Annotated in this window: 44 protein-coding genes and 2 tRNA genes; 27 read left to right on the top strand and 19 right to left on the bottom strand. The window is 74.0% G+C overall.

Going from position 1 to position 42534, the window contains the following annotated elements:
- The 3 genes from ABKW28_RS13745 to ABKW28_RS13755 form a co-directional block, all read left to right on the top strand.
- Window positions 1-308, top strand: a 308-nt coding sequence (locus ABKW28_RS13745; protein ID WP_348610542.1) for an HNH endonuclease signature motif containing protein, incomplete at its 5' end; no start/stop codon positions are given.
- Window positions 309-373: 65 nt separating this feature from the next.
- On the top strand, window positions 374-919 hold the full coding sequence (locus tag ABKW28_RS13750; protein ID WP_348610545.1) for an NAD(P)H-dependent oxidoreductase: 546 nt from the start codon (window positions 374-376) through the stop codon (window positions 917-919).
- 16 nt (window positions 920-935) lie between these two features.
- The gene (locus ABKW28_RS13755; RefSeq protein ID WP_348610547.1) at window positions 936-2339 is read left to right on the top strand and encodes an amidase; all 1404 of its coding nucleotides are present in this window, start codon (window positions 936-938) and stop codon (window positions 2337-2339) included.
- Between the two features lie 25 nt (window positions 2340-2364).
- On the opposite strand, the gene ABKW28_RS13760 is transcribed toward ABKW28_RS13755, so the two are convergent.
- From ABKW28_RS13760 to ABKW28_RS13770, 3 genes are read right to left on the bottom strand one after another with little or no spacing between them, the layout of a single operon-like run.
- Window positions 2365-2979, bottom strand: a complete 615-nt coding sequence (locus ABKW28_RS13760; protein ID WP_348610550.1) for an energy-coupling factor transporter transmembrane protein EcfT — start codon at window positions 2977-2979, stop codon at window positions 2365-2367.
- An 18-nt stretch (window positions 2980-2997) separates the two neighbouring features.
- Window positions 2998-3693 carry an ABC transporter ATP-binding protein gene (locus tag ABKW28_RS13765; protein ID WP_348610552.1) on the bottom strand — a complete coding sequence of 232 codons (696 nt, stop codon included), beginning with the start codon at window positions 3691-3693 and terminating at the stop codon, window positions 2998-3000.
- Window positions 3694-3696: 3 nt separating this feature from the next.
- Window positions 3697-4317, bottom strand: a complete 621-nt coding sequence (locus tag ABKW28_RS13770; protein WP_348610555.1) for a biotin transporter BioY — start codon at window positions 4315-4317, stop codon at window positions 3697-3699.
- Window positions 4318-4427: 110 nt separating this feature from the next.
- On the opposite strand from ABKW28_RS13770, the gene ABKW28_RS13775 reads away from it, so the two are divergent.
- On the top strand, window positions 4428-5012 hold the full coding sequence (locus ABKW28_RS13775) for a TetR/AcrR family transcriptional regulator C-terminal domain-containing protein (RefSeq protein WP_348610557.1): 585 nt from the start codon (window positions 4428-4430) through the stop codon (window positions 5010-5012).
- Here ABKW28_RS13775 and ABKW28_RS13780 read toward each other — a convergent pair.
- The 8 genes from ABKW28_RS13780 to ABKW28_RS13815 all read right to left on the bottom strand — a co-directional run bounded on the left by ABKW28_RS13780 (window position 4986) and on the right by ABKW28_RS13815 (window position 13987).
- Window positions 4986-5600: a pentapeptide repeat-containing protein gene (locus ABKW28_RS13780; RefSeq protein ID WP_348610616.1), complete on the bottom strand. Its 615-nt coding sequence runs from the start codon at window positions 5598-5600 to the stop codon at window positions 4986-4988. The two genes, ABKW28_RS13775 and ABKW28_RS13780, sit on opposite strands and share 27 nt — an antisense overlap.
- Entirely contained in the window at window positions 5597-5824 is a 228-nt protein-coding gene (locus ABKW28_RS13785) for a hypothetical protein (RefSeq protein ID WP_348610626.1), read from the bottom strand. The genes ABKW28_RS13780 and ABKW28_RS13785 overlap by 4 nt, the downstream gene beginning before the upstream one ends.
- A 42-nt stretch (window positions 5825-5866) precedes the next feature.
- Window positions 5867-8158: a GNAT family N-acetyltransferase gene (locus tag ABKW28_RS13790; RefSeq protein WP_348610559.1), complete on the bottom strand. Its 2292-nt coding sequence runs from the start codon at window positions 8156-8158 to the stop codon at window positions 5867-5869.
- The gene (locus ABKW28_RS13795; protein ID WP_348610562.1) at window positions 8155-9477 is read right to left on the bottom strand and encodes a SidA/IucD/PvdA family monooxygenase; all 1323 of its coding nucleotides are present in this window, start codon (window positions 9475-9477) and stop codon (window positions 8155-8157) included. Before ABKW28_RS13795 ends, ABKW28_RS13790 begins: the two co-directional genes overlap by 4 nt.
- Window positions 9474-10958 (bottom strand): pyridoxal-dependent decarboxylase, encoded by a 1485-nt coding sequence (locus ABKW28_RS13800; protein WP_348610565.1) that lies wholly within the window; start codon window positions 10956-10958, stop codon window positions 9474-9476. Before ABKW28_RS13800 ends, ABKW28_RS13795 begins: the two co-directional genes overlap by 4 nt.
- 130 nt (window positions 10959-11088) lie before the next feature.
- Window positions 11089-12267: a SpoIIE family protein phosphatase gene (locus ABKW28_RS13805; protein ID WP_348610567.1), complete on the bottom strand. Its 1179-nt coding sequence runs from the start codon at window positions 12265-12267 to the stop codon at window positions 11089-11091.
- Window positions 12264-13079 carry an alpha/beta hydrolase gene (locus ABKW28_RS13810; protein ID WP_348610570.1) on the bottom strand — a complete coding sequence of 272 codons (816 nt, stop codon included), beginning with the start codon at window positions 13077-13079 and terminating at the stop codon, window positions 12264-12266. The genes ABKW28_RS13805 and ABKW28_RS13810 overlap by 4 nt, the downstream gene beginning before the upstream one ends.
- Complete coding sequence (locus ABKW28_RS13815; RefSeq protein ID WP_193667911.1) at window positions 13076-13987, bottom strand: 3-methyladenine DNA glycosylase; 912 nt, start codon at window positions 13985-13987, stop codon at window positions 13076-13078. Before ABKW28_RS13815 ends, ABKW28_RS13810 begins: the two co-directional genes overlap by 4 nt.
- A gap of 32 nt (window positions 13988-14019) precedes the next feature.
- On the opposite strand from ABKW28_RS13815, the gene ABKW28_RS13820 reads away from it, so the two are divergent.
- From ABKW28_RS13820 to ABKW28_RS13840, 5 genes are all read left to right on the top strand, one after another.
- The gene (locus ABKW28_RS13820; RefSeq protein WP_348610573.1) at window positions 14020-14829 is read left to right on the top strand and encodes a fumarylacetoacetate hydrolase family protein; all 810 of its coding nucleotides are present in this window, start codon (window positions 14020-14022) and stop codon (window positions 14827-14829) included.
- Window positions 14826-16307 (top strand): glutamate--tRNA ligase, encoded by a 1482-nt coding sequence (gene gltX, locus ABKW28_RS13825; protein WP_348610576.1) that lies wholly within the window; start codon window positions 14826-14828, stop codon window positions 16305-16307. Before ABKW28_RS13820 ends, gltX begins: the two co-directional genes overlap by 4 nt.
- A 5-nt stretch (window positions 16308-16312) precedes the next feature.
- Window positions 16313-17263, top strand: a complete 951-nt coding sequence (locus tag ABKW28_RS13830) for a CPBP family intramembrane glutamic endopeptidase (RefSeq protein ID WP_348610579.1) — start codon at window positions 16313-16315, stop codon at window positions 17261-17263.
- A 52-nt stretch (window positions 17264-17315) separates the two neighbouring features.
- Window positions 17316-17387 (top strand) — tRNA-Gln (locus ABKW28_RS13835).
- Window positions 17388-17513: 126 nt separating this feature from the next.
- Window positions 17514-17589: transfer RNA gene (locus ABKW28_RS13840), tRNA-Glu, on the top strand.
- 139 nt (window positions 17590-17728) lie between these two features.
- On the opposite strand, the gene ABKW28_RS13845 is transcribed toward ABKW28_RS13840, so the two are convergent.
- Entirely contained in the window at window positions 17729-18976 is a 1248-nt protein-coding gene (locus ABKW28_RS13845; protein WP_193667922.1) for an LCP family protein, read from the bottom strand.
- 113 nt (window positions 18977-19089) lie between these two features.
- On the opposite strand from ABKW28_RS13845, the gene ABKW28_RS13850 reads away from it, so the two are divergent.
- Together ABKW28_RS13850 and ABKW28_RS13855 are read left to right on the top strand one after the other, a co-directional pair.
- Window positions 19090-20598, top strand: coding sequence for an AlkA N-terminal domain-containing protein (locus ABKW28_RS13850; protein WP_348610582.1), 1509 nt, complete (start codon window positions 19090-19092; stop codon window positions 20596-20598).
- 1 nt (window position 20599) lies between these two features.
- Window positions 20600-21079: a methylated-DNA--[protein]-cysteine S-methyltransferase gene (locus ABKW28_RS13855; RefSeq protein ID WP_193667924.1), complete on the top strand. Its 480-nt coding sequence runs from the start codon at window positions 20600-20602 to the stop codon at window positions 21077-21079.
- 28 nt (window positions 21080-21107) lie between these two features.
- Here the strand turns inward: ABKW28_RS13855 and ABKW28_RS13860 are convergent, their stop codons facing one another.
- A complete protein-coding gene (locus ABKW28_RS13860) occupies window positions 21108-21833 on the bottom strand; it encodes an IclR family transcriptional regulator (RefSeq protein ID WP_193667925.1) in 726 nt (241 codons plus the stop codon).
- Between the two features lie 187 nt (window positions 21834-22020).
- Between ABKW28_RS13860 and leuC the strand changes: the two genes are divergently transcribed.
- The 3 genes from leuC (at window position 22021) to ABKW28_RS13875 (ending at window position 24881) form a co-directional block, all read left to right on the top strand.
- Complete coding sequence (leuC, locus tag ABKW28_RS13865) at window positions 22021-23421, top strand: 3-isopropylmalate dehydratase large subunit (protein ID WP_348610585.1); 1401 nt, start codon at window positions 22021-22023, stop codon at window positions 23419-23421.
- A gap of 13 nt (window positions 23422-23434) precedes the next feature.
- Window positions 23435-24040: a 3-isopropylmalate dehydratase small subunit gene (leuD, locus tag ABKW28_RS13870; protein ID WP_193667927.1), complete on the top strand. Its 606-nt coding sequence runs from the start codon at window positions 23435-23437 to the stop codon at window positions 24038-24040.
- A 133-nt stretch (window positions 24041-24173) separates the two neighbouring features.
- On the top strand, window positions 24174-24881 hold the full coding sequence (locus ABKW28_RS13875; protein ID WP_348610592.1) for an HU family DNA-binding protein: 708 nt from the start codon (window positions 24174-24176) through the stop codon (window positions 24879-24881).
- Window positions 24882-24945: 64 nt separating this feature from the next.
- Here the strand turns inward: ABKW28_RS13875 and cofC are convergent, their stop codons facing one another.
- Entirely contained in the window at window positions 24946-25623 is a 678-nt protein-coding gene (cofC, locus tag ABKW28_RS13880; protein ID WP_348610595.1) for a 2-phospho-L-lactate guanylyltransferase, read from the bottom strand.
- A 108-nt stretch (window positions 25624-25731) separates the two neighbouring features.
- On the opposite strand from cofC, the gene ABKW28_RS13885 reads away from it, so the two are divergent.
- Together ABKW28_RS13885 and ABKW28_RS13890 are read left to right on the top strand one after the other, a co-directional pair.
- Window positions 25732-26505 (top strand): lysophospholipid acyltransferase family protein, encoded by a 774-nt coding sequence (locus ABKW28_RS13885; RefSeq protein WP_348610598.1) that lies wholly within the window; start codon window positions 25732-25734, stop codon window positions 26503-26505.
- Window positions 26502-27518: an NAD(P)H-dependent glycerol-3-phosphate dehydrogenase gene (locus ABKW28_RS13890; RefSeq protein ID WP_193667931.1), complete on the top strand. Its 1017-nt coding sequence runs from the start codon at window positions 26502-26504 to the stop codon at window positions 27516-27518. The genes ABKW28_RS13885 and ABKW28_RS13890 overlap by 4 nt, the downstream gene beginning before the upstream one ends.
- A 158-nt stretch (window positions 27519-27676) precedes the next feature.
- Here the strand turns inward: ABKW28_RS13890 and ABKW28_RS13895 are convergent, their stop codons facing one another.
- Window positions 27677-28744 (bottom strand): aminotransferase class I/II-fold pyridoxal phosphate-dependent enzyme, encoded by a 1068-nt coding sequence (locus ABKW28_RS13895; RefSeq protein ID WP_341230366.1) that lies wholly within the window; start codon window positions 28742-28744, stop codon window positions 27677-27679.
- A gap of 98 nt (window positions 28745-28842) precedes the next feature.
- Here ABKW28_RS13895 and murF point away from each other — a divergent pair, with 98 nt between their 5' ends.
- Entirely contained in the window at window positions 28843-30210 is a 1368-nt protein-coding gene (gene murF / locus ABKW28_RS13900) for a UDP-N-acetylmuramoyl-tripeptide--D-alanyl-D-alanine ligase (protein ID WP_348610601.1), read from the top strand.
- Window positions 30211-30221: 11 nt separating this feature from the next.
- On the top strand, window positions 30222-31316 hold the full coding sequence (locus ABKW28_RS13905) for a D-alanine--D-alanine ligase family protein (protein ID WP_193667934.1): 1095 nt from the start codon (window positions 30222-30224) through the stop codon (window positions 31314-31316).
- A 136-nt stretch (window positions 31317-31452) separates the two neighbouring features.
- Here the strand turns inward: ABKW28_RS13905 and ABKW28_RS13910 are convergent, their stop codons facing one another.
- The 3 genes from ABKW28_RS13910 to ABKW28_RS13920 form a co-directional block, all read right to left on the bottom strand.
- The gene (locus ABKW28_RS13910; RefSeq protein ID WP_193667935.1) at window positions 31453-32406 is read right to left on the bottom strand and encodes a D-alanine--D-alanine ligase; all 954 of its coding nucleotides are present in this window, start codon (window positions 32404-32406) and stop codon (window positions 31453-31455) included.
- Between the two features lie 38 nt (window positions 32407-32444).
- Window positions 32445-32924: a DUF3515 family protein gene (locus tag ABKW28_RS13915; RefSeq protein WP_348610604.1), complete on the bottom strand. Its 480-nt coding sequence runs from the start codon at window positions 32922-32924 to the stop codon at window positions 32445-32447.
- Window positions 32925-32985: 61 nt separating this feature from the next.
- Window positions 32986-33222: an Lrp/AsnC ligand binding domain-containing protein gene (locus tag ABKW28_RS13920; RefSeq protein WP_107771615.1), complete on the bottom strand. Its 237-nt coding sequence runs from the start codon at window positions 33220-33222 to the stop codon at window positions 32986-32988.
- Window positions 33223-33403: 181 nt separating this feature from the next.
- Here ABKW28_RS13920 and ABKW28_RS13925 point away from each other — a divergent pair, with 181 nt between their 5' ends.
- Window positions 33404-34381, top strand: a complete 978-nt coding sequence (locus ABKW28_RS13925) for a thiamine-phosphate kinase (RefSeq protein WP_193667937.1) — start codon at window positions 33404-33406, stop codon at window positions 34379-34381.
- A 60-nt stretch (window positions 34382-34441) separates the two neighbouring features.
- On the opposite strand, the gene rpmB is transcribed toward ABKW28_RS13925, so the two are convergent.
- Window positions 34442-34627 (bottom strand): 50S ribosomal protein L28, encoded by a 186-nt coding sequence (gene rpmB, locus ABKW28_RS13930; RefSeq protein WP_165229619.1) that lies wholly within the window; start codon window positions 34625-34627, stop codon window positions 34442-34444.
- 235 nt (window positions 34628-34862) lie between these two features.
- Between rpmB and ABKW28_RS13935 the strand changes: the two genes are divergently transcribed.
- From ABKW28_RS13935 to mutM, 8 genes are all read left to right on the top strand, one after another.
- Window positions 34863-36524 carry a DAK2 domain-containing protein gene (locus ABKW28_RS13935; RefSeq protein ID WP_348610607.1) on the top strand — a complete coding sequence of 554 codons (1662 nt, stop codon included), beginning with the start codon at window positions 34863-34865 and terminating at the stop codon, window positions 36522-36524.
- A 25-nt stretch (window positions 36525-36549) separates the two neighbouring features.
- Window positions 36550-38751: an ATP-dependent DNA helicase RecG gene (locus ABKW28_RS13940; protein WP_348610619.1), complete on the top strand. Its 2202-nt coding sequence runs from the start codon at window positions 36550-36552 to the stop codon at window positions 38749-38751.
- A gap of 11 nt (window positions 38752-38762) precedes the next feature.
- Window positions 38763-39386 (top strand): 16S rRNA (guanine(966)-N(2))-methyltransferase RsmD, encoded by a 624-nt coding sequence (rsmD, locus tag ABKW28_RS13945; RefSeq protein ID WP_348610610.1) that lies wholly within the window; start codon window positions 38763-38765, stop codon window positions 39384-39386.
- Window positions 39386-39871: a pantetheine-phosphate adenylyltransferase gene (gene coaD / locus ABKW28_RS13950; RefSeq protein WP_193667939.1), complete on the top strand. Its 486-nt coding sequence runs from the start codon at window positions 39386-39388 to the stop codon at window positions 39869-39871. Before rsmD ends, coaD begins: the two co-directional genes overlap by 1 nt.
- A 112-nt stretch (window positions 39872-39983) precedes the next feature.
- On the top strand, window positions 39984-40508 hold the full coding sequence (locus ABKW28_RS13955; RefSeq protein WP_307822789.1) for a YceD family protein: 525 nt from the start codon (window positions 39984-39986) through the stop codon (window positions 40506-40508).
- A gap of 65 nt (window positions 40509-40573) precedes the next feature.
- Window positions 40574-40759, top strand: a complete 186-nt coding sequence (rpmF, locus tag ABKW28_RS13960; protein ID WP_193667940.1) for a 50S ribosomal protein L32 — start codon at window positions 40574-40576, stop codon at window positions 40757-40759.
- Window positions 40760-40772: 13 nt separating this feature from the next.
- Window positions 40773-41549, top strand: coding sequence for a ribonuclease III (gene rnc / locus ABKW28_RS13965; protein ID WP_348610622.1), 777 nt, complete (start codon window positions 40773-40775; stop codon window positions 41547-41549).
- A gap of 6 nt (window positions 41550-41555) precedes the next feature.
- On the top strand, window positions 41556-42443 hold the full coding sequence (gene mutM, locus ABKW28_RS13970; protein ID WP_348610613.1) for a bifunctional DNA-formamidopyrimidine glycosylase/DNA-(apurinic or apyrimidinic site) lyase: 888 nt from the start codon (window positions 41556-41558) through the stop codon (window positions 42441-42443).
- Window positions 42444-42534 lie beyond the last annotated feature (91 nt).

Raw genomic sequence — 42534 nt, forward strand, 5'->3', positions numbered from 1 at the left:
CGCCCCGCTGGATGCGCGACCTGGTCACCCGCCGCGACACCCACTGCGTCTTCCCGTTCTGCGACACCGGCTCCCCGCGCTGCGACCTCGACCACATCAGCCCCTACGTCCCGATCCACCTCGGCGGCCCGCCCGGCCAAACCCATCCAGGCAACCTCGCGCCGCTGTGTCGACACCACCACCGAGCCAAGACCGAAGAGCACTGGACCTACCAGCGCACCGACCACGGCGACTACATCTGGCGCGACCACCACGGGCACAGCTACGCCGTCACCCCCCACGGCACCCTCGAGCTCGACGCGCGGTGACCGGCTTCACGCCTCCACGGACTCACCCCGGGAATGTCGCTGGGGCCTCATTGGTTGAAGCTTGCATGACTTCAACCCGTATCGCCGTCCTCGTCGGCAGCCTCCGTGCCGACTCCCTCAACCGCCGCCTGGCCGAGGGCCTGGTGGCCTCCGCGCCCGAGGGCGTCGAGCTCGAGATCGTCGACGGCCTGGGCGAGCTGCCCTTCTACAACGAGGACCTCGACGGCGAGACCCCGCCGGCCGCGGCCGTGCGCCTGCGCGAGACCGTCGGCGCCGCCGACCGCGTCCTGGTCGTCACCCCCGAGTACAACGGCACCATGCCGGCCGTGCTCAACAACGCCATCGACTGGCTCTCGCGTCCCTACGGCACCGGTGCCCTGGTCGGCACGCCGCTCGGTGTCATCGGCGCCACCCCGACGCCGTACGGCGGCCGCTGGGCGCACGCCGACGTCGTGCGCTCCGCCGGTGTCGCCGGCGCGACCGTCGTCGAGGACATCACCGTGTCGCAGTCGGCCCTCGAGGTCGACCCGCTGACCGACCCCGAGGTGCAGGAGAAGCTGGCCGACGCCGTGCGTCGCCTCGTCGCGCACAGCGACGCCGTCGCAGCCTGAGGCCTAGGGTCGTGGCATGGCCGACCTCCACGACCTGACCGCCCTCGAGCAGGGGGCGCTCGTCCGCCGCGGCGAGACGTCCCCGCTCGAGCTGGCCGAGCACTACCTCGACCGCGTCGAGAGGCTCGACGACGTCGGCGCCTTCGTGCACCACACCGCCGAGCAGGCCCGCGAGCGAGCCGCCGCCCTGGGCGCCGTGCCACCCCACGGCGCCGGCCCCCTCTGGGGCCTGCCCACCGCGGTCAAGGACCTCAACCTCACCGCCGGTGTCCGCACCGCCTTCGGCTCCGCCGCCTACGACGACTTCGTGCCGGAGGTCTCCGACGGGGTGGTGCTCTCGCTGGAGGACGCCGGGCTGGTCAGCCTCGGCAAGACAGCGACGCCCGAGTTCGGGTCGCCCTGCTACACCGAGCCCGAGGGGCACCCGCCCGCCGTCACCCCCTGGGACCGCACCCGGATGGCCGGCGGCTCCTCCGGGGGCGCGGCCGCCGCGGTGGCCGCCGGCCTGGTGCCGCTGGCCCAGGGCTCCGACGGCGGCGGCTCGATCCGCATCCCCGCCTCGTGCTGCGGCCTGGTCGGCCTCAAGCCCTCGCGCGGCCGCATCAGCGGCTTCCCGATGTACGGCGACCCGATCGGTCTCGCCACCGCCGGCCCGATCACCCGCACCGTCCGCGACGCCGCGGCCCTCCTCGACGTGCTGGCCGGGCCCCGCACCGGTGACCCGAGCTGGGCACCCGAGCCCGACGGCACGTTCCTCGACGCCTGCGACCGCGAGCCCGGCCGGCTGCGGATCGCCCGCTTCGCCCAGCCCGTCATCGCCGACACCGCCGTCGACGCCGAGTGCCTGACCGCCTGGGACGACGCCTCCCGGCTGCTCGAGGGCCTCGGCCACGAGGTCGTCGACGTGCCGGTGCCGATGAGCCGCGACGCCGTCCCGGTCTTCCACACCTGCTGGGCGGTGCTGACCGCCATGTCGACCGCCCCCGCCGGCCGCGAGCACCTGCTGCGCCCGCTGACCCGCTGGCTCAGCGAGCGCGGCCGCGCCGTCTCCGGCCCCGAGCTCGGCCTGGCCATCGGGGCGATGCGCCGCCACGCCGCTGAGGCGGTCCGGGCCCTCGCGGCGTACGACGCGGTGCTGACGCCGACGCTGGCGGCGCCGCCGCTGCCGGTCGGGGCGCTGCGCGACGACGCCGACCCGGCCGCCGACTTCGAGGCCCAGAAGCGCTTCACCCCGTGGACCTCGGCCTGGAACGTCACCGGCATGCCCGCGATCAGCCTGCCCCTGCACTGGACCCCCGACGGCCTGCCGGTGGGCGTGATGCTCGCCGGTCGCCCCGCCGGCGAGGCCGCCCTGCTGGCGCTCGCGGCCCAGGTCGAGCAGGCGGCCCCGTGGCACCACCGGCGCCCGCCGGGCTGGTGAAGCCTCGCTCCTCGGCTCAGTCGGCTCAGTCGTCGCCGAGACCGCGGGCGTGCAGGGCGTCGCCGGTCTCGTGGGCGCGCGCGACCACCCGCACCACGAAGGGCGTCACGTAGGCGCGGGGGTGCCGGCCCAGGCCGCGTGCACGCGCCGCGTCGCGGGTCTCCAGGGCCAGGCCCACCGTGCCGGGCAGCGCGCCGATCGCCATCGAGAAGGTCAGCGCCACCCGTTCGGGGTCGACGCCGACCCGGCGCAGCGGGCCGACCCAGCGCACGATCGCGTCGAGCATCGCGTTGACCGACGTGGTCGCGCTGACCACGATCGCGCCCAGCGCGAGCGCCAGCAGGTCGACCAGGGTCTCCACCGCCTTGGCCGGGCCGTCGATCCACCACTGGAACGCCGAGACGACCACCGCCAGCACCAGGATCATCCGGGCCGCGCGCAGCAGGGTGCCCAGGTCGGTGCGCGCCACCAGCGCGGCCAGCAGCGCCAGGCCCAGCCACACCCACGAGGCCGGCATCGAGCGCACCAGCACCACCGAGAGGCTGAAGAGCGCCAGCGCGGCCAGCTTGGCGCCCACCGGCAGCCGGTGCACCAGGGTGTCGCCGGGCCGGTAGACCGCGACCGTCACGGCGCTGCTCATCGGCTGCTCATCGGCAGGTCATCCCAGCACGCTCGCCTCGTACGCCGCCACCGCGGCCTCGGCCGGCCCGTCGTGCACGACCCGGGCGTCCTCGACCACCAGCACCCGGTCGCAGCGCCGGGCCAGGTCGAGGTCGTGGGTGACGAGCACCAGCTGCTGCTCCAGGCCCAGCAGCAGGTCGCCGATGCGCCGGGTGTTGGCCAGGTCGAGCAGGGTGGTCGGCTCGTCGGCGACCAGCACGTCGGGGTCGGTGGCCAGCACCCCCGCCAGCGCCAGGAGCTGGCGCTGGCCCCCGGAGAGGCTGTGCACCGAGACGTCCGCCTTGTCGGCGAGCCCGAAGCGCTCCAGCACCGCCGTCGCGAGCTCGCGGCGGCGACCGGCGCGGCGCTCGCGGCGGCGCAGGGACAGCTCGACGTCCTCGACGCAGGTCGGCATCACCAGCTGGGCCGCGGGGTCGGTGAAGCTGAAGGCGACCTTGCGGCGAACCGCCGCGCCCTGCTTGACGACGTCGAGGCCGTCGACGCGCACCGCCCCGGTGGTGGGGGCGACGAGGCCGTTGAGCATCCGGGCGAGCGTCGACTTGCCCGACCCGTTGGCGCCGACGACGGCGACGCGGTGCTCGGTGAGGGTGAGCGTGGTGGGCTCGAGCAGCACCCGATCGCCGTCCGGGGTCGCGACGGCGACCCCGGCGGCGTCGAGCTCGATCAGCGGCACGGGTCAGCGACGCGCGCGCAGCAGCTGCGGGAAGGCGCGGTGCACCTCGGCGGCGACCAGCGCCACCAGCGTGGTCTTGAGGACGTCGCCGGCCCAGTAGAGGACGTCGATCTTGAGCGCCTCGGCCAGCGAGATGTCGAGGTAGAGGGAGAGGCCGGCGATGCCGGCGGGGTGGATGACGAGCACCGAGGCGGCCAGCGAGCAGCCGAAGACGATCGCGGCGCGCGTCTTGCCGCGATCGCCGGCGGCGTACTTGACCAGCAGGCCGCCGACCAGGGCGGCGACGGGGAAGGACCACAGGTAGCCCGCGCTGGCGCCGGTCATGGCGCCCAGGCCCGAGGAGTGCTCGGCGAAGACCGGCAGGCCCACGGCGCCCAGGGCGAGGTAGAGGGCCACGGCCAGGAAGCCGCGGGCGGGACCGAGCAGGCACCCGGCGAGCATCACGCCGGCGGTCTGCAGGGTGATCGGCACGCCCGCGCCGCCGACGGGGATCGCGCCGACGTAGGCGAAGGCCGAGATCAGCGCGGCGAACGAGGCGATCAGTGCCAGGTCGGTGGGCGTCATCCGCCGCCGGCGCTCGTCGGCGTGGGTCTGGCCGGGCAGGGAGGTCTGGTCGGTCGCCATCGTGGAGCCTTCGCATACGGGGGAGGAGAGGGTCGCCTCCTGAACGGCGTTCAGGTTAGGGTGGCGCTCGCCGCCCGGTCAATGCGGGGGCCCGGACAGGAGGAAGTGACGTGCGCCACCACCGCGACGACGTCGTGCGCCACGCCATCGACGTCCTCGACGCCTACGGCCTCGCCGACCTGACCATGCGCCGCCTGGCGGGCGAGCTCGACGTGCGGCCCAGTGCGCTCTACCACCACTTCCGCGACAAGCAGTCGCTGCTGGCCGCGGTCGCCGACGAGCTGCTGCGCCGCGGCGCCCGCCCCCTGGCCAGCACCGCGTGGGACGAGCAGGTCGTCGAGATCTGCTCCGGCCTGCGCGATGCGCTGCTGGCCTACCGCGACGGTGCCGAGCTGGTCTCGACCGTGATCGCCTTCGGGCTCGGCGCCTCCCGGCCCTACGACGACCTGGTCGCGGCCCTGGGCCCCGCCGGGCTCGGCGACGAGCTGACCCCGACCGCGGCCCGCACCCTGCTGCACCTGGTGCTCGGCCACACCCTCGACGAGCAGACCCACCTGCAGGCCGGCAGCGCCGGCGCCATCGGCGACGAGCCGCGGCCGCGCTCCGACTTCACCGCCGGGCTGGGGCTCGTCGTCGACGGGATCCGGCTGCGGGCCGCGGCGCACGGCTCAGCCCGGCTCGACCAGGGCGCCTGACTGCTCGGCCAGCAGCACCGCGCCGGCGAGGTCGAGTCGGGTGCCGCGCAGCACCGCCCGGCCCAGGTCGCTGCCCTCCAGCCTCGCCCCGCGCAGGTCGGCCTCGCCCAGCCGGGCTCCCCGCACGACCGCGCCACGCAGGTCGGCCCCCCGCAGGCCGGCGCGGGTCAGGTCGGCGTCGGAGAGGTCGGCCTCACGCAGGTCGAGCCCGCTGAGGTCGAGGCCGGCCAGCCCGGCGCCCACGAGCGCCACGCCCCGCCACTGCCCGCCGCGCACCGTCATCGGGCGCAGCGTGCAGCGCTCGAGCACCGAGCCGGTGAGCTTGCACCCCTCGAGCGTGGCGCCGAAGAACGTGCAGCCGCGCAGGGTGCACGCCACGAACGCCGTCTCGACGTGGCGGGAGGCGTTGAACCGGCACCCCTCGAACGTGCACCCGGTGAAGACCGCGCCCCGGCTGGTCGCCTCGGTCAGGTCGACGTCGCGGAAGGTGCAGTCGGTGAAGTGCGCGTCCGCGAGGTCGGCGGCGTACCAGTCCTCACCGACGAAGCTGCGGCCGTCCTCGACGCGCGGGGAGCCCGAGGCGTTCAGCGCGACCGCCGCTCGCGCTTGTTGAGCAGCCCGTGCCCGCGCGAGAACTCGTAGGCCGCGCCCCGGCCGGCGGAGGACTGCCCGAGCAGGTCGGAGTCGGTGCCGGGCCGGTCCGGGCCGCCCAGGCCCCGACGCTCGCGGTGGGTGAGCAGCAGGTCGATCCCGAGGACCGCCAGGGCGAGGGTGATGACGACGACGGTGGCCACGACGGCGAAGGTCCCCATGGCGCCACCCTAGTGCCGGGACCCCCAGAGGGGGCCGGAGAATCACCCCGCCCCCTCGCCTCGGTGCAGCGGGTTGCGCAGGGAGCCCGCGTAGAGCAGCGAGGACGCCTGGTCGGCCAGGTCGACCATCTGGCGCGCGTCGCGCAGCTGCAGCCGGTTGAGGCAGGAGTGGGCGAACTCCTCGCGCTGCAGGTCGTAGGCCGCCACGGCCTCGGCCAGCTCGGGGTGGTCGGCGGCGTGCCGTTCGAGACAGGCGGCCGTCTCCGACCAGAAGTCGGCGACCGGCAGCAGGCCGTCGTGGTCCCAGATGGCCGCGAGGTGGCGCAGCACGCCGTCGACGACGTCGGTGAGCACGGCGAGGCACCGCTCGTCGTGGCCGACCACGGCGCGCACCCGCTCGAGCCCCTCGGGCAGCGGCCGCGCGGCGTCCAGCAGGGCCACCTCCTCGCCCAGGTCCTTCATGATGCAGCGCGTCGGCACCTGTCCCTCCAGCACCACCAGCACGTTCTCGCCGTGCGGCATGAAGGCGAGGTCGTGGGCCAGCAGGCAGTGCACGACGGGGCGCAGGTAGGCGCCGAGGAAGGCCCGCAGCCAGGCGCGCGGGTCGAGCCCCGAGGCGCGCACCAGGGCAGCGACGTACGACGCCCCCGCCGGGTCGCGGTGCAGCATCGAGGCCATCGTGACCACCCGCTCGCCGGGAGCCAGCCGGAGCAGGGGGCTCTCGCGCCACAGCGCGGCGAGCATCCGGCGCTGCGGTGCCCCCGGGGCGGCGGCGTGGTAGACGTCGCCGGTGTAGCCCAGGGCGCCCACCTCGCGCAGCACCGTGAAGCGGCACCGCCCCAGCTCGGGGTCGCCCGCCACGACGCCGGCCACCCAGTCGCTGATCGCGGGGGTGGGGCGCATGTAGTCGGGGGACAGACCCCGCACGAACCCCATGTTCTGGATGGCGAGCGCGGTCTTGACGTGCGGGCGCGCGGGGTCCTCGCGGTCGGCGAAGGTGCGGATCGACTGCAGCGCCTGGTGCTCGCGGGTGCCCTCGCCCAGCCACACCAGGTCGTGGCGTGCCAGGTCGGGCGCGAAGTTCACCGCCACCTGGCGCTCCCATTGCCAGGGGTGCACCGGCAGCAGGAGGTAGTCGTCGGGGTCGAGCCCCCGGGTGCGCAGCCGCGCGTGCAGCAGGTCGCGGTCGGCGCCCAGCGCGGCGTCGTACAGCTGGTCCTCGTGCAGGTCGTCGGCCAGCGCGAGGTGCGTGCAGGCCCGTCGGGCGCCCAGCCAGACCAGCCGCACCGGTGCGGCCGCGTCGGGGCTGTAGCGCTCGTGGTCCAGCGGCCCGAACCCGATGCGGCCCCGGTTGGCCACGAAGCCGGGGTGCCCCTCGGTCATCGCGGCCTCGACCTCGCCGTGGGTGGCGGTGAGCAGCTGCTCCACGCCCGGTCCCGGATGCGCCTCCTGCCAGCAGGTCCAGGCCAGGGTGGCGGCCAGCTCCTCGAGGTAGACGCCGACCAGCTCCGCGCGCAGGCCCAGCGCCTCGGCGTGCTCGACCACCAGCTCCTGCACGTCCAGCGGTGCCGGGGCGCCGTCGACGGTGCGGGTCAGGGTGGCGGCGTCGACCGCCCAGTGCTCCAGCGGCAGACGGCGCGCGGCGAAGGCGTACGTCGCGCCGGAGGGGGCGCGCAGCAGCCAGCGCCCCGGGCCGGCGGCGTGGTCGGGCTCGGGGTGCAGCAGCCGCTCGTGGCACAGCTCCGAGACCGCCTTGGCGACCAGCCGGCGCTGGGCACGCTCCAGGTGGCCCGGCCCCAGGTGCGGCACGGGGTCGCGCAGCACGTGGTCCTCGCGCGCCAGGAACGACAGCGCGGCCGTCTTGTGGCCCAGGTCGACGTCGCGGACCCGCGTGAAGCCGGCCCGGGCGTTGAGCCGCAGCACGGCCTCGTTGCCCACGTCGGGCTCGACGACGACCCGGCGGACCCGGGTGTCGGCGAAGCAGTGGCGCAGCACGGCCCCGAAGACGGCCCGGGTCAGCCCCGGGCGTGGCGTCCCGCCCGGCGGCGCCACCAGGAGGTGCATCCCCAGGTCGCCGGGTCGGACCTCGTCGAGGTCGGCCAGCTCGGAGCGGGCCGGGTCGTAGGTCTCGGCCAGGAAGGTCGGCTCGCCGTCCACCCGCCCGAGCCAGGCGTGGTGGTGGGCCGACTCGCTGATGCGCTCGTACTCGCGCGCCACCTCGTCGACGCCGGCGCCGCCCATCTGCCAGTAGACCGAGCGGGGGTGGGTGACCCAGGCGTGCAGCAGCCGCACCGTGGTGGCGTCGGGCACCAGGGGCTCGAGGGTGCACCTCATGCCGGCACCCCCTGCCGGAGCAGGTGTGCCGGCACCCCGAAGTCCTGCACCGCGACCCTGGCCCCGACGCGGTAGACCTCGCGTCCGGCCACCGCGTTGAGGATGGTGGCGCTGCGGTGCGCCCCCATGCCGAGGTCGGGGGCGACGAAGCCGTGGGTGTGCTCCTCGGCGTTCTGCACGAACACCTCGCGCCCGGTGACGTCGACGGCGTACGACGCGTCGGCGAGCAGGCGCCCTGCGTCGTCGTGCTCCAGGCGCGGGCGCAGCTCGTCGAGGAAGGACGGCGTGGTGGGCTCGTGGCCGGTGGCCAGCACCAGGCCGTCGGTGCGCAGGCCGAACGGCACCTGGCTCTCGTCGTGGTGCAGGTCGAGGTCGTAGTGCTGGCCGTCCCAGCGGGCCCCGACCAGGGAGGTGCTCGTCAGCAGCGTGGTGCGGGGGCCGTGGCCCTGCACCCGCAGCCGGTAGTGCAGGTCGGAGATGGCGTCGACCAGCTCGGCGCTGATGCCCTTGTAGAGGCCGCGCTGCTCACGCAGCAGCCGGTCGCGGGTGTGGGCGGGCAGCGAGCGGAAGTAGGCGGAGTACTCCGGCGAGGTCATCTCGAGGGTCAGCTTCGTGTACTCCATCGGGAAGAACCGGGGGCTGCGGGTCACCCACACCAGGTCGTGGTCGTGGTCGGGGGAGGCGAGCAGCAGGTCGTGGTAGACCTCCGCGGCGCTCTGGCCGCTGCCCACCACGGTGATCGTGCGGCACCGGCGCAGGCGCTCGCGCGCCGCCAGGTAGTCGGCGGTGTGCACGGCCGGGCCGCCCGCCTCGGCGACGCACCGGGGGAGCCGCGGCGTGCTGCCGACACCGACCACCAGGTGGCGTGCGCGCCAGGTCCGGCCGGCGCGCGTGGTCACCTCGTGCACCACCGGCTCGCCGGGCAGGTCCGTGCGGCGGCGCACGCGCACGACCTCCTGCCCCGTGTGCACCGTGCCCAGGGCGCTGCCCACCCACCGCAGGTAGTCGTCGTACTCGCTGCGCAGCGGGTGGAAGGACTCCCGCACGTAGAACGGCCACAACCGGTCCGTCTGCTGCAGGAAGGAGAGGAAGGACCAGCGCGAGGTGGGGTCCACGAGGGTGACCAGGTCGGCGAGGAAGGGCACCTGCAGCGTCGACTCCGGCAGCATCATGCCGGCGTGCCACGACAGGTCGTCGCGCGCCTCGAGCAGCACCACCTCGAGGTCGGGCACCGGGTCGGCGAGGGCCGCGAGGGAGAGGTTGAAGGGGCCGGCGCCGATGCCGACGACGTCGTGGACGCGTGCCTCGTCGCCGCTCATGCTGCCTGCTCGGCGACCACGGTGCGGGCGGCCTCGACCACGTCGGCGACCACCGCCTCGATGTCCTCGGGCGTGGCCAGCGGGTTCAGCAGCGTCAGCTTCAGCCACCGGCGCCCGTCCACGACCGTGGCCGCCACGACCGACCTGCCCCCGGACCACAGGGCGGACCGGACCCGGGGCACGAGCGCGTCCTGCTGGGCGGCGTCGAGCCCGGGCACGACGGGCCGGACCAGCAACGTGCTGAGCTCGGGGGCGGCCGCGACCTCGACGCGCGGGTCGGCCTCGAGCCGGGCGTGCACCGAGCGGGCCAGGTCGACGACCGCGTCGACGTGCTCGCCGATCGCGTCGGCACCCATCACGCGCAGGGTCATCCACAGCTTGAGGGCGTCGAAGCGCCGGGTGGTCTGCAGGCTCTTGTCGACCTGGTTGGGGGCTCGCGTCGCGCCGCCGCCGTCGGCCGGGTTGAGGTAGTCGGCCCGGAAGGTCACGTGGCGCAGGTGGTCGCGCTCGCGCACCAGCACGGCGCTGCACGAGACCGGCTGGAACCAGGTCTTGTGGAAGTCGACGGTCACCGAGTCCGCCAGCTCGATCCCGTCGAGGAGGTGGCGGTGGCGGCGCGAGACCAGCAGGCCGCCGCCGTACGCCGCGTCGACGTGCAGCCAGGCGCCGTGCGCGCGGGCCAGCCCGGCCACGGGGCCGAGCGGGTCGATGCTCCCGTGGTCGGTGGTGCCGGCGGTGGCCACGACCGCCATGGCGGTCGCGCCCTGCGCCTGCACCTCGGCCAACGCCCGGGCCAGCGCGTCGGGGCGCATCCGACGCCGCTCGTCGACGGCGACCGTGCGCACCGCGTCGGGGGCCAGGCCCAGCAGCCGGGTCGCGCGCTCGACGCTGACGTGGGCATCGACCGAGGTCAGCACCCGCAGCCGCGCCAGGTCCGTGCCGGGCCGGCGGCTGCGCACCTGGTCGCGGGCCAGGTGCAGGCCCTGGAGGTTCGACTGGGTGCCGCCGCTGGTGAAGACGCCGTCGGCGCGCGGCCCCAGCCCGGCGCGCGCAGCCACCCAGTCGACCAGGTGGCGCTCGACGAACGTCGCCCCGACGTTCTGGTCGAACGTGTCGAGGCTGGGGTTCACCGCCGAGAGCACGGCCTCGGCCACCAGGGCCGGGATGAGCACCGGGCAGTTGAGGTGGGCCGCGTAGCCGGGCTCGTGGAACCACACGGTGTCGTCGAGCCAGACCCGGTCGAGCTCGGACAGCGCCTGGGCGGTGCAGCCGAGCGGGGCGTCGAGGTCGACCTCGCGCACGGGCGCCGCGGCGCGGGCCGGCTCGAGGCCCGTGACGGGTCCGCGGACCCGGCGCAGGGCGGCGGTCACGTGGTCGATCGCCAGGTGGGCGGCGTCGGCGTACGCCGTCGCGTGCTGGGGATGCAGCAGCTGGCGGCGCGTCGAGGAGAGGGAGGACAGGTCGTGGGGGGAGGGGTGCACCGAGGTTCCTTCCGAGTTAGGTAAGCCTCACCTAAGTCCACGATGCCGCGTCAGGGCAACCCCGCCATGGTGTGGCGCACGTCGCACCCCGGTGCGGGTGCTGTGCTGCAGGCGGGGGCCGACGACGGCGTCAGTGCGTGGGCACGCCGAGCGCGAGCAGCGCGATGTCGTCGCGGGCATCGCCCTGCTGGAAGTCGAGCACCTCGCCCAGCACGTCGTCGACCACCTGGCGAGGCCGGCTCGAGGCCGCGGCGTCGGCGACCCGGAGCAGCCGGTCGTCGCCGAAGAAGCCGAGGGGGCCCGTGGCCTCGGTGACCCCGTCGGTGAAGAGCACGAGCGTGTCGCCGGCGCCGAGGAAGATCTCGCGGTCGGTCCAGGTGGCGTCGTCGAGGACCCCGAGCAGCGGGCCCAGCAGGTCGAGCTGGCGGGCGCGGTCGTCGACACGCAGCAGCAGCGGCGCGGGGTGCCCGGCCACCCCGATCTCGGCGCGCCAGCCGTCCTCACGACGTCGCAGCCGCACCAGCACCGCGGTGCAGAAGCGGTCGCTGCTGTGCTGCAGCAGGGTCTGGTTGACCTGCTCGAGCAGCAGGCAGGGGCGGCGGGTGCCCACCGCCAGCGCGCGCACCGTGTAGCGCACGAGGGCGGTCACCACCGCCGCCTCGGGCCCCTTGCCGCGCACGTCGCCGAGCACCACCATCCAGTCGTCCTCGGCGAGGCTGAAGACGTCGTAGAAGTCCCCGCCCACCTCGGTGCCGTCACCGGCCGGACGGTAGGCGGCCGCCACGTCGAGGCCGGGCACGTGCGGGGGGATCGGCGGGATCAGCGTCTCCTGCAGCGTGCGGGCCAGGGTCTGCGCCCGCGCCTCCGAGGCCTCGGCGCGCTCCTTGGCCAGCAGCAGCTCACGCTCGTAGCTGCGCCGCTCGGTGGCGTCGAACACCGCGATGCGCACGGCCCGCACCGACCCGTCGCCGTGCCGGTCGAGGGTGGCGTTGACCAGCACGGGGAGGCGGGCGGTGTCGCTGCGGCGCAGCTCGACGGCGATCTCGCGGACCTCGCCGTGCATCCGCAGCGACGGCGCGAAGTGGGTCTCGTGGTAGATCCGGCCGCCGGGGGTGAGCAGCTCGACGAAGGTCATCGAGGAGAGCTCGTCGGTGGTGCGGCCCAGCCACCGGGCCAGGGTCGCGTTGGCCCGCAGGATGCGACCGTCGGCGTCGGTGGTCAGGTAGCCGCACGGCGCGTGGTCGTAGAGCTCGTCGGCCTCGTCGCCGGGGGTCAGGCCCGGCGGCCGGCCGGGCGACTCGCCGCTCACGCCGTCACGGCGTCGAGGTCGCCCACGAAGTCCGCGATGGCTCGTCCGGTGGCGTCGGGGGCGCTGAGGTTGGGGCAGTGACCGGTCGCCTCAAGCATCACCAGCGAACCCTGCGGCAGGTGCTGGACGACGTACTCGCCGACGGCGACGGGCGCGATCACGTCGTCGGTGCACTGCAGCACCAGCGTCGGCACGTCGACCTGCGGCAGCAGGTCGCGGTGGTCGGAGCGGAAGGTGGCGTCGGCGAAGCGACGTGCCACCTCGGGGTCCATGCGGCAGAAGCTCTCGGTGAGCTCGGCGCCGAGCTCGGGGCGGTCGGCGTTGCCCATGATGGCCGGGGCCATCGCCGACGACCAGCCCAGGTAGTTGCTGGCCAGCGAGTCGAGCAGCTCGTCGATGTCCTCCTCGGCGAAGCCGCCGGTGTAGCCGGGCGCGTCGACGTAGCGCGGGGAGGGCGCGACCATCACCAGGCCGGCCACCCGCCCCGGCTCGGCGACGGCGGTCATCGCCACGAGCATCGCGGCGACCGAGTGGCCCACCAGCACCACGTCGCGCAGGTCGAGGTCACGCACCACCTGGGTGATGTCGTCGGCGTAGCCCTCGAGGGTGCCGTAGCGCTGCTCGTCGTAGGCCGACAGGTCGGAGGCGCCGGCCCCCATGAGGTCCATCAGGACGACGCGGCGGTTCTCCTCGAACGCCGGAGCCACGTGGCGCCACATGTGCTGGTCGCAGCCGAAGCCGTGCACGAAGAGCATCGGGGGTGCCTCGGGCCGGCCGGTCACGGACACGGCGTGGCGGCTGACGGCACTCATGCGTCGAGCCTACGCGCGTTCGTGCCGCGCAGGTCGCGATCCTGGACCAGATGGTCACAATGGGTGAGCAGGCGCGCGCGCAGCGGGGCCGCCCGCTCCGCGAAGCCGGCCTGCGCGGCGGCGTACTCGCGCTTGCCCTCCGCGGTCTCGATGCGCACCGGCGTGAAGGGGCGCCCGTCCACCTCGAGCCCGCTGAGGTCGTACGGCGCCGCGCGCATGTCGAGGACCCGGATCTCGCGGGCCAGCTCGAAGCAGTCGGCCACCAGGTCGGAGGGCACCATCGGGCTCAGCCGGAAGGCGTGCTTGTAGAGGTCCATGCCGGCGTGCAGGCAGCCCGGCTGCTCGAAGTCGGCGCGGTCGTCGACGGCGGGGGAGAGGGTGTTGAGCGGGCGCGCCGGCTCGGTGAAGAACCGGAAGGCGTCGAAGTGGCTGCAGGAGATGCGGTGCGACTCGACCACGGCGTCGGTGCCCTCGTTGCCCAGGCGCAGCGGCCAGTCGGCGTGCCGGGTCTCGTCGTCGGCGAGGCGGTAGACCATCGCCCACTCGTGCAGGCCGAAGCAGCCCAGCTGGGCCGGACGCCCGGCCGTGGCGCGCAGCAGCCGGCGCGTCGCCTCCAGCAGCGGGCGCTGCCGCTCGACGTGCTCGGCGCTGACCGCCACGGCCCCGTCGGTGCTCGCGTAGCCCTTCAGGCCGGCGTACTCCGGCGCGTCGGCCAGCGCGGTGCCCACGCCCGGGTGCCAGCGGCGCAGCTGGGCCGGGCGCTGGGAGTAGTAGGTGAACAGGAAGTCGTGCACCGGGTGCTTGACCCGGGCCTCGCGACGCTCCAGGTGCGGGGTCACGTAGGCGTCGACCCGGGCCGCGTGTGACGCGGCCCGCGCCTGCCACTCCTCGCGCTCGAGCACCTCCACGGGCACCAACCGTAGGTCGCTAGGGTCGGGGCGTGCGCATCGCGAGATTCACCACCGGCGAGGACCCGCTCTACGGCGTGGTCACAGGCGAGCTCGACGAGCTCGGGCAACCGAGCGAGGACAGCGTGGTCGTGGCCCTGGCCGGCGACCCGTTGTACGTCGGCGTCAAGCTGCTCGACCAGCAGTTCCGGCTGCCCGACGTGCGGCTGCTGGCCCCGGTGCTGCCGCGCAGCAAGGTGGTCGGCATCGGTCGCAACTACGCCGCCCACGCCGCCGAGCTGGGCAACGACGTGCCGAGCGAGCCGATGATGTTCCTCAAGCCCAACACCAGCGTGGTGGGCCCGGGCGACCCGGTCTTCTACCCGCCCCAGACCCAGGACCTGCACTACGAGGGCGAGCTCGCCGTGGTCATCGGACGGATCTGCCGCGACGTCCCGGCCGAGAAGGCCACCGACGTCATCCACGGCTACACGGTCGCCAACGACGTGACCGCCCGCGACCTGCAGCGCCGCGACGGGCACTTCACCCGGGCCAAGGGCTTCGACTCCTTCTGCCCGCTCGGACCGTGGATCGAGACCGACCTCGACCCCCAGACGTTCAAGGACGGCGTGCGCCTGCAGACCTTCCTCAACGGCGAGGTCGTCCAGGACGGCTCGACCGCCGACATGGTCTTCGACATCCCGGCGCTGGTCGCGCACGTCTCCAGCATCATGACGCTGCTCCCGGGCGACGTCATCCTCACCGGCACCCCCGAGGGTGTCGGTCCGATGGAGGCCGGTGACGAGGTCGAGATCTCGATCGACGGCCTCGGCACCCTCACGAACAAGGTGGCAACCCGATGAGCACCCCCGTCCGCGTCCGCATGGCCCCGTCCCCGACCGGCTCCCCGCACGTCGGGCTGGTCCGCACGGCGCTGTTCAACTTCGCCTTCGCCCGCCACGCGGCGCTGCAGGGCCAGGACGCCACCTTCGTGCTGCGCATCGAGGACACCGACAAGGAGCGCTCGACCGAGGAGTCCTACCAGGCCATCCTCGACCTGTTCCGCTGGATCGGTCTCGACTGGGACGAGGGCGTCGAGAAGGGCGGCCCCTACGGCCCCTACCGCCAGTCCGAGCGCGGCGACCTCTACCGCGACGTGCTCGCCAAGCTGGCTGCGTCCTCGCACACCTACGAGTGCTTCTGCACCAACGAGGAGGTCGACGCGCGCCGCAAGGCCTCGGGCTCGAAGGTGATGGGCTACGACGGGTTCTGCCGCGACCTCTCCGCCGAGCAGCGCGCCGCCTTCGAGGCCGAGGGCCGCGCCCCGCTGGTGCGCTTCCGGATGCCCGACGGCTCGATCACCTGGGACGACCTGGTGCGCGGCGACGTCACCTTCGACACCACCCACGTGCCCGACTTCGCGCTGTGCCGGGCCAACGGCGACCCGCTCTACACGCTCACCGCGCCCGTCGACGACGCGACGATGCACATCACCCACGTGCTGCGCGGCGAGGACCTGCTCTCCTCGACCCCGCGCCAGATCGCGCTCTTCGAGGCGCTCAAGGCGATCGGCGTCGCCGAGGAGACCCCTGCCTACGGCCACCTCCCCTACGTGATGGGCGAGGGCAACAAGAAGCTCTCCAAGCGCGACCCCCAGGCGCACGCGCTGGCCTACCGCGACCAGGGCTTCATCCCCGAGGGCCTGATGAACTACCTGGCCCTGCTGGGCTGGGCGATCGCCGCCGACCGCGACGTCTTCAGCCTCGAGGAGATGGTCGAGGCCTTCGACATCAAGGACGTCAACCCCAACCCGGCGCGCTTCGACCTCAAGAAGGCCGACGCCATCAACACCTCGCAGATGCGCCGGCTGTCGGTCGAGGAGATCACCCACCGGGTGCTGCCCTTCCTCAAGGACGCCGGCGTGGTCGGCGACCCGGTCGGCGACGCCGACGCGCGGCTGCTCGAGCTGGCGATGCCCCTGGTCGCCGAGCGCATCAACAAGCTCAGCGAGGCCCCGGCCATGCTCGGCTTCCTCTTCGTCGACGAGGCCGACTTCGCCATCGACCCCGACGACGCCGCCAAGCTGCTCACCGAGGACGGCCTGGGCGTCGTGCGCGCGGCGCTCGAGGCCGTCGAGGCGCTGGAGCAGTGGTCGACCGCGGCCATCCAGGACGCCCTGCAGGCCAAGCTGGTCGACGAGATGGGTCTCAAGCCGCGCAACGCCTTCGGGCCGGTGCGGGTGGCGATCTCGGGGCGCCGGGTCAGCCCGCCGCTGTTCGAGTCGATGGAGCTGCTCGGGCGCGACCGGTCGCTGTCGCGGCTGCGTGGCGCGCTGGGCTGAGGACCGTGCGCGTCGACGAGCGGCTGGCCTACCACCGCCTGCTGCGGGGGGCGCCTCGTCGGGCGTGGTGGATCGCGCTGGGCGTCTGCGTGCTCGGCGTGCTCTTCGTGGTGCTGCAGAGCGTCGTCCTCTTCGCGGCGCTGAGGGTCGGTGGTCTCGACGCGGGCGCGGCCTGGGAGCTCATGAGCGGGGAGGGTGAGATCACGCCCGTGTTCCTGGCGGGCGTCAACCTCGGCTGGGCGGTGATGATCCCCGTGGCCCTCGGGCTCGTGCTGGCTCTCCACGGCCTGCGACCGGGGTGGTTGTCCTCGGTGACGCGACGGCTGCGCTGGAGGTGGATGCTGACCTGCTTCGGGCTGTCGTTCCTGGCCCTGCTGGCGACCCTGGTCGTCTCCGCCGTGGTGCCCGCCCAGGACACCGTCGCCGTCGACGGCAGCCTCAACGACTTCACCAGCACCACCCGCGACTTCCTGCTCGTGGTGCTGCTGCTCACGCCCCTGCAGGCAGCGGGGGAGGAGTACGCCTTCCGCGGCTACCTGACCCAGGCCTTCGGGGGGCTGTTCGCCCACGCACGGACGGCCCTGGTCCTCGCCGTGGTCGTGCCCGCGGTGCTCTTCGCGCTGCTGCACGGTCCCCAGGACCCGCCGGTCTTCGTGGACCGGCTGGCCTTCGGGCTGGTGGCCGGCGCGCTGGTGGTGCTCACGGGAGGCCTCGAGGCCGGCATCGCCATGCACGTGCTCAACAACTTCCTGGCCTTCGGGATCGCGCTGGCCTTCACCGACATGACCACCGCGCTCAACCCCACCGGCGGCACCTGGTGGAGCCTGCCGGTCACGATGACCCAGAGCCTGGTCTACCTCGGCGTGGTCGTCTGGTGGGCCCGCAGGCGGGGGATCGCGACCTCGGTGGGCGTCGGCGAGGTGGCCGTTTTGGCTGCTCGGCGCAGCCGCGTGTAAGGTTTCCACCGGTCCTGAGGGGCGCCGAAAGGCGGCCTGAAGAACCCCCCAGTGGGATATGGTGTAATTGGCAACACGACTGGTTCTGGTCCAGTTATTCTAGGTTCGAGTCCTAGTATCCCAGCGAGCAGCGACTCTGTCGCGGAGCCCCGAGAAGATCCGGAGCCCCGCGATTTTGTGCGGAAAGCCGGCTCCGGCTAGTGTTCCGCAGGTTGCTCCGGAGAGGCCGCAAGGCCGATCCGACTGCCACGCCCCCGTTGTGTAGCGGCCTAGCACGCCGCCCTCTCAAGGCGGTAGCGCCGGTTCGAATCCGGTCGGGGGTACCACGCAGGAACAGCAGGCCCCAGCCCCTCGGGCTGGGGCCTGCTGTGTTCTCGCCGACCCGGCCCCACCATCGCAACGACCCGGCCCGAACTTCTCGGGCTGGAGAAGTTCGGGCCGGGTCAGCGCGAGATACGGGCCGGGTCAGGCGCACAGGCCGTTGGCGAGCGCCTCGGCCTGCTCCTGCTCGGTAGGGGCGTCGTCCTCCGGCTCGGCGCTCGCGCTGGGCTCGTCGTCCGGCCCCCCGGTGGGGTCGCTGGGCGAGGCAGAGGGGCCCCCGTCGCCGCCCACCGGGTCGGCGGCGTTGATCGAGCCCTCCTTCAGCGTCGGGCTCAGCGGCTTGTCGCGCTTGATCCGGGTCCAGAGCTTGTCGGCGTCGTCGGTCCACACCAGCCGGTTGGGGTCGGGCTCGTAGGCCTCGAACGGCACGCTGATGAACTTGATGTCGCTCAGCCCGGTCTCACGGAACTGCAGCGCCAGGTCGGCCAGCCTGCTGAGGCTGTCGAGGTCGGCGTCGAGGGTCAACGAGCCGGTCGCGGCCTTGAGGAAGCCGTAGACGCGGTCGGGGCGGGTCAGCGTGCCCGCCGAGACGACCTTGTTGACCATCGAGGCGATGAACGCCTGCTGGCGCTTCATCCGGCCGATGTCGGAGTTCGCCGAGAGCACCGAGCGCTCGCGCACGTACTTCAGCGCGTCCTCGCCGTCGAGCACCTGGGTGCCGGCGTCGAGGTAGATCTTGGTCTTCGGGTCGGCGACCTCCTTGGGCAGGCACACCTCGACACCGCCGACGGCGTCGACCATGTCGACGAAGCCGTTGAAGTCGACCGTCACGTAGTGGTCGATCAGCACCCCGGTCAGCTGCTCCAGGGTCTGCACTGTGCAGGCCGCGCCGCCCTCGGCGAAGGCGGTGTTGAACATCGCGAGCTCGGCCCCCGGGATGGTGCTGCCGTCCTCGGCCATGCAGTCGGGGCGGGTGACCAGCGCATCGCGCGGCAGGGACACGCCGTACGCGTCCTTGCGGTCGGCGGAGACGTGGATGAGCAGCGTCGTGTCGGAGCCGCCCCCGCCCGACTCGCCGTCGATCGCGCAGCCCTCGCAGCCCCGGTCGTCGGTACCGAGCACCAGGATGTTGAGCGGCTCCTTGGGCCCCTCGACCTCCTTCTTCTCGGGACGGTTCATCAGCTGGTCCTCGATGTCCTGCACCTCGAGGCCGGAGTCGAGCCGGTCGTAGGCCACGGCCACGGTCCCCGCGGTGAGCAGCGCCAGGCACAGCTGGCTGATGAGCACCACCCGCCACACGGTCCGGCGGTGGCGGCGCTCGGCGCTGATCCGCCGGCGGCGCCCGGGACGCGGCGCGGGCCGGTCGGTGCTGAGGTCCTGGTCGTCGTCCACCCGGTGATTCTCCCCGACCCGTGGTGATCTGCGCGACACCCGGCGCCCGGGCGGCTCCTGGTGGCGTCCGATTCCCGCCAGTGCGGATGGGTGCCGTGGGGGAGGATGGGCCCATGACCGGCCTGGAGGGACTCGACGCGGACTCCTGCTACGCCGCGGTCAAGGCGCGCGACCGGCGCTTCGACGGCGTCTTCTGGACCGCGGTGCGCACGACCGGGATCTACTGCCGGCCCTCCTGCCCCGCCCGCACGCCGGCGGCGCGCAACGTCACCTTCCACCCCAGCGCCGCCGCCGCCCAGGGGGCCGGCTTCCGGGCCTGCAAGCGGTGCCTGCCCGACGCGACCCCCGGCAGCCCCGACTGGGACGTCGCGGCCGGCGCCGCGGGCCGGGCCATGCGCCTGGTCGCCGACGGCGTCGTCGACCGCGAGGGCGTCGACGGGCTGGCGCGCCGGCTGGGCTACAGCCCGCGGCACCTGACCCGGCTGCTGACCGCCGAGCTGGGCGCCGGCCCGCTGGCCCTGGCCCGCGCGCGCCGCGCCCAGACCGCGCGGGTGCTCATCGAGACCACCGACCTCCCGCTGAGCGACGTGGCCTTCGCGGCCGGCTTCGCCAGCGTGCGGCAGTTCAACGAGACCGTCCGAGAGGTCTACGCGCAGACCCCGGGCCAGCTGCGGGGGCGGGGCGGCGCCGGGGCGCCCACCGCGGGAGGCATCTCGCTGCGCCTGGCGGTGCGCACCCCCTTCGCCGGGCAGGCGCTGCTCGGCTTCCTGGCCTACCACCTCGTGCCGGGCGTCGAGACGGCCGGACCGGGCTGGTACGCCCGCACCCTCGACCTGCCGCACGGGCCCGGCACCGTGCGCGTCGACCTCGACCCGGCGATCGACGAGGCGCCGGTCGGTGGCGTGGCGATGGTGGTGGCGCACTTCCGGCTCACCGACCTGCGCGACACCACCGCGGCCGTCGAGCGCGTGCGCCGCCTCGTCGACGCCGACTGCGACCCGCTCCCGGTGGCCGAGCACCTCGGCGCCGACCCGGTCCTCGCGCCGCTGGTGAGCCGCGCACCGGGGCTGCGGCTGCCCGGCCAGGTCGACGGCGACGAGACCGCGGTGCGCACCGTCGTCGGCCAGCAGGTCTCGGTCACCGGGGCCCGCACCGTGGGCGGGCGGATCGTGGCCGCCCACGGGCGCCGCGTCGAGACGGGCGTGCCGGGCCTGACCCACCTGTTCCCCAGCGCCGCGACGCTCGCCGAGGCCGACCCCGAGACGCTGCCGATGCCGCGGGCGCGAGGTCGGGCCCTCGTCGCGCTCAGCGCCGCCCTGGCCGCCGGCGACCTCGCGCTCGACCGCGGCCCGCAGCGCGACGACGTGCGGGCCGCGATGGTGGCGCTGCCCGGGATCGGCCCGTGGACCGCCGACTACGTCGCGATGCGGGCCCTGGGCCACCCCGACGTGTTCCTGCCCACCGACCTGGGGGTGCGCACCGCGCTGACCCGGCTGGGTCGTGACCCCGCGACCGAGATCGCCCGCTCGGCGCAGTGGAGCCCGTGGCGCTCCTACGCGCTGATGCACCTGTGGCAGACCCTGATGCCCGCCCCGCCCCGAGCAGACCCGGAGGACGACTGAGATGTGGACCGAGACCGAGAGCCCGATCGGGCCGTTGCGCCTCGTCGAGAGCGACGGCGCGCTGTCGGCGGTGGAGTTCTCGCCCTACCCCGAGGCCGGCGCGCCCGACCCGGGGGAGCGTCGCGACGACCACCCGGTGCTGGCCGAGGCGGTGCGCCAGCTGGCGGCGTACTTCAACGGCGAGCTGCGCGACTTCGACCTGCCGCTGGCGCCGGTCGGCAGCGACTTCCAGCAGCGGGTCTGGGCCCAGCTGCGCACCATCGGCTACGGCGAGACGGCGTCGTACGGCGAGGTGGCGCGGGCGCTGGGCATGACCCACGCCGCTTCCCGGGCGGTCGGGCTGGCCAACGGGCGCAACCCGATCCCGGTGGTGATCCCGTGCCACCGGGTCATCGGGGCCAACGGCACGCTCACCGGGTACGCCGGCGGGCTGGAGCGCAAGCAGGTGCTGCTCGGCATCGAGCAGGACGGCCTGTTCTAGCTGCGCTTCTAGTTCCGGCGCTTCTGGCTCAGGCGCTCTCGGCGGCGGCGCGGCGCAGCGACTCCGAGAGCCGCTCGGCGGCGGCGAGCACGGCGGGGGCGTGCATCCGTCCGGGCTGGCGCGAGAGCCGCTCGAGGGGGCCGGAGACCGAGACCGCGGCGATGATCTTGCCGCTGGGGGAGCGGACGGGGGCGGAGACCGAGGCCACGCCCTGCTCGCGCTCGCCGACCGACTGGGCCCAGCCGCGGCGACGGATGCCGGAGAGGGCGGCCGCGGAGAAGGCGGCGTTCTGCAGGCCGCGGTGCATCCGCTCGGGGTCGTCCCAGGCCAGCAGCACCTGGGCGGCCGAGCCGGCCCGCATGGTCAGCTGCGAGCCGACGGGGATCGTGTCGCGCAGGCCCGAGGGGCGCTCGGCGGCGGCGACGCACACCCGGTGCTCGCCCTGGCGGCGCCACAGCTGGGCGGACTCGCCGGTGATGTCGCGCAGCCGTGCCAGCACCGGGCCGGCGGTGGCCAGCAGGCGGTCCTCGCCGGCGGCCGCGGAGAGCTCGGAGAGCCGCGGACCGAGCACGAAGCGGCCCTGCATGTCGCGGGCCACGAGGCGGTGGTGCTCGAGCGCGACCGCCAGGCGGTGCGCCGTGGGCCGCGCCAGCCCGGTCGCGGTCACGAGTCCCGCCAGGGTCGCCGGGCCGGCCTCGAGCGCGGTCAGCACGATCGCGGCCTTGTCGAGCACTCCCACTCCACTGCTGTCCATATGCCAATACTCTCGTCTCAAATCATGGGATGCAAGTCTTGTGACCGGGGTCTCGTCCACGCTCGGCAAAGACTGCGCTCAGGGTGGATGTCTCGCATTTCGGGACTCGCGTCTCACGAACTGGGATCGGGGACGTAGGCTCGTTTCCTGTTCAGCATCGTCCACGAACCGTACGAAGGAGCGCGTCATGGGCAGGACCCTGTCGGAGAAGGTCTGGGACGAGCACGTCGTCCGCTCGACCGCGGGAGAGCCCGACCTGCTCTACATCGACCTCCACCTCCTGCACGAGGTGACCTCGCCGCAGGCCTTCGACGGCCTGCGCCTGGCCGGGCGCCAGGTGCGCCGCCCGGACCTGACCCTGGCCACCGAGGACCACAACGTCCCCACCCTCGACTGGGACAAGCCGATCGCCGACCCGGTCTCGCGCACCCAGGTCGAGACCCTGCGCCGCAACGCCGCGGAGTTCGGGGTGCGGCTGCACCCCCTCGGCGACCTCGACCAGGGCATCGTGCACGTCGTCGGCCCGCAGCTGGGCCTGACCCAGCCCGGCATGACCATCGTCTGCGGCGACAGCCACACCAGCACCCACGGCGCCTTCGGCGCGATCGCCTTCGGCATCGGCACCTCCGAGGTCGAGCACGTGCTGGCCACCCAGACGCTGATGCAGGCCCGGCCCAGGACGATGGCGGTGACCATCAACGGCAGCCTGCCCGAGGGCGTGACCGCCAAGGACATGGTGCTGAACCTGATCGCCCACACCGGCACCGGCGGCGGCCAGGGCTACATCGTGGAGTACCGCGGCCAGGCCATCGAGGAGCTCTCGATGGAGTCGCGGATGACGGTGTGCAACATGAGCATCGAGTGGGGCGCCAAGGCCGGGCTGATCGCGCCCGACCAGACCACCTTCGACTACATCGAGGGCCGTCCCGAGGCGCCGACCGGCGCCGACTGGGACGCCGCCGTCGAGCACTGGACGAGCCTGCGCACCGACGACGACGCGACGTACGACGCCGAGATCGTGCTGGACGCCTCGACGATGACCCCCTTCGTCACCTGGGGCACCAACCCCGGTCAGGGCGTCCCGCTGGGCGCCTCGGTGCCGCACCCCGACGACTTCGAGGAGGCCTCCGACCGGGTCGCGGCGCAGAAGGCGCTGGACTACATGGCCCTGGTGGCCGGCACCCCGATGCGCGAGGTCAGCGTCGACACGGTCTTCATCGGCTCCTGCACCAACGGCCGCATCGAGGACCTGCGCCTGGCGGCCGAGATCATCGAGGGCCGCACCGTCGCGCCCGACACCCGGCTGCTCGTGGTGCCCGGCTCGGTGCGGGTGCGCCTGCAGGCCGAGGAGGAGGGCCTCGACGTCGTCTTCAAGGAGGCCGGCGCCGAGTGGCGCGGCGCGGGCTGCTCGATGTGCCTGGGCATGAACCCCGACACCCTCGCCCCGGGGGAGCGCAGCGCGTCGACCTCCAACCGCAACTTCGAGGGTCGTCAGGGCAAGGGCGGGCGCACCCACCTGGTCTCGATCCCCGTCGCCGCGGCGACCGCCGTGCGCGGCACCCTGTCCTCGCCCGCCGACCTCGCCTGAGACGGAGAAGCACATGGAGAAGGTCACCACCCACACCGGCATCGGCGTCCCGCTGCGGCGCAGCAACGTCGACACCGACCAGATCATCCCGGCCGTCTACCTCAAGCGGGTCACGCGCACCGGCTTCGAGGACGGTCTCTTCGCGGCCTGGCGCAACGACCCCGAGTTCGTGCTCAACCACCCGGTCTACTCGCAGGGATCGGTGCTCGTCGCCGGACCCGACTTCGGCACCGGCTCCTCGCGCGAGCACGCCGTGTGGGCGCTGCAGAACTACGGCTTCAAGGTCGTGATCTCCTCGCGCTTCGCCGACATCTTCCGCGGCAACTCCGGCAAGGCCGGGCTGCTCGCGGCCCAGGTGGACGAGAAGGTCGTCCAGCGCCTGTGGGACCTGCTCGAGGCCGACCCGGGCGCGGCGATCACCGTCGACCTCGAGTCGCGCACCGTGCGTGCCGGTGAGGGCGAGGACGCGATCGAGGACTCCTTCGACATCGACGACTACACCCGCTGGCGCCTGCTCGAGGGCCTCGACGACATCGGCATCACGCTGGGCCACCACGACGACATCAGCTCCTTCGAGGCCGACCGGCCGAGCTGGAAGCCCCTGACGATCCGCGCCTGAGCAGCCTCCGGCGGCGGCGTACGTCGACACGTTCCTCGGCGTGGCCGTTGTGACCCGGGCCACGAGTCCCTAGCGTGCAGGGAACATCGGGCAGCGCGCCGTGCTGCCGAGGTCTGGTCGAAGGGGTAGCGGAGTGAACAAGTCTCAGCTCATCGACGCGCTGGCAGCGCGCTACGAGGGGAACAGGAAGGCGGCGGCCCACGCGCTCGAGTCGGTCCTCGACACGATCACGCGCGAGGTCTCGCGAGGCGAGAAGGTGGCCATCACCGGGTTCGGGTCGTTCGAGAAGCGGGTGCGTGAGGCCCGGTGGGTGCGCAACCCACGCACCGGTGAGCGGATCCAGGCCAAGAAGACCGCCGTCCCCAAGTTCACCCCCGGGGCCGACCTCAAGAACGTGGTCTCCGGGGCCAAGAAGCTGCCTGCGATGACCGTCGCCGCGGCCACCGCTCCGGCGGCCATGGCCGTCGACACGGTCAAGAAGGCCGCGGGCAGGAAGACGCCCGCCAAGAAGGCCGCGGGCACCAGGGCCAGCGCGCAGAAGACCGAGTCGGCGGCCGCGCCCACCAAGAAGGCGCCGGCCAAGAAGGCTCCCGCGAAGAAGACCGCCGCCAAGAAGGCACCGGCCAAGAAGGCACCCGCCAAGAAGGCACCGGCGAAGAAGACCACTACGACGAAGGCGCCGGCCAAGAAGGCACCGGCGAAGAAGACCACCGCGACGAAGGCGCCGGCGAAGAAGGCACCCGCGAAGAAGGCACCCGCGAAGAAGACCGCTGCCAAGAAGTCGACGTCCTCGGCCGGCACGGAGACCTCGAGCAGCGGCAGCTCCTCGTCGTCCTCCTGATCCGGTCCCCGCTGCGGCGGGTCGCCTCCTGCGGGGGGCGGCCCGCCGTCCGCGTCCGCAGACGTCAGAAGATGCCCAGCGCCGCGACCACCGCGGCGGAGCGCGGCGCCAGGCCCAGCGCGGTGGCCGCCTGCAGGTCGACCAGGTCGTCGACGTCGCGGCGCAGCGTGGCCGGGGCGTGGGCCACCTCGGTGCAGCCGGCGTCGAGGTGCGCCCGGCGCGAGGCACCGCCGTACCGGGGGGCGAAGTCGTCGTACGCCGCGGCGTAGGCGGTCGTGCCGACCCCGGCGGCGTCGGGCACGAACGCCGGCGCCGACCTGCTCGCCACCCCCAGGGCCTCGAGCCCGGCCGCCAGGTCGTGGGGGCGCAGGGCCGGCAGGTCGGCGCACAGCGCCACCGGCCGCAACGTCGGCCACCGGCGCTCGGCCTCGGCCGCGGCCTGGCAGAGCGTGGCGTTGAGGTCGCCGGAGTCGCCGTCGGGGATGCAGGCGGCGCCGAGCGCCCGCAGGGAGCCCGCGAAGCCCGCGTCGTCGGTGACGACCAGGACCTGCCCCACGTCGGGGGTGGCCAGGCAGGCGGTCACGGTGTCGAGCGCGAAGGCCGCCGCGAGCTCGCGGCGGCTGTCGTCGTCGAGGCCCACCAGCCGCGACTTGCCGCGCGCCGGTGGCTTCACCGGGACCAGCGCCACCCAGCCGTCGCGCGCCGGGGGCGGACGGTGACCGGGGCGGGACGTCGTGCTCATCGCGGCTCATCCTCGCAGGCGTCGCTGCACGCTCGGCGGGCCGGCTGCGAGTAGCCTGCAGGTCCACGTCGGAGGGACCCTGCTCCGGCACCGTTGGCGAGGAGACGCGTGACCGTTCGCAAGCTGCAGCAACCCCGCGGCTGGGCATTCAGCTGCGCCGTGCCGATCGTCAAGCCGCTGCTGCTCGCGACCACCCGTCGTGACTGGCGCGGCGGCGAGAGGATCCCTGCGACCGGTGGCTTCGTGCTGGTGCTCAACCACGTCTCCCACGTCGACCCGCTGCTCGCGGCGCACCTGCTCTACGACCACGGCCGGCTACCGCGCTACCTGGCCAAGTCGGGGCTCTTCCGCAACCGGCTGCTCGCCTTCTTCCTGCGCGCCGCCGGCCAGATCCCGGTGCACCGCGCCACCACCTCGGCGGTCGGGGCCTACGACGCCGCCGTCGAGGCCGTGCGCCGCGGCGAGTGCGTGGTGGTCTACCCCGAGGGCACCATCACGCGCGACCCCGACCTGTGGCCGATGCGCGGCAAGACCGGCGCCGCGCGCATCGCGCTCGCGACCGGCTGCCCCGTCGTCCCGGTGGGCCAGTGGGGCGCCCAGGAGCTGCTGGCGCCGTACACGAAGGTGCCCCACCTGGTGCCGCGCAAGAAGGTCACGATGCTCGTGGGCGACCCGGTCGACCTGGCCGACCTGAGCGGCCAGCACGACGAGCAGGGCACCCGCGCGGTCGCGGTGCAGCGAGCCACCGACCGGATCATGGCCGCCATCACGACCCTGGTCGAGCAGGTGCGCGGCCAGCAGGCGCCGGCCGAGCGTTTCGACATGCGCCGCGGCGGCACGCCGGCCGACGGGCACCCCCAGGACCGGAAGGACACCGCATGAGCTCCTCGACGCACGGCAAGGTCGCCGTCTTCAGTGCCGGGTCGTGGGGCACGGCCTTCTCGGTCGTGCTCGCCGACGCCGGCAACGACGTCACCCTGTGGGCCAGGCGCCCCGAGATCGCGGAGAGCATCAACGAGCGCCGCGAGAACGCCGACTACCTGCCCGGCATCGAGCTGCCGCCGAGCGTCGACGCGACCACCGACGTCGAGAAGGCCCTGCACGGCGCCGACATGGTGGTGCTGGCGACGCCGTCGCAGTCGCTGCGCGAGAACCTCACCGCCTGGGCGCCGCACGTCGAGGACGACGCCGTCTTCGTCTCGCTGATGAAGGGTGTCGAGCTCGGCAGCCTCAACCGGATGAGCGAGGTGATCCACCAGGTCACCGGTGCCGGCCCCGAGCGGATCGCCGTCGTGAGCGGCCCCAACCTCGCCAAGGAGATCGCCCGGCGCGAGCCGGCCGCCTCGGTGGTGGCCTGCGAGGACGAGGCGGTGGCCAAGCGGCTGCAGGAGCGCTGCCACTCGCCGGCCTTCCGTCCCTACACCTCGGTCGACGTGCTGGGCTGCGAGCTCGGTGGCGCCTACAAGAACGTCGTCGGCCTCGCGGTCGGCATGGCCGTGGGGCTGGGCTTCGGCGACAACACCACGGCCTCGATCATCACCCGCGGCCTCGCGGAGACCGCGCGGCTGGCGATGAAGCTCGGCGCCAACCCGCTGACGCTGATGGGCCTGGCCGGGCTCGGCGACCTGGTCGCCACCTGCTCCTCGCCGCTGTCGCGCAACCGCTCGTTCGGCGAGAAGCTGGGCCAGGGGATGACCACCGAGGAGATCTACGCCAGCACCAGCCAGGTCGCGGAGGGTGCGAAGTCGTGCTCGTCGCTGCGGGCCCTGGCCGAGCAGGTCGGCTGCGACGCCCCGGTGGCGCGCTACGTCGACGAGGTCGTCGCGGGGCACATGACCGCGCAGGAGATGATGGACGCCGTCCTCGCCCGCGACACCAAGGCCGAGACTGACTGATCCGGAGCCGCGCCCGAGCTCGCGAGGGCGCGACGCGGAGGAGGTCGAGCAAGCCCGCGCCTGAGCCTGCGAAGGCGCGTCAGGCGTGCCGAGACCCGGTGACCCCACGGCGTAGGGGAAGTGGCGCCGGCTGGCGCGACCGCCGTACGCAGAGGCGCTCAGACGGTGAGGTCGTCCAGCGCCCGGGAGAGGTCGGCCCAGAGGTCGTCGACGTCCTCGACGCCGACGGAGAGCCGCACGAGCGCCTCGGAGACGGTGGTCGGCTCGAGCTTCCAGCGGCGCCGGCGCTCGAGGGTCGACTCGACCCCGCCGAGGCTGGTGGTGTGCACCCACAGCTTCGTCTTGCGGGTCAGCAGGTCGGCGGCCATCGCGCCGCCGGCGAGCTCGACCGAGACGATCGCCCCGAAGCCCGGGTGGCGTACCCGGGCGACGGCGGGGTGCTCGGCCAAGCGCCGGGCCAGCTCGACCGCGTTGGCGGTGGCCCGCTCGACGCGCAGGTGCAGGGTGCGCATGCCGCGCAGCGCCAGCCACGACTCGAGGGTGCCCGGCACGGCGCCGAAGAGGTCGCGGCGGCCCTTGAGCACCCCGGCCAGCTCCTCGTCGTTGGTCACCAGCGCCCCGAGCAGCAGGTCGCTGTGGCCGCCGAGGTACTTGGTCGCGGAGTGCACGACGATGTCGGCGCCCTCGGCCAGGGGGGTCTGCACCAGGGGAGTGGCGAAGGTGTTGTCGACGACGACGTAGGCGCCCGCGGCGTGGGCGGCCTCGACGATGCGGGCCAGGTCGGCGATGTCGAGGTTGGGGTTGGTGGGGGTCTCGACCCACACCAGCGCGGCGTCCTCGCAGGCGGCCACGACGGCGTCGGTGTCGGCGATGTCGACCAGCCGGCTGCGGACCCGCCCGCGCATCTCGAGGTCGGCGAGCTGGGCCAGGCTGCCGCTGTAGGCGCTGTCGGGGGCCACGACCAGCGCGTCGTGCCCGACCAGGTCGAGCACGGTGGCCACGGCGGCCAGGCCGGAGGAGAAGGCCAGCGCCGTGCCGCCCTCGAGCCGCCCCAGCGCGTCCTCGAACGCCTCCCAGGTGGGGTTGCCGTAGCGGCCGTACTCGCGGTCGCCAAGGGCGACGAAGGTCGAGGCCATCGTCAGCGGCTCGTTGAGGGGCCGGTCGGCCTCGTGCGGGGGGCGTCCGGCGTGGACGGCGACGGTGGCGGGCTGGGGAGTCTCGCTCATGGCCACAGACTAGGGTGACGCCCCATGACGCTGGCCAACCGGACGTGCCCCGAGACGTGCCCCGAGTCGTGCTCCTGGACGCTCCCCGAGGGGCTCGCGTGATCGCGCTGCGGCTGGCCGAGATCGCCGCCGTGGTGGACGGCGAGGTGGTCGGCGACGCGGACGTCGTGGTCGACGGGCCGGTCGTCATCGACGGGCGTGAGGCCACTGCGGGCAGCCTCTTCGCCGCGTTCGTCGGCGAGCACGTCGACGGCCACGAGCACGCCGAGCAGGCGGGGCAGCGGGGCGCGGTCGCCGTGCTGGGCAGCCGGCCCACCGGGCTCTCGACCGTGGTGGTCGACGACCCGAGGCTGGCCCTGCAGCGCCTCGCGGCCCACGTCGTCGAGCAGGTGCGCGCCGCCGGCGGGCTGACGGTCGTGGGCATCACCGGGTCGCAGGGCAAGACCTCGACCAAGGACCTCCTCGGTGCGGTGCTCGCGCAGGCGGCGCCGACGGTCGCCACCCGTGGCTCCTTCAACAACGAGCTGGGGATGCCGCTGACCGCGCTGCGCGTCGAGACCGGCACCCGCTACCTGGTGCTCGAGCTCGGCGCCCGCGGCCGGGGCCACATCGCCGAGCTGGCGGCCCTGGTGCGCCCCGACGTCTCGCTGGTCCTCAACGTGGGGCAGGCGCACCTGGGCGAGTTCGGCTCCCGCGAGGCCATCGCCGAGGCCAAGGGCGAGCTCGTCGAGGCGCTCGACGCCGACGGCACCGCGGTGCTCAACGCCGACGACGAGCGGGTCGCCGCGATGGCCGCGCGCACCCGCGGCCGGGTGGTCACGTTCGGGGCGCAGCAGGCCGCCGACGTACGCGTGGAGGAGCTGGCGCTCGACCGGCTCGGCCGCCCGTCCTTCGCCCTGGTCACCGCGCGGTCGCGGGTGCCGGTCACGCTGCAGCTGGTGGGCGCCCACCAGGCGCTCAACGCGGCCGCCGCGGCCGCTGCCGCCGTCGCCGCGGGGCTGGGCGTCGAGGAGGTCGGCGCGGCGCTGGGCCAGGTCGCGTCGCTGTCGCAGTGGCGCATGGAGCTCAGCGAGCTGCCCAGCGGCGTCACGGTGCTCAACGACTCCTACAACGCCAACCCCGAGTCGATGCGCGCCGCGCTCGACGCGCTGGCCTCGATCGGCGCCGACCCCGCGGTGCGCCGCACCGTCGCCGTGCTCGGCGAGATGCGCGAGCTCGGGGCGACCAGCCACGACGAGCACCGGGGCGTCGGCTCGTACGCCGCCGAGCGGGGCGTCGACGTGGTGGTGGTCGTGGGCGAGGCGGCGTGCGGCATCCACGACGGCGCGGGGGAGCGCGGCCTGCTGCTCGCCGACAACGCGGCCGCGACGGCCTGGCTGGCCGAGCACGTCACCGAGGGTGACGCGGTTCTCTTCAAGGCCTCGCGCGGGGCGCGCCTGGACGAGGTGGCCGCGAGCCTTCAGTAGGGTCGCGGACCATGACCGAGACCCCCTCGCCCGAGACCCCCGCCCGCAGGACCCGGGTGGCGCTCGTCTTCGGCGGACGCTCCGGCGAGCACGCGATCTCGGCGGCGACCGCCGCCGGCGTGATGCGCGCGATCGACAGCGACAAGTACGACGTCCTGCCGATCGGCATCACCCGCGACGGCGACTGGGTGCTGGCCTCCGGCGACCCGACGCAGTGGGAGCTGGCCTCCGGCCGGCTGCCGGAGGTGACGACCGGGTCGGGCCCCGCGCTGGCCAGCCTCACCGAGGCGGGCCCGGTCGACGTGGTCTTCCCGCTGCTGCACGGGCCCTACGGCGAGGACGGCACCATCCAGGGGCTGCTCGAGCTGGCGGGGGTGCGCTACGTCGGCGCCGGTGTGCTGGCCTCGGCCGTGGGCATGGACAAGCACTACATGAAGCTGGTCTTCGCCGGCCACGGGCTGCCGGTGGCGCCGTACGTCGTGGTGCGTCCCGCCGAGTGGGAGCAGGACCCCGGTGCGGTGGTGGAGCGGGTGCAGCAGGCGCTGGAGTTCCCCGTCTTCGTCAAGCCGGCCCGTGCCGGCTCGTCGCTGGGCGTCACCCGCGTCGACGACCTGACCGGGCTCGCCGACGCCGTCGAGGAGGCCCGCGCCCACGACCCCAAGGTGCTGGTCGAGCAGGGCGTCGAGGGCCGCGAGATCGAGTGCGCGGTGCTCGGTGGCCGGGCCGGCGGGCCCGCCCGCGCCTCCGTGCCTGGCGAGATCGTGGTCGACCACGGGGCCGCGAGCTTCTACGACTTCGAGGCCAAGTACCTCTCCGACTCCCACGCGCGCACCGAGGCCCCCGCCGACCTGCCCGACGAGGTCGCCGCCCGGGTGCGCGAGGTGGCGGTGCAGGCCTTCGACTCGATCAGCGCCGAGGGGCTCTCGCGCGTCGACGTCTTCGTCACCCCCGACGGCGAGGTGCTCCTCAACGAGATCAACACGATGCCCGGCTTCACCCCCATCTCGATGTACTCGAAGATGTGGGAGGCCACGGGGATGTCCTACACCGAGCTGGTCGACGAGCTGATCCAGCTGGCGCTCGAGCGCACCACCGGCCTGCGCTGACCCGGCCCGAACTTCGCGCCGACCCGGCCTGAACTTCGCGCCGACCCGGCCCGAACCTCCGGCGGTGCCCGATGCCGAAGATTCGAGCCGGCTCGGCGGGCGATCTGCGCCGGGTCGGCGTGAGATCTGGGCCGGGTCAGGGCAGGGCGCGGCGGACCAGGTCGAGGACGACCTGGCCGAGGCTGGTGCCCGAGAGGGTGCAGGCGAACGGCATCACCGAGGTCTCGGTGGTGCCCGGGGTGATGGCGGTCTCCAGCAGCACGTGGGAGCCGTCGGCCGAGACGATGAAGTCGGAGCGCGAGAGGTGGCGCAGCCCCAGGACCCGGTGCGCCTCGCGGGCGGTGCGGCCGAGGTCCTCGATCAGCTCCTCGGGCAGGTCGGGACGCGAGAACGAGACGAACTCGGCGGTGTAGCGGGCGTCGAAGTCGAACTCGTGGCCCTTCTCGTACTCCACCGCCACCGGGGTCAGCGCCTCGACGCCCGCGTCGGTCTCGACGCACACCACGCTGACGTCGGTGCCGTCGTAGAAGCGCTCGACCAGCGCGTCGTCGCCGTAGGCGTAGGCGGTCACCAGCGCGGAGGGCAGCGCGCCCAGGCCGTCGACGCCGGTGACGCCCAGGGCGCTGCCGCAGCGGGTGGGCTTGACCACCACGCGCTCGCCGAGGCGGTGCATCACGTGCTCCATCAGCGCGCTGGCGCCGATGTCGCGGAAGGTCTGTGCGGAGAGGCCGACGCTCTCGGGCACCTCGATGCCGGCGCGGCGCAGCAGCTCGCGGGCGGTGCCCTTGTCGTGGGCGACCCGGCAGGCCCGGCTGCTGGTGCCGACGTAGGGCAGGTCGATCAGCTCGAGGAGGGTCTGGATCTCGCCGTCCTCGCCGAAGTGGCCGTGCAGGGCCGGGACGGCCGCCACCACCTTGTGCTGCTCGAGGGTGTGCAGCAGGTTGCGGTCGAAGTCGTAGGCCTCGGCCTCCACCCCGACGGCGCGCAGCTCGCGCACCAGGTTGCGGCCACTGGCCAGGGACACGTCGCGCTCGTGGCTCAGGCCGCCGGCGATGACGGCGACAGGACCGGGCAGCTGCTCCTCGCTCATGGGACGAGCGTCCCACATCCGGCCAGGGGCCCGGACACTCACTGGCAGCGCTGGACCAGCTCGAGGTGCGCCTTCACCGGTGCGGCGAGCTCGGAGAGCGCGGCGAAGGACACCCCGCCCCGGTAGTCCTCGGGCACCACAACCTCGATCCGGGGGCGGTAGCCGATGGTGGTGCCGGTGACGGGGCCGTCCTCGCTCTCGAGCTCGGCGGGTGGGAAGAACCAGCCCACCCCGACGATCTCGTCGCACGACGGGGTGATCAGCTGCCGGAAGCCCGGCGGCTCCTCGACCCCGCAGGTCAGCACCAGGCCGTCGCCCCAGGCGCGGGCGGGCGCGTCAGCGGGGGAGACCGCACGCGGCTCCAGACCGGCCAGCTCGGCGGGCAGTGCGGCGAGGAAGCTCTCGCAGGTCGCCGCTGCCTCGGTGTCGAGCGCGGGGGTGGCGACCTCCACCGGGCCCCCGCAGCCGCCCAGCAGCAGGGCCAGTGCGCCGGCAGCGACGACGCCCCGCCTCCTCACGGGGGCGGGGCGTCGGGACGCGCTGCGACCGGGCGCGACCGGGACGGTCACGTCGGTCGACTCAGATGTGGACGACGGGGCAGGTCAGGGTGCGGGTGATGCCGTCGAGGTTCTGGACCTTCGAGACGACCAGCTTGCCGAGCTCGTCGACGTTGCGGGCCTCGGCGCGCACGATCACGTCGTAGGGGCCGGTGACGTCCTCGGCGAGGGTCACGCCCTTGACCTGAGCGATCTCGGCCGCGACCTCCGCGGCCTTGCCGACGTCGGTCTGGATCAGGATGTAGGCCTGGACGACCATCGTGTTGCTCCTCAAGGGTTGTCGGCACGGCTCCGTTGCCGCGGACACGTCACCCGGATGTGTCGGCGACAACCTACCTGCTGGCGCCCGCAGGGTCACTGCGGGCCTGGGACCTTCCTCGCCCGAGCGGGCCGGGTGCGTCGTCACCGGTGGCGGGGGCGCCGTCTGGTGGGATGGGCACATGCCTGCCACGCCCCCCACCGACCCGCCCCTGGACCCCACGGCGACCCTCGCCGACATCGGCGAGTTCGGGCTGATCTCAGCCCTGACCAGCCGCTTCGAGCAGGGCGAGCAGGTGCTCATCGGCCCGGGCGACGACGCCGCGGTCCTGCGGGTGCGCACCGGCCACGTCGTGGTCTCCACCGACCTGATGGTCGAGGGCCGGCACTTCCGCCGCGACTGGGCGGGAGCCGCCGACGTGGGCCACCGCGCCGCTGCGCAGAACATCTCCGACATCAACGCCATGGGCGGGCGGGCCGGCTCGCTGACCATCGGCCTGGCCGCGCCCGCCGACCTGGAGGCGCAGTGGGCCCTGGACTTCGCCCAGGGCTTCGCCGACGAGTGCGCGCTGGTCGGCGCCAGCATCGTGGGCGGCGACCTCACCCGGGCCGACCAGGTCGTCGTCGCGGTGACCGTGATGGGTGCCTGCACCGTCGCCCCGGTGGTCCGCTCGGGCGCCGAGCCCGGCGACGTGCTTGCGCTGGCCGGTCGCCAGGGATGGGCGGCCGGCGGTCTGGCGGTCCTGGGGCGTGGGTTCCGCTCCCCGCGGGTGCTGGTGGAGGCCTACCGCCGCCCCCAGCCGCCGTACGACGCCGGGCCGGCCGCCGCCGAGGCGGGCGCCACCGCGATGATCGACGTCTCCGACGGGCTGCTGGCCGAGGCGACGCACCTGGCGGTCTCGTCGGGGGTGGCCATCGACGTGCGCACCGACGCGCTCGACGTGCCCGAGCCGCTGCACGCGGTGGCCGCGGCGCTGGGCGGGGTCGACCCGGTCTCGTTCGTGCTCTCGGGCGGCGACGACCACGCGCTGCTGGCGACCTTCCCCGCGGGCACCACCCTGCCCGAGGGCTGGTCGGTCATCGGCGAGGTGCGCGAGGGGGAGGGCGTCACCGTCGACGGCGCCCCCTGGAGGGGCGAGACCGGCTGGACCCACTTCTGACGCACGAACGGCCGCCACCCCGGTGGGGTGACGGCCGTCCGACGGCGGATCAGGGGGAGGTCAGCGCGAGACCTTGCCCGCCTTCAGGCAGCCGGTGCAGACGTTGAGGCGCTTGGGGGTGCCGTTGATGGTGGCACGCACGCGCTGGATGTTGGGGTCGAAGCGGCGCTTCGTGATCTTGCGCGACCACGGCCGGTTGTTGCCGAAGCCAGGCTTCTTGGCGCAGATGTCGCAGACGGCAGCCACCGTGAACTCCTGAAGGATCGAGGTTGGGACGAAATGATGTGCACAACTGTCCGTGCACAGCCGAACGAGTCGAGGGCCCGGGTGCTCCGGGCAACCGCATCAGAGTATCCGAGGGGCCCGGCGCTCGGCCAATCGCGGCCGATCGTGGTCGAACGTGGCCGTTCGGGGACCCGCACCCGCCGCCAGCACACTAACGTGTCGCCCCGTGGAGCCAGTGGGACCGACCGGACGCGGGGTGAGCCTCGAGGTCGTGCTGCTCTTCGTCGACATCGCCGTGGACGCCCTGGGCGCCGCCCGCGAGGAGATCGACGCCCTCAACGTCTACCCCGTGCCCGACGGCGACACCGGCACCAACATGTACCTGACGGTCTCCGCGGCGCGCGACGCCGTGCGCGAGGCCACCGGGGGAAACCCGGGAGCCGACCTCGGCGAGGCGTTGGCGGCCTTCAGCCGCGGTGCGCTGCTCGGCGCGCGCGGCAACTCCGGGGTGATCCTGAGCGAGATGATGCGCGCCATCGCCCGCCGCCTGGCGCGCTCGGCCCCGGAGGAGCGCAACGCCGAGGTGCTCGCCGAGGCGCTGCGCCTGGCCGCCGACGCGGCGTACGCCGCCGTGGGCACGCCGGTGGAGGGCACCATCCTCACGGTGGCCCGGGCCGCGGCCGAGGCTGCCGAGGCGACGCGCGAGGACCCCGCGGCGCGCACGCGCGACGTCTTCACCGGGGCCGCCGAGGCGGCGCGGGCCGCCCTGGCGCGCACCCCCGGCCAGCTGCAGGCGCTCGCCGACGCCGGTGTCGTCGACGCTGGTGGGCGGGGGCTGAGCGTGGTCCTCGACGCCGCCGAGACCGCGCTGACCGGGCGCCGGCCCGAGGCGGTGCTGCCGCGCATCGGCCGGCACGCGATCCCGGTCACCACCCCGACGACCGGTGCCGGCCAGCCGCCGGGGGCCGACCTGACGCCGGGCGGGCCGTCGTACGAGGTGATGTACCTGCTCGACACCGACGCCGAGCGGGTCCCGGCGCTGCGCGAGCGGCTGGCGGGGCTCGGCGACTCCCTGGTGGTGGTCGGCGACGAGCGCCTGTGGAACGTGCACGTGCACGTCGACGACGTCGGCGCGGCCATCGAGGCCGGCATCGAGGCCGGTCGACCGCACCGCATCCGCGTCACCCACTTCCACGACCAGCTCACCCAGCAGGCCGCCCAGCAGGAGCGGGAGGCGCCTCGCCCGCGCGAGGGCCGCTGCGTGGTCGTCGTCTCCGCCGGGCCCGGTCTCTCCGCGCTCTTCGGCGAGGCGGGCGCCGTGGTCGTCGAGGGCGGACCGGGCCGGCGCCCCTCCACCGGCGACCTGCTGGGGGCCATCACCGGCTGCGGCGCGCAGGAGGTGGTGGTGCTGCCCAACGACGGCGACTCGGTGCGCGCCGCCCAGGTCGCGGCCTCGACGGCCACCCAGGACACCGGGGTCCGGGTCGCGGTGATCCCGACCCAGGCGCAGGTGCAGGGCCTGGCAGCGCTCGCGGTGCACGAGCCCGGCCGCGGCTTCGACGCCGACGTGCTCGAGATGACCGCGACCGCCCGCCACGCCCGCCACGGCGCGGTCACGGTGGCGGCGCGCCAGGCGATGACGATGGCCGGGCCGTGCGAGCCGGGCGACGCCCTCGGCGTGGTCGCGGGCGACTTCGCGGTCGTCGGCTCGGCGCTGGCCGAGGTGGCCACCGAGGTGCTCGAGCGGCTCGTGGTCGGCGGCGGCGAGCTCGTCACGATCGTCTCGGGCGCCGACGACCCCGACGGAGCCCTCGCCGAGCACTGCACCGCGTGGCTCGCCGAGCACCACCCCTATGTCGACGCCGTGGTGTACGACGGTGGGCAGGAGCGCTACCCGCTCCTGCTGGCGGTGGAGTGAACGAGGAGGTGCGGCGGTGATCTCGATGGACTCGCCGGTCGAGACCGTGCTGGGCGACACCGGCACCAAGGCCCCCAAGATCGTCAAGGGCCTGGGGCTGCGCACCGTGGGCGAGCTGGTGCACCACCTGCCCCGGCGCTACGTGCGCACCGGCGAGCTGACGACGGTCGACTCCCTCGAGGAGGGCGAGCTGCTCACCGTGGTGGGCCAGATCGGCCAGACCCGCCGGCGCGAGTACACCGACCGCCGCACCGGACGCACGGCCTACCGCGTCGACACGGTGCTGCGCACCGACGGTCCGAGCCTGCGGATGTCGTTCTTCGCCAAGAAGCCGCACATGGCCGACTGGCACGAGCGGCGGCTGCCCGAGGGACGGCGCGGCATCTTCCAGGGCAAGGTCGGGCGCTTCAACAACGACTGGCAGCTGACCAACCCGCAGATGGTGCTGATGGGCACCGAGGGTGAGGACGCCGCCCAGCTCTCGCTCGAGACCCTCGGCGACCTCTACCCGATCTACCCCCTCACCAAGGGCGTCGACACCTGGGACCTGCAGCGGGCGGTCACCTTCGCGCTGGCGGTGCTCGACGAGGTGCCCGAGCTGCTGCCCGAGCACGTGCGCGTGCAGGCCGGGCTCGTCGACGCGGGCACCGCCCTGGAGTGGGTGCACCACCCGAAGGACCACGGTCAGGTCACCCGGGCGCTGCAGCGGCTGCGCTTCGACGAGGCGATCGTCACCCAGCTCGTGCTCGCGCGTCGTCGCCGGGCCCTGGCCGCCCTCGGCGCCCGCCCGCGGGCCGGTCGCAGCGGCGGGCTGCTCGACGCCTTCGACGCGCGCCTGCCCTTCGAGCTGACCAGGGGGCAGGTGGAGGTGGGCGACGAGATCGACGCCGACCTGGCGCGCGAGCGGCCGATGAACCGGCTGCTGCAGGGCGAGGTGGGCTCGGGCAAGACGCTGGTGGCGCTGCGCGCGATGCTGCGGGTCGTCGACTCCGGGGCGCAGGCCGCGCTGCTCGCGCCGACCGAGGTGCTGGCCCAGCAGCACCACCGCTCGATCACCGCCATGCTCGGCGACCTCGCCGCCGGCGGCCTGCTGGGCGGGGCCGACGAGGCGACCGCGGTGGAGCTGCTGACCGGGTCGATGACCAAGACCCAGCGCACCGGCCCGATGTCGCGGCTGGCCTCCGGGGAGGCCGGCATCGTGATCGGCACCCACGCTCTGCTCGAGGACCGTGTGGGCTTCGCCGACCTCGGCCTCGTCGTCGTCGACGAGCAGCACCGCTTCGGGGTCGAGCAGCGTGCCGCCCTCACCGACAAGGCCGGCACCCCGCCGCACGTGCTGGTGATGACCGCCACCCCCATCCCGCGCACGGTGGCGATGACGGTCTTCGGCGACCTGGAGATCTCCACGCTCACCGAGCTGCCCGCCGGGCGGGCGCCGGTGCAGACGACGGTCGTGCCCGTCGCCGAGGCCCCGCACTGGGTCGACCGGGTCTGGCAGCGGGTGCGGGAGGAGGTCGCGGCAGGCCACCAGGTCTACGTCGTGTGCCCACGCATCGCCGGTGACGAGCCCGAGGCCGGCCAGGGCGACGTGCCCGTGGAGGAGCGCACGGACCGTCCGCTCAGCGCCGTCGAGGAGGTCGTCGAGGAGCTGCGCCAGGGGCCGCTGGGCGGGCTTCGGCTGGCCGTGCTGCACGGGCGGCTGACCCCCGACGTCAAGGACGCCACGATGCGATCCTTCGCCGGCGGCGAGGTCGACGTGCTGGTCTCCACCACGGTGATCGAGGTCGGCGTCGACGTCGCCAACGCCACCGCCATGGTGCTCCTCGACGCCGACCGCTTCGGGGTCTCCCAGCTGCACCAGCTGCGCGGCCGGGTGGGGCGGGGCGGGCACCCGGGGCTGTGCCTGCTCGTCACGCACACCGAGGCCGGCAGCCCGGCGCGCGGCCGGCTCGAGGCGGTCGCGGCGACCTCCGACGGCTTCGAGCTCAGCAGGGTCGACCTCGAGCAGCGCCGCGAGGGCGACGTGCTCGGCGCCCACCAGTCCGGCTACCAGTCCTCGCTGCGCACCCTGCGGGTGCTGCGCGACGAGGAGACGATCCTCGCCGCCCGGAGGGCGGCCGGCGACCTGCTTGAGAGCGACCCCGACCTCGGCGGCGCACCCGCCCTGGCCGCGGCGGTCGAGCGCCTCGAGCGGTCGGTGGCCGCCGACTTCGTCGACCGCTCGTAGGATCGCGCCCCATGACGCGCATCATCGGCGGCAGCGCCGGCGGACGCCGCCTGAGCACCCCGCCCGGCACCGCCACCCGCCCCACCGCCGACCGGGTCCGGGAGGCACTGTTCTCCTCCATCGAGGCCGCGACCGGCTCGCTCGACGGGCTGGGCTTCCTCGACCTGTACGCCGGCTCGGGCGCGGTCGGCCTCGAGGCGCTCTCGCGCGGGGCCGGGGTGGCGACGCTGGTCGAGTCCGACCGGCGCACCGCCGGGCTGATCGCGACCAACGCGCGCACCCTCGGCTTCCCCCGCGCCGAGGTGCTCGCGGCGCCGGTGGCGGCGACGCTGGGCCGAGCGCCCGTCGCGCCGTACGACGTGGTCTTCATGGACCCGCCCTACCCGCTGTCGGAGGAGGACCTGGCCGCCGACCTCGCCGCACTGGTCTCGCAGGGCTGGCTGGTGCCCGACGCGCTGGTCGTCGTGGAGCGGTCGCGACGCAGCCCCGAGCCGGCGTTCCCGGCCGGCTTCGTCGAGGTCCGCTCGCGCAAGTACGGTGAGACGACCCTGTGGTCGGCCCACGCGCCCGTGGACGAGCCCGGGGAGACAGCAGCCGAGCCGGTCGCACCGGCACCAGGAGCGGGGGAGCAGTAGTGCGTCGAGCCGTCTGCCCGGGGTCCTTCGACCCCGTCACCAACGGGCACATCGACATCGTGCGGCGAGCGGCCTCGCTCTTCGACGAGGTCGTCGTCGCGGTCGGGGTGAACAAGTCCAAGAACCGGATGTTCTCGCCCGAGGAGCGGATGGCGATGCTCACCGAGGCCTGCGCCGACTTCGACAACGTGCGCGTCGACGGCTTCAAGGGCCTGCTCACCGACTACTGCGCCGAGCACGGCATCCACGCCATCGTCAAGGGCCTGCGCGCGGTGAGCGACTTCGACTACGAGCTGCAGATGGCGCAGATGAACTCCTCGCTGACCGAGGTGGAGACCGTCTTCGTGCCCACCAGCCCCGAGTACTCCTTCCTGGCCTCGAGCCTGGTCAAGGAGGTCGCGACCTTCGGTGGCGACGTCTCGACGCTGGTGCCCGACTTCGTGCACGCGCGGCTCACCGCACGCATCGCGGAGCAGCGCGGATGAGGGCGGCGCGTTTTGCCCCGGCGTTCCCCCGAGGGCTACGCTTCCCGCTGATCTGTTCGTGCCCGGACCCGGAAGTGATCCCCTGACCAGCCTGGACCCGAGAGCGCCGCTCGTGCTCGACACCCGCGAGCTCGGCCGCCGCCCGGGGTCCCAGCGTGAGGTGACGCTGTCGGTGCCGGCACCGGCGGATCTGGGCATCGACGTCCTCCTTGTCCCCGAGGGCTCGCCGGTCGACATCGACCTGCGGCTCGAGGCGGTCATGGAGGGAGTCCTGGTCACGGGCACGGCGCGAGCCGGGCTCGTCGGTGAGTGCGCACGGTGCCTGGAGGAGATCCACGACGACGTCGAGGTCCCCTTCCAGGAGCTGTACGTCTACGCCGAGCACCAGACCTCCCACGACGAGGACGACGAGGTCAGCCGGCTCGAGGACGACCTTCTCGACCTCGAGCCCCAGCTGAGGGACGCGGTGGTGCTCACGCTGCCGTTCCAGCCCCTGTGCACCGAGGACTGCCCCGGTCTGTGCCCCGAGTGCGGGGCGCGACTGGCCGGGGACCCCGACCACGGTCACGACGAACCGATCGACCCGCGCTGGGCCGGCCTGGCCGCCCTGGCGCAGGACGAGCCGGACGAGAAGTAGCAGACCCACCAGCAAGACCACCCCAGGCCGTGGAGCGATCCCGGCCTCGCAACGAGGAGAAAACAGTGGCTGTCCCGAAGCGGAAGATGTCGCGCAGCAACACCCGTCACCGTCGCTCGGCCTGGAAGGCCACGGCCCCGACCCTGGTGACCTGCGCGAACCCCGCGTGCGGTGCCAAGCACCTCCCGCACCGCGCGTGCGGCGCGTGCGGCCAGTACGGCGCCAAGGCCGACCGTCGTCAGGTCCTCTGAGACCGCTGACGCCCTGAACGACTACGCCGAGCTGCGAGCAGCGCTCGGGGATCCGCAGCTGGACCCCGAGCTGCTGGACCGCGCGCTCACGCACCGGTCCTTCGCCTACGAGAACGGCGGCCTGCCGACCAACGAGCGCCTGGAGTTGCTGGGCGACTCGGTGCTCGGCGTCGTCGTGACCGAGACGCTGTACCTGACCCACCCGGACCTCTCCGAGGGCCGGTTGGCCAAGCTGCGCGCCGCCGTGGTCAACGCCCGCGCGCTGGCCGGGGTCGGCCGCGGCATCGGCCTGGGCGAGCACGTCAAGCTCGGTCGTGGCGAGGAGAGCACGGGTGGGCGCAACAAGGCCTCCATCCTCTCCGACACCGTCGAGGCGGTCATCGGGGCCGTGCACCTCTCCGGCGGAGGCATCGAGAACTCCGCCGCGGTGGTGCACCGCCTCTTCGACCCGCTGATCGAGGCCGCCTCGGCGCTCGGTGCCGGCCTCGACTGGAAGACCTCGCTGCAGGAGCTCTCGGCCGAGCACGGCCTGGGCGTCCCCGAGTACGTCATCGAGGACAGCGGCCCCGACCACCAGAAGACCTTCACCGCCCAGGTCCGCGTGGGCGACGACCTCTACGGCAACGGCACCGGCCGGTCGAAGAAGGAGGCCGAGCAGGCCGCCGCCGAGACGGCGTACGGCGAGATCGCCGACCGGCTCGGTGTCACCGACCCCGCCGAGACCGCGGCCGAGGCCGCCGCCGGCAACGCCGCCGCGGGCAAGTCCGGCACCGGCACCGGCGGCTCGTAGGCACCGGTGCCCGAGCTCCCCGAGGTCGAGGTGGTGCGCGCCGGGCTCGAGCGCCACGTCGTGGGTGCGCGGGTCACCGGCGTCGACGTGCTGCACCCGCGTCCGGTACGCCGCGACGATCGCGGGCCCGAGGGGTTCGCCGCGGCCCTGACCGGGCGCACCATCACCGGCGCCCGTCGCCGCGGCAAGTACCTGTGGCTGCCGCTCGACGACGGCGACGCCCTGCTGGCCCACCTGGGGATGAGCGGCCAGATGCTCGTGCAGCCGGCCGACGCGGTGGCGCAGAAGCACCTGCGGGTGCGCATCCGCCTCGACGGCGCCGCCGACTCCCGGCACCTGCACTTCGTCGACCAGCGGATGTTCGGAGGCCTGTCGATCTCCACCGGGGGAGCCGAGCTGCCGCCCGAGATCGCGCACATCGCGCGCGACCCCCTCGACCCGCTCTTCGACGACGACGAGCTCGCCACGCGGGTGCGCCGGCGCGCGTCCGGGATCAAGCGGCAGCTGCTCGACCAGAACCTGGTCTCGGGCGTCGGCAACATCTACGCCGACGAGGCCCTGTGGCGCGCCGGCATCCACGGCGAGCGACCGGGGGAGCGGCTGAGCCGGGCCCAGGTGCTCGCACTGCTCGGGCACACCCGCGACGTCATGCGCGACGCGCTCGCCCAGGGCGGCACGTCCTTCGACGCCCTCTACGTCAACGTCAACGGCGAGTCCGGGTACTTCGACCGCTCGCTGCACGCCTACGGGCGCGCCGACGAGCCCTGCGACCGCTGCGGGACCCCCATCCGCCGGATCGCCTTCATGAACCGCTCCTCCTACTTCTGCCCGCGCTGCCAGCCGGCGCCGCGGCGCCGGCGGGTGCCCGCCCCCGTGGTCGCCCCGCCCGATTGACCCCGGGGGCGCCTGGTGGGACTCTTGAAGACGGTCCGGACGCATGTCCGGACCCGCCCCCTACTTCCCCCCCGCACTGGAGTGCCCCCTG

Origin of the sequence: Nocardioides sp. 31GB23 (genome assembly GCF_040012395.1) — a bacterium.
GTDB lineage: Bacteria > Actinomycetota > Actinomycetes > Propionibacteriales > Nocardioidaceae > Nocardioides > Nocardioides salarius.

Bases quoted from the DNA above. Each gene is read 5' to 3' on its own strand.
- ABKW28_RS13890 (WP_193667931.1), top strand. From the start codon at position 26,502: ATGAGCTCCTCGACGCACGGCAAGGTCGCCGTCTTCAGTGCCGGGTCG.
- ABKW28_RS13860 (WP_193667925.1), bottom strand. From the start codon at position 21,833: ATGGACAGCAGTGGAGTGGGAGTGCTCGACAAGGCCGCGATCGTGCTG.
- ABKW28_RS13785 (WP_348610626.1), bottom strand. From the start codon at position 5,824: ATGGGGACCTTCGCCGTCGTGGCCACCGTCGTCGTCATCACCCTCGCC.
- cofC (WP_348610595.1), bottom strand. From the start codon at position 25,623: ATGAGCACGACGTCCCGCCCCGGTCACCGTCCGCCCCCGGCGCGCGAC.
- ABKW28_RS13790 (WP_348610559.1), bottom strand. From the start codon at position 8,158: ATGAGGTGCACCCTCGAGCCCCTGGTGCCCGACGCCACCACGGTGCGG.
- ABKW28_RS13905 (WP_193667934.1), top strand. From the start codon at position 30,222: ATGACCGAGACCCCCTCGCCCGAGACCCCCGCCCGCAGGACCCGGGTG.
- ABKW28_RS13755 (WP_348610547.1), top strand. From the start codon at position 936: ATGGCCGACCTCCACGACCTGACCGCCCTCGAGCAGGGGGCGCTCGTC.
- leuC (WP_348610585.1), top strand. From the start codon at position 22,021: ATGGGCAGGACCCTGTCGGAGAAGGTCTGGGACGAGCACGTCGTCCGC.
- ABKW28_RS13920 (WP_107771615.1), bottom strand. From the start codon at position 33,222: ATGGTCGTCCAGGCCTACATCCTGATCCAGACCGACGTCGGCAAGGCC.
- leuD (WP_193667927.1), top strand. From the start codon at position 23,435: ATGGAGAAGGTCACCACCCACACCGGCATCGGCGTCCCGCTGCGGCGC.
- gltX (WP_348610576.1), top strand. From the start codon at position 14,826: ATGAGCACCCCCGTCCGCGTCCGCATGGCCCCGTCCCCGACCGGCTCC.
- ABKW28_RS13795 (WP_348610562.1), bottom strand. From the start codon at position 9,477: ATGAGCGGCGACGAGGCACGCGTCCACGACGTCGTCGGCATCGGCGCC.
- ABKW28_RS13895 (WP_341230366.1), bottom strand. From the start codon at position 28,744: ATGAGCGAGACTCCCCAGCCCGCCACCGTCGCCGTCCACGCCGGACGC.
- ABKW28_RS13760 (WP_348610550.1), bottom strand. From the start codon at position 2,979: ATGAGCAGCGCCGTGACGGTCGCGGTCTACCGGCCCGGCGACACCCTG.
- ABKW28_RS13925 (WP_193667937.1), top strand. From the start codon at position 33,404: ATGCCTGCCACGCCCCCCACCGACCCGCCCCTGGACCCCACGGCGACC.
- ABKW28_RS13750 (WP_348610545.1), top strand. From the start codon at position 374: ATGACTTCAACCCGTATCGCCGTCCTCGTCGGCAGCCTCCGTGCCGAC.
- ABKW28_RS13910 (WP_193667935.1), bottom strand. From the start codon at position 32,406: ATGAGCGAGGAGCAGCTGCCCGGTCCTGTCGCCGTCATCGCCGGCGGC.
- rsmD (WP_348610610.1), top strand. From the start codon at position 38,763: ATGACGCGCATCATCGGCGGCAGCGCCGGCGGACGCCGCCTGAGCACC.
- ABKW28_RS13855 (WP_193667924.1), top strand. From the start codon at position 20,600: ATGTGGACCGAGACCGAGAGCCCGATCGGGCCGTTGCGCCTCGTCGAG.
- ABKW28_RS13850 (WP_348610582.1), top strand. From the start codon at position 19,090: ATGACCGGCCTGGAGGGACTCGACGCGGACTCCTGCTACGCCGCGGTC.
- ABKW28_RS13940 (WP_348610619.1), top strand. From the start codon at position 36,550: ATGGACTCGCCGGTCGAGACCGTGCTGGGCGACACCGGCACCAAGGCC.
- ABKW28_RS13810 (WP_348610570.1), bottom strand. From the start codon at position 13,079: ATGAGTGCCGTCAGCCGCCACGCCGTGTCCGTGACCGGCCGGCCCGAG.
- ABKW28_RS13770 (WP_348610555.1), bottom strand. From the start codon at position 4,317: ATGGCGACCGACCAGACCTCCCTGCCCGGCCAGACCCACGCCGACGAG.